We start from the raw sequence: 57,671 nt of genomic DNA on the forward strand, positions 1-57,671 counted from the left end.
TGGCTGGGGTACGAGGATTCGAACCTCGGAATGCTGGTATCAGAAACCAGAGCCTTACCGCTTGGCGATACCCCAACAATTTTTTCTAGTCTACCGAATAAATCGACAGATGACTAATTTGGTGGCTACGACGGGATTCGAACCTGTGACCCCATCATTATGAGTGATGTGCTCTAACCAACTGAGCTACGTAGCCAGTACTGCAATCTTCGATGGCTGGGGTACCTGGATTCGAACCAGGGAATGCCGGTATCAAAAACCGGTGCCTTACCGCTTGGCGATACCCCAATACCGCGGAGAACCGCAAATCGAAGAAATATGGCTGGGGTACCTGGATTCGAACCAGGGAATGCCGGTATCAAAAACCGGTGCCTTACCGCTTGGCGATACCCCATCCGTGCAACGCTTACCTGGGAATGGTGCGGGAGGCGAGACTTGAACTCGCACACCTTGCGGCGCCAGAACCTAAATCTGGTGCGTCTACCAATTTCGCCACTCCCGCAAAAAAGATGGTGGCTACGACGGGATTCGAACCTGTGACCCCATCATTATGAGTGATGTGCTCTAACCAACTGAGCTACGTAGCCATCTTTTTTTCGCGTTACCTTATCGGCGTTGCGGGGCGCATTATGCGTATAGACCCTTGCAGCGTCAACACCTTTTTCAACGAAAATGGCCGGAATGTGACTGTTTGGTTAGGTTGCGAACAGCGTGGCCGAATATTCGGCAATTATTGGTTATTAATCGATTTTACAGCCTTTAATTCAGAATAAAAAAAAGGCCCCAGAGGGCCTTTTTCGATCGTGCAGATCGGTCGCTCAGATTATTGATAAGCAGACTGGTGAACGCCTACCGCACGCCCTGACGGATCGTTCATGGATTTGAACGATTCATCCCATTCAATGGCTTTCGCAGAGGAACACGCCACGGATGGACCACCCGGTACACACTCTGCGGCGCTTGGCACAGGGAAGAGCTCTTCAAAGATTTCACGATACAGATACGCCTCTTTCGAGCCTGGCGTGTTGTACGGGAAACGGAAGCTGGCGGTCTCCAGTTGTTGATCGGAAATCTGTTTTGCCGCCACCTCTTTCAGGGTGTCGATCCAGCTGTAACCTACGCCATCAGAGAACTGCTCTTTCTGACGCCATGCCACGCTCGCCGGCAGATAGGATTCAAAACATTCACGCAGGATATGTTTTTCCATTTTGCCGTTGCCGCACATCTTGTCCTGCGGGTTGATGCGCATCGCCACATCGAGGAACTTTTTATCAAGGAACGGCACGCGCGCTTCCACGCCCCAGGCCGACATCGCTTTGTTGGCTCGTGCGCAGTCAAACATATGCAGCGCCTGAAGTTTACGCACGGTCTCTTCGTGCAGCTCTTTGGCATTTGGCGCTTTATGGAAGTAGAGGTAACCACCAAAGACTTCGTCAGAACCCTCGCCAGAGAGCACCATTTTGATGCCCATCGCCTTGATCTTACGCGACATCAAGTACATCGGCGTGGAGGCGCGAATGGTGGTCACATCGTAGGTTTCAATGTGGTAGATCACATCGCGGATCGCATCCAGACCTTCCTGCACGGTGAAATGAATTTCATGGTGTACGGTGCCAAGATGGTTTGCCACTTCCTGGGCGGCTTTCAGATCCGGCGCCCCTTCCAGACCCACGGCGAAGGAGTGCAGCTGCGGCCACCAGGCCTCTGAACGTTCCTGATCTTCTACACGACGCGCGGCAAATTTCTTGGTGATCGCGGAGATCACCGAGGAGTCCAGCCCGCCGGAGAGCAGTACGCCATAAGGCACGTCTGACATCAGATGGCTTTTTACGGACTCTTCCAGCGCCTGACGCAGCTCGGCTTTGTCGGTAACGTTGTCTTTAACGGCGTCGTAATCAAACCAGTCGCGTTGGTAGTACGGGCGGATCTCACCGTCCTGGCTCCACAGGTAGCTGCCCGCCGGGAACTCTTTAATGGTGCGGCAAACCGGTACCAGGGCTTTCATTTCAGAGGCGACATAGAAGTTGCCGTGCTCATCGTGCCCCATGTACAGCGGGATAATACCGAGGTGGTCACGGCCAATCAGGTACGCATCTTTTTCGCTGTCGTACAGGGCAAAGGCAAACATCCCCTGCAGGTCGTCGAGGAATTCAGGTCCTTTCTCCTGATACAGTGCCAGAATGACTTCGCAGTCAGAGCCGGTCTGGAAGGTGTAACGGTCGCTGTACTCAGCACGCAGCGCCTGATGGTTGTAGATTTCACCGTTAACGGCCAGCGCGTGGGTTTTTTTCTCGTTATACAGCGGCTGGGCGCCCGCGTTGACGTCGACAATCGACAGACGTTCATGGGCCAGGATGGCCTTGTCGCTGGCATAGACACCGGACCAGTCCGGGCCGCGATGGCGCATCAGACGAGAGAGTTCCAGTGCTTTTTTACGCAGCTCGCCCGCGTCAGTTTTGATATCCAGTACGCCAAAAATTGAACACATAACCTTCTCCGTTAACCCTGTTGCAGTGTGATGTTGCTTGCTTATGAAAATGCCGCAAAAGGTGAGAGGCGGCAAGGGTTTTGCCGGCTAAAACGAAAATAACGCAATGGTCATTGCTGAATGTTGAAAAATGCGTATGTCTTAACCTTATTCTTTGATGAATTGTTAGTGAAGAGGGGTTTTTATTAGATGTGATAACTTTTTGCTGGCAATAAAATGAAAAAACCACGTCGCAGGACGTGGTTTCAGCTTACAGAACATCGATTTCGGCGACCGAGGGGTAAATCCAGCTCGGGCGGAACGGCATGGAGTCAATATCGTCGAGTGTCGAAACGCCTGAGAGAACAAGGATGGTCTCCAGACCCGCCTGGAAGCCGGCGAGAATATCGGTACGCAGGTTATCGCCCACAATCACCGTATCTTCGGAATGGGCCTGCATCTTGTTGAGCGCCGCGCGAATAATCCAGGGGCTGGGTTTGCCCACATAGAATGGCGTGCGGCCCGAAATTTTCTCAATGCCCGCGCAGAGTGCGCCGCAAGCCGGGTAGAAACCGCGACCGTGGGTATCGGGATTGGTGGCGATGAAGCGAGCGCCGTTTGCCACGAAATAAGCGGCTTTGTGCATCATCTCCCAGTTATAGGAGCGGGTTTCACCCACGATGACAAAATCCGGATTCACATCAGTAATAGTGAAGCCGGCTTTATAGAGTTCATGAATTAGCGCACCTTCGCCCACCACATAGGCTTTCTTACCCTCCTGACGCTTCAGGAAATCGGCGGTGGCCATGGCAGAGGTATAAAACACGCTCTCTGGCACATCTACGCCGGCGGTGGCAAAACGGTTCGCCAGATCTTGCCCGGTCTGCGAAGGAAAATTGGTCAGCAGTACCAGCGGCATCCCTTTTTCCATGATGGCGTTAAGAAATTCCGCTGCGCCCGGCACGGCAACGTTGTCGTGCATCAGCACGCCGTCGATATCACAAATTACATTCTTAATGGTCATGGACTGTCCGACATCTGAAAAAGAAGGCGTCACTATAAAACCCCGTTAGCTTTCCAGCAAACGTTGCAGCAGGATCCCGTTAAGCATGGCGCGTTTAACCAGCGCAAAGGCACCAATGGCAGAGCGGTGATCCAGCGTCGAGCGCACTACCGGCAGGTTCTGGCGAAATGCTTTTAACGCCTGGGTATTAATGCAGCCTTCAACGGCCGGTAACAGCACCTTTTCGGCTTCAGTGATCTCACCGGCAATCACCACTTTCTGCGGGTTGAACAGATTAATGGCGATGGCGATGGTCTTACCCAGGTGGCGTCCAACCTGCTCAATCACTTCACAGGCCAGCGCATCGCCTTTGTTGGCGGCTTTGCAGATCGCGCCAATTTTACACTCTTCCAGGGTGAGGCGGCTCTGGTAGCCCTGCTCGAGCAGGTGGCGCACCCGCTGTTCTATAGCGGCATTGGCGGCGATGGTTTCCAGGCAGCCAAAGTTGCCGCAGTGACAGCGCTCGCCCAGCGGCTCTACCTGAATATGACCAATTTCGCCCACGTTGCCATTACGGCCGATAAAAATGCGGCCATTCGAGATGATCCCGGCGCCCGTTCCACGGTGAACACGCACCAGTATTGAGTCTTCACAATCCTGACTCGCACCAAAGTAGTGCTCAGCCAGCGCCAGGCTGCGAATATCGTGGCCGACAAAGCAGGTGACGTTAAAACGTTTTTCCAGCGCCTTAACCAGTCCCCAGTTTTCAACCTGAATATGAGGCATGTAGCGAATCACGCCGCTTTCCGGGTCGACAAGGCCGGGCAGAATCACGGAGATGGCAATCAGTTCGCGAATTTTACGCTGGTGGGTCTCAATAAAGAGGGCGATGGTATTCAGCAGGGCGTGTTCCAGCGTCTCCTGAGTCCGTTCTGGTAGGGGATAGTGCTCTTCGGCAACGGCTTTACTGCTCATGTCATACAGGGTCAGCGTAGTGTCGTGGCGACCCAGACGCACCCCTATGGCATGGAAATGACGGGTTTCGGTAATGATCGAGATGGCGCGACGGCCTCCGGTGGAGGCCTGCTGATCCACTTCTTTGATCAGGCCGCGCTCAATCAACTGGCGGGTAATTTTCGTGACGCTGGCGGGGGCAAGCTGGCTCTGTTCCGCGATCTGAATTCGGGAGATGGGCCCATGCTGGTCAATCAGGCGGTAAACCGCCGCACTGTTCAGCTGTTTTACGAGATCAACATTACCAATTTGAGCTTGTCCGCCTGATGTCATACTTTTACTTACTCAGTGACGACCTCGTTACCGTTAACGATGGTCTTGATGATTTTAAAATCGTGCGTGAATGCGGTCAGGTTTGCCACCATGCCTGGCGCAATGCTGCCTAGCCTGGTCGCGACACCCATCGCGCGCGCCGGGTAGAGCGTTGCCATACGCAGGACTTCATCCAGCGCAATACCACAGTGTTCAACCAGATTGCGGACACCTTCGATCATCGTCAGCGCAGAGCCGCTGAGGGTGCCGTTCTCATCCACGCACAGTCCATTCCGGTAGTATATTGTTTTACCAGCAAAAATGAACTGCTCAATATTTGCACCTGCGGGCGCGGTCGCATCTGTAACCAGACAGAGCTTGTCGCCTTTGATGCGTTTGGCATTGCGGATATTGGCATAATCTACGTGCAGACCATCCGCGATGATGCCGCAATAAACGTCTGGCTCATCGAAAATCGCACCAACCAGCCCTGGTTCACGCCCGGTAATATAGGGCATTGCGTTATAGAGATGCGTCGCAAAAGTAATGCCCGCGCGGAAACCGATTTTGGCTTCTTTGAGGGTAGCGTTGGAGTGGCCCGCAGAGACCACGATACCCGCGGCAGACAATTTGCTGATGACCTCAGGCCCGGCCATTTCAGGTGCCAGGGTCACTTTAGTAATCACGTCGGCGTTAGCGCACAGGTAATCCACCAGTTCGCTATCCGGTTTACGTACGTAGTCCGGGTTATGGGTGCCTTTTTTAACGATATTGAGCCACGGCCCTTCAAGATGCAGACCCAGAGCCTGATTCGGGTGTTGGCTCAGGTAGTCGCGCATGACCGCAATACCCTGTTTCATCAGCTCATCGCTGGTGGTAATCAGCGTCGGTAAATAGCTGGTGCAGCCGGATTTCTCATTCGCTTTCTGCATGATCTCCAGCGTTTCCACCGTGACCGCTTCAGCCGTGTCGTTAAACTGCACGCCGCCGCAGCCGTTAAGCTGCACGTCGATAAAACCGGGGGAGATGATGGCACCATTCAGCGCGCGTTGCTCGATGTCCGCTGGCAGTTCGCTCAGCGGGCAGATACGTTCAATCAGGCCATTTGCGACAACAATCGCATGGTCATCCAGAATTTCATGGCCGGTATAAATCCGACCGTGGGTTAAAGCGTACATAACGACCCCCGGTATTAAAAAAACTGCCCGCCCCAAATGAAAGAGGCGGGGCTATATTACAGACCTTTGATGTTTTCTGCTTCTAACTCGTTGAAGTATTTCAGCGTTTTGACTTTCAGTTCCATCGTAGATGGCTCATCACACACCACAACGGCCTTCGGATGCAGCTGCAGACAGCTGATGGTCCACATATGGTTAACGTTGCCTTCAACGGCCGCCTGCAGCGCCTGCGCTTTCACGTTGCCCAGCACCAGAATCATTACCTCTTCTGCATCCAGCAGCGTACCCACGCCAACGGTCAGGGCGTATTTTGGTACCTGATTAACGTCGCCGTCAAAGAAACGGGAGTTTGCCACGCGGGTGTCATGGGTCAGGGTTTTAATACGGGTGCGTGAGGCCAGGGAAGAGGCGGGCTCGTTAAACGCGATATGGCCATCGTTGCCCACGCCACCCATAAACAGGTGAATTTTACCGTAAGCACGGATTTTTTCTTCGTATTGGCGGCACTCTGCGTCAATATCAGGCGCGTTGCCATCCAGCAGGTTGATGTTTTCAGCCGGGATATCAACGTGGTCAAAGAAATTACGGTGCATAAAGCTATGGTAGCTTTCCGGATGCTCCTTCGGCAGTCCAACGTATTCATCCATGTTGAAGGTCACCACGTGCTTGAAGCTGACCTGGCCCGCTTTGTGCATCTCAACCAGAGCTTTATACGCAGTAAGAGGCGTGCCTCCGGTCGGCAGACCGAGTACGAAAGGACGATCGGCGGTAGGTTTGAACGCGTTGATACGGTTTACGATGTGGCGTGCAGCCCATTTACCGACCTGTTCTGCTGTAGCCAGGGGGATCAGTCTCATTATTCACCTCTGAGTTTGAAAATAAAAAGTTGGCGGATTGAGCGCCTGGGCACGATCTAAGCCTAACCTGGTTCTTGCCGTGAGGGGTCAATTCGTCTTGATTTTTTGAATCATAAAATAAGTTTTCGCTGTTTGCCAGTGCAGGGAGGGGTAATTAACGATATTTGGTGACAAAAATCACAAAAAGTACGCGTTTAATTTGCGATACGAATTAATTTTTCACACACTCAATCAGCCAGTGAATCATCAACTGTATTTATAAGTTAGTGACACAATAAAAACACAGCTGAGAACGCGCCTTAACGGGGTCTCATAGGGGGAAGAAAGTGAGTATTCTAGGTTATTTACAAAAGGTTGGCCGTGCCTTAATGGTACCGGTCGCCACGCTGCCAGCCGCAGCGATATTAATGGGTGTCGGTTACTGGATTGACCCGGTGGGTTGGGGTGGAGACAGCGCGGTAGCGGCGTTCTTCATTAAATCCGGTTCTGCCATTATCGATAATATGTCCGTTCTGTTCGCCATCGGCGTGGCGTACGGCATGTCCAAAGATAAAGACGGTGCTGCGGCACTAACCGGTTTTGTGGGCTTCCTGGTGCTGACCACGCTCTGCTCGCCTGCTGCGGTTGCAATGATTCAGAAAATCCCGGCGGAACAGGTTCCGGCGGCGTTCGGTAAGATCAGCAACCAGTTCGTGGGTATTCTGGTGGGTATCATCTCTGCTGAGCTGTACAACCGCTTCAGCGGCGTTGAACTGCCGAAAGCGCTCTCCTTCTTCAGCGGTCGTCGTCTGGTACCGATCCTGACCTCCTTCGTGATGATCGTGGTTGCCTTCATCATGATGTACATCTGGCCGGTGATCTTCGATGGTCTGGTGAACTTTGGTGAACATATCCAGAAGCTGGGTTCCGTCGGTGCGGGCGTCTATGCGTTCTTCAACCGTCTGCTGATCCCGGTGGGGCTGCACCACGCTCTGAACTCCGTGTTCTGGTTTGACGTGGCAGGCATTAACGATATTCCTAACTTCCTCGGCGGCGCACAGTCCATCGAAGCCGGTAAAGCGGTCGTGGGTATCACCGGTCGTTATCAGGCGGGCTTCTTCCCGATTATGATGTTCGGCCTGCCGGGTGCGGCGCTGGCTATCTACCATTGCGCGCGTCCAGAGAACAAAGCAAAAGTGCTGGGTATCATGATGGCGGGGGCGTTCGCAGCCTTCTTCACTGGTATCACCGAGCCGCTGGAGTTCTCCTTCATGTTCGTAGCACCGGTACTGTATGTGATCCACGCGGTGCTGACCGGTATCTCTGTCTTTATCGCTGCCAGTATGCAGTGGATTGCAGGCTTCGGTTTCAGTGCCGGTCTGGTGGATATGGTGCTCTCCTCCCGTAACCCGCTGGCGGTTCACTGGTACATGCTGATCCTGCAGGGTCTGGTGTTCTTCGCTATCTACTACGTGGTGTTCCGTTTCACTATCACCAAATTCAATCTGATGACGCCGGGCCGTGAGCTGGCCGTTGCCGGTAGCGAAGCTGATGGTGAAGATGTGAATGTTAGCGCAGATAAAGACCAGGACGTTGCAGGTCTGGCGCGTCAGTACATCGCCGCAGTCGGCGGTTCTGACAACCTGACCGGTATCGATGCCTGCATCACCCGTCTGCGCCTGAACGTGAAAGACTCCTCGCTGGTGAATGAAGCGCTGGCAAAACGTCTGGGTGCCTCTGGCGTTATTCGCCTGAACAAAACCAGCGTGCAGATTATCGTTGGCTTTGTGGCTGAGAAAATTGCTAACGCGATGAAAACCACTGGCCCGGTAGCAGCGGCAGAAACCGCGCCGGCGCCAGCAGCCGCACCGGTTGCAAAACCGCAGGCTGTACCTAACGCCGTCACCATCGCGGCGCTGGTCTCTCCGGTTACCGGCGAAGTGGTAGCGCTGGAGCAGGTGCCTGACGAAGCCTTTGCCAGCAAAGCGGTAGGCGACGGCGTTGCCGTGAAACCCACGGAAAAAAACGTGGTTTCTCCAGCAGCCGGTACCGTGGTGAAAATCTTTAATACCAACCACGCGTTCTGCCTCGAAACTGACAAAGGCGCGGAAATCGTTGTCCACATGGGTATTGATACCGTTGCGCTGGGCGGCCAGGGCTTCACTCGCCTGGTAGAAGAGGGGGCTGAAGTGGTTGCAGGCCAGCCGATTCTGGAAATGGATCTGGATTTCCTGAACGCCAACGCACGCTCGATGATCAGCCCGGTGGTTTGTAGCAACATCGACGACTTCAGCGGTCTGGTTATTCAGGCGCAGGGTCAGGTGGTTGCCGGTCAAACCCCACTGTATGAAATTAAAGGCAAGTAAGTGCTCCTGAGTTAGCGTTGATGCCTGAGCGGCGGGGATATCCCCGCCGCTTTTTTTTGCAGCACTTGCCCCCATTATTTACATCCAGGGCGTTTTTAGAGGTTGTCACTGCGACCAGCTTATAAGATCATACGCCGTTATATGTCGTTTACGCTTTGAGGAATCCACGATGAGTGAGGCTGAAGCCCGCCCGAGTAACTTTATTCGTCAGATCATTGATGAAGATCTGGCTACTGGTAAGCACACCACTGTTCACACCCGTTTCCCGCCGGAGCCAAACGGCTACCTGCATATTGGTCATGCGAAATCTATCTGCCTGAACTTTGGCATCGCGCAAGACTATCAGGGTCAATGCAATCTGCGTTTCGATGACACCAACCCGGCGAAAGAAGATATCGAGTACGTAGAATCCATTAAGAACGACGTACAATGGTTGGGCTTCAACTGGTCTGGCGACATCTGCTACTCCTCTAACTATTTTGATCAGCTTTACGCCTACGCGGTTGAGCTGATCAATAAAGGCCTCGCCTACGTTGACGAACTCTCTGCTGACGAAATCCGCGAATACCGTGGCTCCCTGACCGCTCCGGGTAAAAACAGCCCGTTCCGCGATCGTAGCGTGGAAGAGAACCTGGCCCTGTTTGAAAAAATGCGCGCCGGTGGCTTCGAAGAGGGTAAAGCCTGTCTGCGTGCCAAAATCGATATGGCCTCGCCGTTTATCGTCATGCGTGACCCGGTGCTGTACCGCATTAAGTTCGCGGAACACCACCAGACCGGGAACAAGTGGTGCATCTACCCGATGTACGACTTCACCCACTGCATCAGCGATGCGCTGGAAGGCATTACACACTCCCTGTGTACGCTGGAGTTCCAGGACAACCGTCGTCTGTATGACTGGGTGCTGGATAACATCACCATCCCTGTGCATCCGCGTCAGTACGAGTTCTCTCGTCTGAATCTGGAATACACCGTGATGTCCAAGCGTAAACTGAACCTGCTGGTTACCGACAAGCATGTTGAAGGCTGGGATGACCCGCGTATGCCGACCATTTCCGGTCTGCGTCGTCGTGGTTATACCGCGGCTTCTATTCGCGAATTCTGTAAACGCATTGGGGTAACTAAGCAGGACAACACCATTGAGATGGCCTCTCTGGAGTCCTGTATTCGTGAAGATCTTAACGACAACGCACCGCGCGCAATGGCCGTTATCGATCCCGTGAAGCTGGTGATCGAAAACTACCCTCAGGGTGAGAGCGAGCAGGTCACCATGCCTAACCATCCAAACAAACCTGAGATGGGCAGCCGAGATGTGCCGTTCAGCGCTGAGATCTGGATCGATCGTGCAGATTTCCGTGAAGAAGCGAACAAGCAGTACAAACGCCTGGTGCTGGGTAAAGAAGTGCGCCTGCGTAACGCCTACGTAATCAAAGCAGAACGCGTTGAGAAAGACGAACAGGGTACCATTACCACCATTTACTGCAGCTACGATGCAGAGACCCTGAGCAAGGATCCTGCCGATGGCCGTAAAGTGAAGGGTGTTATCCACTGGGTGAGCGCTGCTCATGCGCTGCCGGTAGAAATTCGCCTTTATGACCGTCTGTTCAGCGTACCTAACCCAGGCGCTGCGGATGACTTCCTGGCAACCATCAACCCGGAATCGCTGGTCATCAGACAGGGTTATGCGGAGCCTTCTCTGGCGAATGCTGAAGCTGGCAAAGCCTACCAGTTCGAGCGTGAAGGTTACTTCTGCCTCGACAGCCGCTACGCAACGGCAGACCATTTAGTCTTTAACCGTACCGTGGGGCTGCGTGATACCTGGGCCAAAATCGGCGAGTAATCAGGTCAACCACAAACAAACGCCGCTTCTGCGGCGTTTTTTTTTGCTTATCGATCAGGATTTTATTAATTAGCCGCTTTAACCCCTCGCGAAATTAATGGTCAATGAGCTGCTACTTTTTTTATAAAATAAACTTACTCATCCCTTAAAAAATGTACTGTTAGAAAGATTAAAGATAATAATTATTCTTAACTATCGATTTTACTTGAATTTATTATGAAAATATCTGGCTTCTGTTGAATGTTTCAAAACACTACTGATTATGTGCACTTCGTCATAATCCTGCATTTTCCTCTCTGAAAAGCATTGATAATTCGCGTCGCGAAAAATAGTCTAAAGGCGGTGGCAATTTCGGGGATATTTCCAGCCACCGTGACCGCAGGTCTTTTTTATTTTTACGCCGCTTAAGGCGTTTTTAAATCGTCAATGAGGAATACATTATGCGTACGTTTAATGGCAAACGTAGTGCGCTGTCGCTGGCTATCGCCGGTATCACAGCCATGTCAGGTTTTGTGGTCGCCCCTCAGGTGCAGGCCGCCGGTTTTATCGATGACTCTACTCTGACGGGCGGCATCTATTACTGGCAGCGCGAGCGCGACCGTAAAGATGTTACCGATGCGGATAAATATAAAACCAACCTTTCTCATTCGACCTGGAACGCCAATCTCGATTTCCAGTCGGGTTATGCGGCCGATATGTTTGGTCTGGATATTGCGGCGTTCACCGCTATTGAAATGGCAGAGAATGGCGACAGCGCCCATCCAAACGAAATTGCCTTCTCAAAAAGTAATAAAGCCTATTCTGAAGACTGGTCCGGCGATAAGAGTGGGATCAGCCTCTATAAAGCCGCGGCGAAATTTAAATATGGCCCGGTCTGGGCGCGTGGCGGTTATATTCAGCCGACCGGTCAGACACTATTAGCCCCGCACTGGAGTTTTATGCCCGGTACCTATCAGGGTGCCGAGGCCGGAGCCAACTTTGATTACGGTGATGCCGGTGCGTTGAGCTTCTCTTACATGTGGACGAACGAATATAAATCGCCGTGGCACATCGAAATGGATAAGTTTTATCAAAATGATAAAACCACCAAAGTGGATTATCTTCACTCCTTCGGCGCGAAATATGACTTCAAAAATAACCTGGTGCTGGAAGCGGCATTTGGCCAGGCGGAAGGCTATATCGATCAGTACTTCGCCAAAGCCAGCTACAAGCTGGATGTTATCGGCGGCCCACTGACCACCACTTATCAGTTCTACGGTACGCGCGATAAAGTCAGCGACGGCAGCGTTAACGATATTTATGATGGCACCGCATGGCTGCAGGCGCTCACCTTCGGCTACAAAGTAGGGCAGGTGGATTTACGCCTCGAAGGAACCTATGTGAAGGCCGACGGGCAGCAGGGTTACTTCCTGCAGCGTATGACGCCAACCTACGCCTCCTCTAATGGTCGACTGGACGTATGGTGGGATAACCGCTCTGACTTCAACGCCGATGGCGAAAAAGCAATCTTCTTTGGCGCTATGTATGATCTGAAAAACTGGAACCTGCCAGGCTGGGCGGTGGGGGCATCTTATGCTTACGCCTGGGATGCAAAACCGGGCGATATGGCGACCCCAGACGCCTATTACGATTCTAACTACCGTCTGAAAGAGTCTGCTTACAGTCTGGATGCGATTTATACCCTGCAGGATGGGCGTGCGAAAGGCACCATGTTTAAGCTGCACTTCACCCAGTACGACAACCACTCCGACATTCCGAGCTACGCTGGTGGCTATGGCAACATCTTCCAGGATGAGCGTGACGTAAAGTTTATGGTTATCGCACCGTTCACCATTTTCTGATGCGCATCCCGCAGACAGGAGCATAGAGTATGTTGAGAAAAATGGTTCTTGTGGCCGTGCTGGCCTCGGGGCTGGCGGCTTGCGCCCACTCTCCGGCACAGAAAGAGGATTCACGCCTGAAAGAGGCTTACAGCGCCTGTATTAACACGGCGCAAGGCTCCCCGGAAAAACTGGAGGCCTGCCAGAGCGTGCTGAACGTGCTAAAGAAAGAGAAAGCACATGAACAGTTTGCCACGCAGGAGAACGTTCGCGTAATGGATTATCAGGCCTGTATTCAGGCGCGTAAAACAGGTAACGATCAGGAAGTGGCAAAACGCTGCGATAAAATCTGGCAGGAAATACGTAACAACAACGCACAGTAAGTGGTTGTTATCATACCCGGTGGCGCATTCATCTGCGGCACCGGTTTTTTTTGCCTTCTGATGGGCAAAAAAAAGCCAACCGTCAGGTTGGCTCAGAGTACGAGAAGTGATTAACGGGCGTCGTGCGCGTGATCGTCTTCGCGGCAATCGCCTTCAGCACAGTGACCATACAGGTAGAGGCTGTGGTTGGTCAGACGAATGCCATGACGAGCGGCGATTTCGCGCTGACGTAATTCGATGGAATCATCACTGAATTCGATCACTTTGCCGCAATCCAGGCAAATCAGGTGATCGTGATGGTGCTGCTGAGTCAGTTCGAAAACAGACTTGCCGCCTTCGAAATTGTGACGGGTTACAATGCCGGCGTCATCAAACTGGTTCAGAACACGATAAACGGTAGCCAGACCAATCTCTTCGCCCATGTCGATAAGACGTTTATATAAGTCTTCCGCACTGACATGATGGTTTACCGGTTCCTGAAGTACTTCCAAAATTTTAAGACGAGGAAGCGTGACTTTCAGCCCGGCCTTCTTTAATGCGGTATTGTTGTCAGTCATGCGGAATCTGTCCTGTTGCTAAACGATTCACTTCAAACAAAGAAGTGACAGAAAATGCAGTTGAGATAATGCGTCTCATTATAGAACTGCCATGCTTAAATGAAAACTGCAAGCCTCAAGCAAAGTATGCTTATAAAAACGTGGTGCTGCCAACAAAGTTGTTATCAAGCTACCCCGTTTGACCTGGAACATTGTACAGGTATGAAAGCAAAAGTTAAAAATTTGTAGCAATTATTTTGATTGGTATTACCTATCAATACAGCGCAGCGTCATCGCTGCGCTGTATTGCAATCAGGCATTGATAATGGCGTCGAGCTGCAGCTCTTCACGAATCTGCTTAACCCATTTATCAACGCGCTCTGCGGTCAGCTCTGGCTGACGATCTTCATCGATGGCCAGGCCCACAAAGTTATTATCATCCGCCAGACCTTTAGAGGCTTCGAAGTGATAGCCCGCCGTTGGCCAGTGGCCCACGATCACGGCGCCGCGTGGTTCGATGATGTCGCGAATCGTACCCAGGGCATCACAGAAGTACTCTGCGTAGTCTTCCTGGTCGCCACAGCCGAAGAGGGCAACCAGCTTACCGGTGAAATCTACCTCTTCGAGGGACGGGAAGAAGTCATCCCAGTCGCACTGCGCTTCGCCGTAGTACCAGGTCGGGATGCCCAGCAGCAGAATATCGTAGCCTTCCAGATCTTCTTTGCTGCTTTTAGCTATGTCATGAACATCGGCAACGTCTTTACCCAACTGTTTTTGAATGTTTTTTGCGATATTTTCCGTGTTACCGGTGTCGCTGCCGAAAAAAATGCCGATGATAGCCATGAGTAAAATAACCTCTTGAAACTTAATAGTATGGTGGCGCAAATTGTCCACGGATAAGGGCAATCATAGCAGAACAGAGAAGCCTGCGGAAACTGCTATCGCGCAGGACTGCACTCTGTGCTACATGAAAACAAGAAGAAGGGGATTTTTCTGACTTAGGCTTTGCCGTGCAGCTGTTCCAGCTGCAGCATCAGCATCTCTTCGATAAGTTCGCTACGGCTCATCTCCCGGGCCGCGGCCAGTTCGTTCAGGGCGTCTACGGCGTCAGCGTTCAATTTTAACTCGACGCGTTTAAGCCCACGACTTTTATCGCGTTTAAGTTGGTTGCGCTTATTGATGCGCAGCTGTTCATCGCGCGAAAGCGGATTGGTTTTCGGTCGTCCCGGGCGACGCTCATTCGCGAACAGATCTAGTGTCGTGCGGTCCGTTTGTTCTTTGGCCATGATTTTGAGACTTCGGGGGAAACAAAGACGCCCTGCTAAAGCCCGGGCGATAAGCGCGCCATCATACATCACCGAAAACAGCACGCCAACGACTGGTCGCCCCCAGACGACCGGTCGCTTTCTTTTTAATCAATTTTTTAATCAATTCTCGCCTTCAGCGAGGTAACGACGGATGGCACGTAGCACGGCATCAGGTTTTTCAGCATGAACCCAGTGTCCTGCCCCCGCAATGACATGCGCCCGGGCCTGAGGGAATTGCGCCAGAAGTGCTTCACGGTAAGCCTCGGTAACGTAAGGTGAGTTGCCACCGCAAATAAAGAGCGTCAGATGCGGCCAGACCGGAACGGTCTGCCAGCCCACAATATTGGCATATTGATCCCACAACACAGGAACATCGAAGCGCCAGGCGCCATCAATAAAGGATTTCAGCAAGAACTGCACCACCCCCTCTTCATCGAGATGCTGGCGCATAATCGCGGCGGCCTGCTGGCGTGTCGTCACCGCTGCGTCCGTGACCGCATTGATAGCAGCAAAGATCTCATCATGACGCCGGACTTGATAATCAACCGGCGCCACATCAATGACCACCAGCCCCGCAATGCGTTCCGGGGCCAGCGCCGTCAGCGCCATCACCGCTTTGCCGCCCATCGAGTGGCCAATCAATACGGCTTTCTCAATGTTGTGCGCATCCAGCGTGTCCAGCAGATCCTGAGCCATCGCGGCGTAGGTCATTTCAGAGGAACGGGGCGACTGACCGTGGTTACGCATATCCACCTGCAGGATATCGTGATCGGTGACTAAATCCCGCGCCAGCACGCCCAGGTTATCCAGGCTACCAAACAGACCGTGAACCAGAACAACGGGAGAATTATTGTGCGGCGATTGTGCAGATTGCGCTCGGGTATTTAATTTCATGGCAAAGTTCTTTTTTTACGGATGTCAGGTTAGGGTATTATGTTGACCATTCTGCCGCCCGGCTGCAAGGAAACAGTTTAATCTGACTTTTGCCGCCACTCAGGTTTGACGCTATCCGCTGTTGGGTTTAGACCTTATACTCCCAACGACTTGTATTCAGATAAGATATCGCACTGGATTAAGATGAAAACAATCGAAGTTGATGACGAGCTCTATCACTATATTGCCAGCCAGACCCGGCATATCGGCGAGAGCGCGTCCGACATTTTACGGCGCATGCTGAAAGTTTCTAATGCCACCCTGTCTGCCGCTCCGGCCACCAAAGAAGTGCGCCTGCCTTCTGCGCCTGCGCAAGAAAAGCCGAATACCCCGGCAAAAGACAGAGTGCGCGCGATGCGCGAGCTCCTGCTCTCGGACGAATACGCGGAACAAAAGAAAGCCGTCAACCGCTTTATGCTGGTGCTGTCTACACTGTATTCACTGGATAACAAGGCATTCGCTGACGCAACAGAATCTCTGCATGGCCGCACCCGCGTCTACTTCGCGGGCGACGAGCAGACCCTGTTGCAGAATGGCAATCAAACTAAGCCCAAACATGTTCCTGGTACGCCGTACTGGGTCATCACCAATACCAACACGGGACGCAAGCGCAGTATGATCGAACATATCATGCAGTCCATGCAGTTCCCGGCGGAATTGACTGATAAGGTTTGCGGTACAATCTAACCCTTGCATTGGAAGGATCAGGCAATGGCAAATCACACTCGTGCGGGTCAGCCTGCACAACAAAGCGATTTGATTAACGTCGCTCAACTGACATCTCAGTACTATGTGCTGAAGCCTCAGGTGGGCAACGCAGAACACGCAGTGAAGTTTGGTACGTCTGGTCACCGCGGCAGCGCAGCTCGCCACAGTTTTAACGAACCACACATTCTGGCCATTGCCCAGGCCATCGCGGAAGAGCGCGCCAAAAATGGTGTAACCGGTCCATGCTACGTGGGTAAAGACACCCATGCGCTCTCTGAGCCCGCATTTATCTCCGTGCTGGAGGTGCTGGCTGCCAACGGTGTAGACGTGATCGTGCAGGAAAATAACGGCTATACGCCGACCCCTGCCGTCTCCAACGCCATTCTGGTGCATAACAAAAAGGGCGGGGCGCAGGCCGATGGTATCGTCATCACCCCGTCGCATAACCCGCCGGAAGATGGCGGTATCAAATATAACCCACCTAACGGTGGCCCGGCTGACACCAACGTCACCAAAGTGGTGGAAGATCGTGCTAACGCGCTGCTGGCCGATGGTCTGAAAGGCGTGAAGCGTATCTCTCTGGACGCGGCGATGGCCTCTGGCCACGTGAAAGAGCAGGATCTGGTGCAACCCTTCGTTGAAGGGCTGGCGGATATCGTCGATATGGCGGCTATCCAGAAAGCGGGCCTGAAGCTGGGCGTCGATCCGCTCGGTGGCTCCGGTATTGAATACTGGAAACGTATCGCCGAGTTTTACAAGCTGGATCTGACCCTGGTTAACGATCAGGTCGATCAAACCTTCCGCTTTATGCACCTGGATAAAGACGGCGTAATCCGTATGGACTGCTCATCCGAGTGTGCGATGGCGGGGCTGCTGGCGCTGCGCGACAAGTTCGCTCTGGCCTTCGCTAACGACCCGGATTATGACCGCCACGGCATCGTCACCCCGGCTGGGCTGATGAATCCGAACCACTACCTGGCGGTGGCGATTAACTACCTGTTCCAGCACCGTCCACAGTGGGGCAAAGAGGTCGCCGTTGGTAAGACGCTGGTCTCCTCCGCCATGATCGACCGGGTGGTGAACGACCTCGGCCGCAACCTGGTCGAAGTTCCGGTAGGCTTCAAATGGTTCGTGGATGGTCTGCATGACGGCAGCTTCGGCTTCGGTGGTGAAGAGAGCGCAGGGGCCTCGTTCCTGCGTTTCGATGGCACCCCGTGGTCTACCGATAAAGACGGCATCATCATGTGCCTGCTGGCTGCGGAAATTACCGCGGTTACCGGTAAAAACCCGCAGGAGCACTATAACGAACTGGCGGCACGCTTTGGCGCACCGAGCTATAACCGCATCCAGGCGAGCGCAACCTCTGCCCAGAAAGCGGCGCTCTCTAAACTCTCTCCGGAGCAGGTGAGCGCAGATACCCTGGCGGGTGATCCGATCACCGCCCGTCTGACCGCGGCGCCGGGCAACGGCGCCTCTATTGGCGGCCTGAAGGTGATGACGGAAAACGGCTGGTTCGCGGCGCGTCCGTCCGGCACGGAAGATGCGTATAAAATTTACTGCGAAAGCTTCCTCGGCGACGAACACCGTAAGCTGATTGAGAAAGAAGCGGTAGAGATCGTGAGCGAAGTGCTGAAAAACGCCTGATAGCGGAAGGCGGAAAACATACCCGGTAGGCGGTCGCGCCACCGGGTTTTTTTATGGCCTGCGATCAGAGCAAAAAGCGATACCCGACCCCGGTTTCAGTTAACAGATGGCGCGGGCGCGCGGGATCGGCTTCCAGCTTCTGGCGCAGGTGGCCCATATAAATACGCAGGTAGTGACTGTGCTCCACCGCGTTCGGCCCCCAGACCTGATTCAGCAGCTGGCGCTGGGTCAGCACCTTGCCATGATTGTTAAGCAGTATCGCCAGCAGGCGAAATTCAATAGGGGTGAGGTGGATCTCCTCTACGCCACGCACAATACGGCGCGCCGCCAGATCAACGGTGATATCCGAGAAGCGATAAACGGGATCTGGAGAGGCCGTACTCCCATGACGACGCAGCGCCACACGCAGGCGCGCCTGCAGTTCGCCAATGCCGAACGGCTTGCTGAGATAATCGTCTGCACCGGCATCCAGCGCGGCAATCTTGTCATCCTCTTCTACCCGCGCCGACAAGACGATAATCGGCATCTGGCTCCACTGGCGCACGTCGCGAATAAAATCCAGACCGTCGCCATCCGGCAGGCCGAGATCGAGGATCACCAGATCGGGTTTGCGCGTCGCCGCTTCCAGCAGACCGCGCTGCAGTGTTCCCGCTTCGTAGACGCGCAGACCGTCGGCTTCCAGAGCGGTGCGCAGAAAGCGGCTGATAGCCAGTTCGTCTTCGATTATCAGGACGTTAATCACATATCCTCGGGTAAGTCATTGAGTTCAGGGGGCGGTTCGAGCGGGAGTGTAACACAAAAACGGGCCCCTCCCTCGGGGCGGTCTTGCGCCGTAATTGTCCCGCCATGCACCTCGACTATCGCCTGGCAGATAGCCAGCCCCAGCCCGACGCCAGGAATGGCCGACTCTTTGTTCCCGCGAGCAAACTTATCAAAGATAGCGCGCTCTTGCCCGTCAGGAATGCCCGGTCCGTTATCCCACACCGTCAGCGTAAACCGGTTTTCGGCTGTCCGGGCCTGAATACCGATATCGGCTTTCGGGCCGGCATATTTCACCGCATTTTCCAGCAGATTGATGAGGACCCGTTCGAACAGCGGACCATCGACGTGGATCAGCGCCAGGGGCTCAGGCAGATCCAGCGCGATATGCCGCCCACCCGAGCCCGGCTCCAGCGTTTTCAGGGCGCTGCCGACTACCTCTTCCAGCGTCAGCCACTCTTTTTTCAGGTTAAAGCCGCCAGACTGGATGCGCGCCATATCCAGCAGATTGTTGACCAGTCGGGTGGTATTCAGGACATGCTGGCGGATCTCACTGGCCTGCGTAGCATGCGGCGACCCCTCAGCCGCCAGGTCGAGGGTCAGAATTTCTGACTGGCCAAACAGCACCGTCAGCGGCGTGCGGAGATCGTGCGACAGGGCGGCGAGCAGTGAATTACGAATACTCTCCCGCTCGCTGGCAAGCCTTGCCTGCTCTTCGCTGGTGGTGAGGGCCAGCCGTTCCAGCGCACTGGCGACCAGCAGGGTAAAGGTTTCCAGTAGCCGTTGCTGCTCGGGGATCATCAGCTGGCGCAGATTTGTCGGCTCAACAATGGCCAGCCCCTGAATATTGGCTGCGCTGCGTAACGGTAAAATTTGATACGGCACGCCGGGCAGGGTATCCGTGCCGGCACCCGCCGGTAAGCCTTTATCAAAGCTCCAGCGCGCTATCGCCTCGTCCCAGGGCGTCATGCCGGTGGCGGGGGTGAGCGGGCCGAGCTTGCCTTCGGCGTCTGGTAGCAGAATCAGGCTGTGGGCATGAAAGGTAGAGTGAATAAATTGCTGGCTGGTCTGGACGATCTCCAGCGGGGTGCGGCCCACTGCCAGCGCTTTCGACATCTCATACAGGTGGCGGGTGCGCTGTTCACGATAGCGGGCAATCCGCGCCTGGTAGCGTACTCCGGCGGTGAGGTTACCGATGAGCAATCCCACGGCGAGCATTACCGCGAAGGTGAGCACATATTGCACGTCTGAAACCGCCAGCGTGCCGCGTGGCGCAATAAAGAACAGGTCAAAGCTGATGACATTAATCACCGTCGCCAGGACCGACGGCCAGCGCCCATAAAACAGCGCTACCACCACCACTCCCAGTAGATAGATCATGACCAGGTTGGCCGCATCAAAACCGGGCAGCCATTGACTGGTGATAAAGGTAATGAGGGCGCAAAGCAGCACAGCCACCAGACAACCGCGCAGCTGGATGCGCCACTTCTCGTTAAAAGTGCGATTATCGGGCGTTTTGACCAGTAGCGGGGCAGGGGTATCATCCAGCGCCACCACCACCAGATCCAGCTCCGGTGCGCGCTGGGCCAGCTTGTCGGCGAAGCTGCTGCGATCGAACCAGCGACGGCGATTGCGACGTCCAAGCACGATTTTGCCGAGGTTATGTTCCCGGGCATAGCGCACAATGGCTTTATCTTCCGCCGGGTCGGTGAGCGTGGCGGTCTCGGCCCCGAGCTCCTGGGCCAGGTGCAAGGCACTAAGAATGGCGCGCCGTTGCTGCTCCGGCAGGCGATGTAGCTGCGGGGTTTCGACGTAGACCGCGTGCCAGACGCTGCCAAGCTTCGCCGCCAGTCGCGCGGCGGTACGTACCAGCTTCTCGTTACCCCGGCTATGCCCAATGCACAGCAGGATGGCGTCGCGGGTGTGCCAGACCTTCTCTTCTCCCTGGCGGTCGCGCCAGGCTCGCATCTGATCGTCCACCCTGTCGGCGGTGCGACGCAGCGCCAGTTCGCGCAGGGCGATAAGATTACCTTTACGGAAGAAATGTTCGATGGCGCGCTCGGCCTGGCCGGCAATATAGACTTTGCCCTCATGCAGGCGCTGACGCAGATCGTCCGGCGGCAGATCCACCAGTACCACCTCGTCGGCGGCGTCGAAGAAGGGGTCGGGGACCGTCTCACGCACCTGAATGCCGGTGACGCCGCTCACCACGTCATTGAGGCTTTCGAGATGTTGCACGTTGACGGTGGTAAACACGTCGATGCCCGCTTCCAGCAGCTCTTCCACATCCTGCCAGCGCTTGGGATGGCGGGATCCGGGCACATTGCTGTGGGCCAGTTCGTCCATCAGGATCAGCGCCGGGCGGCGGGCGAGGGCGGCATCAAGGTCAAACTCCGTGACCGTACGGCCACGGTGCGTGAAATGCCGGGGTGGCTGTGTCGCCAGCCCGGTAAGCAGTGCGGCGGTCTCCTGACGGCCATGGGTTTCAACCACGCCGATCAGGATATCGAGCCCCTGGGCGCGTAAACGCTGCGCTTCCGCCAGCATGGCGAAGGTTTTTCCTACCCCCGCGCAGGCGCCAAAGAAGATTTTTAGCTTACCGCGGTGGGGCGCAGCGGTCTGTTCCAGCAAACGATCCGGATCCGGGCGCAGGGGCTCGTCGGTCATATTAAGGGTTCCTTAGTGCGTCCAGCGCCAGGTTTACTTCAACGATATTCACTATCGGCATGCCCAGGAAGCCGACCAGCGGTTTTTGGGTATGCTTTGCCACCAGTTCACTGACTTGGGCAGGGGTTAGCCCGCGGGCCTGCGCGACACGGGGGATCTGCCAGGCGACTGCGCCGGGGGTGAGGCTGTAATCCAGTCCGCTGGCCGAGGCGGTAATCAACTCAACCGGTACCGCCGCCGTCGCTTGTGGGTTGGCGGCCCGCAGGGTCGTCACCCGCTCTGTTACTGCGCTGTCCAGCGCCGGGTTACTGCCGGCCAGATTACTGCCCCCGGAGGCCATAGGATTATACGGGCTTTCTGCCGTGGCGGAAGGCCGCCCCTGGAAGTAACCCGCGCCGGTAAAGTTCTGCCCAATCAGCCGCGAACCGCGAACCTCACTCCCCTGGATAATCAAAGAGCCGTTGGCCCGATCATGAAACAGCCACTGCCCCAGCGCGGTGGTCACCAGCGGGTAGAGCCCGCCGGTAATGGCGGCCAGCAAGATAAACAAAAGTATAGCGGGACGTAACATAGCCATTTGAATTACCTCTTAAACCAGTCCGAACAGGGTCAGCAGCAGGTCGATCGCTTTAATGCCGATAAAGGGCACCAGTAGTCCACCCAGACCGTAGATCCATAAATTACGACGTAGCATGGCGGCGGCGGTGAGCGGCTTGTAACTCACCCCTTTCAGCGCAAGCGGGATCAGGAAGACGATGATCAGCGCGTTAAAAATCACCGCGCTGAGGATCGCCGATGCGGGGGAGTGCAACTGCATCACATTCAGGGCGTTGAGCTGCGGATAGGTCACCGCAAAGGCCGCCGGGATAATGGCGAAATATTTCGCCACGTCGTTGGCAATACTGAAGGTAGTAAGCGAGCCCCGGGTCATCAGCATCTGTTTACCGATGTGTACCACTTCAATCAGCTTGGTCGGGTTTGAGTCCAGATCGACCATGTTGCCCGCCTCTTTCGCCGCCTGGGTACCTGAGTTCATGGCGACCGCCACGTCCGCCTGGGCCAGCGCTGGCGCATCGTTGGTGCCATCGCCGGTCATTGCCACCAGCCGACCTTCGGCCTGATACTGGCGGATCAACGCCAGCTTCGCCTCGGGGGTGGCTTCAGAGAGAAAATCATCCACCCCGGCTTCAGCCGCGATGGCCGCTGCGGTCAGACGGTTATCACCCGTGATCATCACCGTTTTGATGCCCATCTTACGCAACTGAGCAAAGCGCTCTTTGATGCCGCCTTTAACGATGTCCTTCAGGGCGATGACCCCCAGCACGCTGGCGCCTTCGGCCACCACCAGCGGGGTAGCACCCTCCCTGGCGACGCGCTCTACCAGCGCATCGACTTCAGCAGGAAAGTGGCCATTATTGGCCGCGATATGGCGGCGAATGGCATCCACTGACCCTTTACGGATCAGGCGATCCTGAATGTTGATGCCGCTCATCCGGGTCTGCGCGGTGAAAGGCACGAAGGTAGCCTGCAGACTCTGTACATCGCGCTGACGCAGATTAAAGCGCTGTTTCGCCAGTACCACGATGCTGCGTCCTTCTGGCGTCTCATCCGCCAGCGAGGCGAGCTGCGCTGCGTCGGCCAGGGTCTTCTCCTCAACGCCGGGCGCGGGCAGAAAGTCAGACGCCTGGCGATTACCCAGCGTAATAGTGCCGGTTTTATCCAGCAGTAATACGTCCACGTCGCCCGCCGCTTCGACCGCGCGGCCGCTGGTGGCGATAACGTTGGCCCCCAGCATCCGGCTCATCCCCGCTACGCCGATGGCGGAGAGCAGCCCGCCGATGGTGGTGGGGATCAGGCAGACCAGCAACGCCACCAGCACCGTCACGCTCACAGGCGTGCCGCCGTAAGCCGAGAACGGCCACAGGGTGGCTGTCGCCAGCAGGAAGACCAACGTCAGGGCCACCAGCAGAATGGTCAGGGCAATTTCGTTAGGCGTCTTGCGGCGCTGGGCCCCTTCGACCATGGCGATCATCCGATCAAGAAAGGTTTCACCAGGGTTAACGCTGCACTGAATCACCAGCCAGTCCGAGAGAATGCGCGTGCCGCCCGTTACGGAGGCAAAATCGCCGCCGGATTCACGGATCACCGGGGCCGATTCACCGGTGATGGCGCTCTCGTCCACCGAGGCGCCGCCTTCGATCACCTCCCCATCGCATGGAATGATATCGCCGGCTTCCACCAGGACAATATCCCCTTTGCGCAGGGTCTCTGCCGGAACCTTATCGCTGGCGGCGCCGTACTTCGGCTCACGCAGTTTGCGGGCAAAGGAGGTTTTCTTTACCCCCTTCAGGCTATTGGCCTGGGCTTTACTCCGCCCTTCGGCCAGCGCTTCGGCAAAGTTGGCAAACAGGACGGTAAACCACAGCCACAGGCTGATGGCTGCGGTGAACAGCGCATTGCCCGGCAGTTTTCCCCCCGCCATCGCGATGGCAAGCAGGGTAGTGAGCAGGCTGCCAATCCAGACGATAAACATCACCGGGTTGTGCCACTGCACGCGCGGACTCAGTTTTTTTACCGCATCCAGCAGCGCCTGGCGAACCAGCGAGGGTTCGAGCAGGGCCAGTTGCTTACGACTCATGACTAATACTCCGCAAAATCAGCGTAAAGAGAGATGTTCCGCGACCGGGCCTAATGCGAGGGCGGGAATAAAGGTCAGCGCACCCACCAGCAGTACCGTGCCGATCAGCAGGCCGATAAACAGCGGGCCGCTTGTGGGCAGCGTACCGGTAGAGGCAGGCTGGATTTTTTTATTGACCAGAGCACCGGCAATCGCCATCACCGGAATAATCACCCCAAAGCGTCCCAGCAACATGCAGGCCGCCAGCAGGCAGTTCCAGAATGGCGTGTTCGCACTTAAACCGGCAAAGGCGCTACCGTTGTTATTGGCTGCGGAAGAGACCGCGTAGAGCACCTCGCTAAAACCGTGGATGCCGGGATTAAAGATGCCGCTGCGTCCTGCGTCGGTCATCAGCGCCAGGGCGGTACCGAGCAGCACCAGCGCGGGGGTGACCAGAATAGCCAGCGCGGTCAGCTTCATTTCGCGCACGTCAATTTTCTTACCCAGATATTCCGGCGTGCGGCCAATCATCAGCCCGGCGATAAATACTGCCAGCAGGACGAACAACAGCATGCCGTACAGACCAGAACCCACCCCGCCGAAGACCACTTCCCCAATCTGCATCAGCCACAGCGGGATCATCCCGCCCAGCGCGGTAAAGGAGTCGTGCATGGCATTCACCGCCCCGCAGGAGGCCGCCGTGGTTACCACCGCGTACAGGCTGCTGGCCAGAATGCCGAAGCGGCTCTCTTTGCCCTCCATGTTGATTGCGCTATCCGCGCCGAGAGCCAGGAAGTGGCTGTTGCCCTGCCACTCGGCCCACATGACCAGCCCGGCGCACACCACGAAAATCGCCGACATCGCCCACAGGATCGCCTGACCCTGACGGCGATCGCGAACGGCCTCACCAAAGGCAAAGCAGAGCGCAGTCGGAATTAAAAAGATCGCCAGCATCTGGGCGAAATTGGTTAGCGCGGTGGGGTTCTCGAAAGGATGTGAAGAGTTTGCGTTAAAGAAACCGCCGCCGTTGGTACCCAGCATTTTTATCGCCTCCTGAGAGGCAACCGGCCCCATTGGCAGCAGCTGTTTTGCCCCTTCCAGCGAGGTGTAAGGCTGGTAAGCGTGCAGGTTTTGCAGCGTCCCTTGCTGGATAAAGAACAGCGCCAACAACAGCGAGATCGGCAACAGCACCCACAGCGTAATACGGGTGAGATCCACCCAGGCGTTGCCCAGCGTCGACACGCTTTGACGGGCAAAGGCGCGGGTCAGGGCGAAAATGACCGCAATGCCGCTGGCGGCAGAGAGGAAGTTTTGCACCGTCAGGCCAGCCATCTGGCTGAAGTAGCTCAGCGTTGACTCCCCGGCATACGACTGCCAGTTGGTGTTACTGACGAAGCTCACCGCCGTATTCAGCGCCAGATGCCAGGAGAGGCCGGGCAACTGCTGAGGGTTAAACGGCAGGGCGCCCTGTAGCATCAGCATGGCAAACAGCACGACCAATCCCACCAGGTTCAGCAGCAGAATCGCCGCCAGATAGCGCCGCCAGCTCATCTCCTCACAGGCAATACCTAAGCCGCGCAGCAGGGCGCTATCCAGCCGCGCGATAGCTGGCAGCGGGGTGCCGGTAATCATGCGGGCAAGTAGCGAACCCAGCGGTTTTGCCAGCACGAACAGGACCAGCAGAAAGCTGGCAATCAGCAGAAATCCTTGCGCGGCCATCAGAATGCCTCCGCATTAATCAGGGCATAAACCAGGTAAGCCAATAACAGGAACACCAGCACGATGCCGGTAATCACACCTGCAGTCACAATTCACCTCCGGGTGACGTTGATATTGATGAAAAAGGTAAGATTTCCGGCGCAAAGATTTCGTAAAAAAGCGGGGGGCAGGGTGTAAAAAAAGTATAAAAATAGCCAAAACCACAATTTAACTAATGATTAGTATTAATTTAACTTTTTTGTAACTCGCTTACGAAAGAAGTGTAAATATTCACTAAATGAATAAAAAAGAGTGGTCGGATGAGTAGTAAACTTTCAGTCAACGCGGTACTATTTTACCCAGATAACCTGTTTAACTTTTCCGGAGCATGTTTCCGGCCAACTTAGGGGAGAGAATAATGGATCACTACAAAGAGTTTCCGGCACATATCGTATTATTACGCCGCGCTTTCGCCGTGGTGGCTGGCATCCTGGCGCTGCCGGTGATGTTGTTCTGGAAAGATCGTGCCCGTTTTTACAGCTATCTGCACCGTGTCTGGGCTAAAACCAGCGATAAACCGGTCTGGATGGCGCAGGCGGAAAAAGCCACCTGCGATTTTTACTAATAAGAAAGACGATACACAGCAATAAACCCGCCGCCACAGCAATGTGGCGGTTTTTTTATGTCCGCAGGATGGGCAACCAGAGAAGATCGCGTCATTTCAGAATGGCTACAATTGTTAATGCGAAGTATTCTGAATCGCTCAACTCTGTTACGGACGAACACTCTGGAGTTTTATGCCCATCCATCTGGTCTGGTTTCGCGCCGATCTGCGCATCCATGACAACCTGGCGCTTGCCGCCGCCTGTCGGAACAAAAATGCACGCGTACTGGCGCTCTTCCTGGCGACACCCGGTCAATGGCAGCGTCACCTTATGGCGCCGCGCCAGGCGGCTTACCTTCATGCGCATTTAAATAATCTGCGTCAACAACTGGCCGAAAAAGGCATTCCGCTTCTTTATGATGAGGTTGATGACTTTGCCGCCCAGGCTGAAAAAGTGGCGCAAATCTGTGCCGAACATGAGGTAACGGATCTCTTTTACAATTATCAGTACGAAGTGAACGAGCAGCAGCGCGATCGGGCGCTTGAGCGATCGCTGCAGCAGGTAACGTGTCAGGGTTTTGATGACAGCGTGATCCTGCCACCCGGCAGCGTGATGACGGGCAATCATGAGATGTACAAGGTCTTTACGCCGTTCAAAAACGCCTGGCTACGTCGCCTGAAGGAGGGCATGCCGGAGTGCGCATCGGCGCCCACCCCGCGGGGAGAGGAAGCGATGCCTGCGCACGCCTCGCCGCTCGATTTCGATTATCCTCAACAGCCCTTTGATGCCGGGCTCTTTCCCCCTACGGAAAAAGAGGCCATTGCCCATCTGCGCCATTTTTGCAAGGAGGGGGCAGGGGAGTATGAAGCTCAGCGCGATTTCCCGGCCGTCGAAGGAACCAGCCGTCTTTCCGCTTGCCTGGCCCTCGGGGTGTTATCGCCGCGCCAGTGTCTGCATCGCCTGGTGGCCGAACAGCCCAGGGCGCTGGAGGGGGGACCGGGTGCGGTCTGGCTCAATGAACTTATCTGGCGTGAATTTTATCGTCATCTGATGACGTATCACCCTGATTTATGTAAACATCGGCCATTCATCCGCTGGACAGAACAGGTCGCCTGGCAGCACGATGAAAAGCAGCTTCATGCCTGGCAACAGGGGCAAACCGGCTATCCCATCGTCGATGCGGCCATGCGTCAGCTCAATGAAACGGGCTGGATGCACAACCGTCTGCGCATGATTACCGCCAGTTTTCTGGTAAAGGATCTGCTTATCGACTGGCGTATTGGGGAGCGTTATTTTATGTCTCAGTTGATTGATGGCGATCTGGCCGCCAATAACGGCGGCTGGCAGTGGGCCGCCTCAACCGGCACCGATGCGGCTCCCTATTTTCGCATTTTTAACCCGACAACCCAGGGGCAGAAGTTTGATGCCGACGGCACGTTTATCCGCCGTTGGCTGCCGGAGCTGGCAAGTTTGCCAGACAAGGCGATTCACGACCCGTGGATCTGGGCGGATAAACAAGGGGTGACCCTCGACTATCCGCGTCCGGTTGTCGACCATAAACAGGCGCGCGCCGCCACCCTGGCAGCCTATGAAGCTGCCCGTAAAGCGTAAGAGAGTGATGATGAAAAACAGCGAACTGGAAAGCCTGATTAACGACAAACTCAACAGCGCCAAATTTAGCGACTACGGCCCTAATGGTCTGCAGGTCGAAGGGCGCGAACAGGTACAGAAAATTATTACCGGCGTGACCGCCAGCCAGGCGCTGCTGGATGAGGCCGTGCGCCAGAATGCGGATGCGGTGATCGTGCATCATGGTTATTTCTGGAAAAACGAAGCGCCGATTATCCGCGGCATGAAGCGTAACCGTTTAAAAACGCTGCTGGCCAACGATATCAACCTGTACGGCTGGCACCTGCCGCTCGATGCCCACCCGGAGCTGGGCAACAACGTCCAGCTGGCGCAGCTACTGGGCATTACGGTGATGGGCGAAATTGAAGAGCTGCTGCCCTGGGGCGAGCTGGCGATGCCGGTACCGGGTCTGGAGTTGGCCTCCTGGATTGAAGCGCGTCTGGGACGTCGCCCGCTCTGGAGTGGTGATACCGGGCCGGATCTGGTGAAACGCGTCGCCTGGTGCACCGGCGGCGGACAGGGCTTTATCGACAACGCGGCCCGTTTCGGGGTGGATGCGTTTATCACCGGTGAAGTTTCGGAGCAGACTATTCACTCTGCCCGCGAGCAGGGGCTGCATTTTTATGCCGCAGGACACCATGCCACCGAACGCGGCGGTATCCGTGCGCTCAGCGAGTGGCTGACTGAAAATACTGACCTGGATGTCACTTTTATTGATATCCCTAATCCAGCCTGATGAGAGGTGCTTAAGTGCAGCGAGCGCGTTGTTATCTGTTAGGCGAGACCGCCGTGGTGCTGGAGCTGGAACCTCCCGTCACCCTGGCGACGCAAAAAAGGATCTGGCGTTTAACCCAGCGGCTCGGGGAAATTCCGGAGGTGGTGGAAGCGATCCCCGGTATGAATAACATCACCGTGGTATTACGCAACCCACACTCGGTGGCGCTGGACGCCATTGAACGGCTGCAACGCTGGTGGGAAGAGAGCGAGGCGCTGGAGCCTGAGTCGCGCGCTATCGAGATCCCGGTGGTCTACGGCAAAAACGCCGGGCCCGATCTCGGTGAAGTGGCCCGTCATGCGGGGTTGTCGGAGAAACAGGTTGTCGAGCTTCACGCATCAGTCGATTACGTGGTCTGGTTCCTGGGCTTCCAGCCGGGATTCCCCTATCTGGGAGGTTTGCCAGAAAAGCTGACCACGCCACGTCGCGACGAACCCCGTCTGCAGGTGCCTGCCGGTTCCGTGGGCATTGGCGGCGCGCAGACCGGGATTTATCCGCTCGCGTCCCCCGGCGGCTGGCAACTGATTGGGCATACCTCGTTGCCGCTGTTTGATCCGCGTCTGGATGAGCCGGTCCTGCTGCGTCCTGGCGATACCGTGCGCTTTGTCCCGCAAAAGGAGGGGGTATGTTAAAGGTTATTCGTGCCGGGCTATACACCTCCGTGCAGGATGGCGGGCGGATTGGCTTACGCCAGTCGGGCATCAGTTATTGTGGCGCGCTGGACAAACCGGCATTGCAGATTGCCAACCTGCTGGTGGGCAACGCACCCGACGCCGCCGCGCTGGAGATCACGCTCGGCCAGTGCTGTTTTGAATTTGAACAGGACGGCTGGTTTGCCCTGACGGGGGCAGGCTGTGATGCGAAGCTCGACGACGCGGCGGTCTGGACGGGATGGCGTCTGCCGGTGAAAGCCGGGCAGCGGTTGACCCTGAAGCGCCCTGTACACGGTATGCGCAGCTATCTGGCCATTGCCGGGGGCATTGACGTGCCGCAGGTGATGGACTCCTACAGCACCGATCTCAAAATTGGTATGGGCGGTTTTGAAGGCCGGCTGCTAAAAGATGGCGATTGCCTGCCGATTTGCCCGGGTGGCCACTCATTTATGGAGGCGCAGGGGGTAAAACAACTGCTCTGGAATAACCGTGTGCGCGCGTTGCCGGGCCCGGAATATCATGAGTTCGATCAGGCCTCGCAGGATGCGCTCTGGCGCTTGCCCTGGCAGCTCAGTCCGCAAAGTAACCGTATGGGCTACCGCCTGCAGGGGCAGAAACTGCAGCGCACCACCGATCGTGAAATGGTGTCGCATGGCCTGCTGCCGGGGGTGATCCAGGTGCCGCATAACGGTCAGCCGATCATACTGATGAACGATGCCCAGACCACCGGCGGTTATCCACGCATCGCCTGCATTATTGAAGCGGATATGTATCATCTGGCACAGATCCCGCTGGGACAGCCGATTCACTTTGTGCCCTGTACCCTGGAAGAGGCGCTGGAAGCCCGACGTGTACAGAAGCAGTATCTCGAACAGCTGGCATGGAGGTTACATGAGCGTGATTGATTTAAATGCCGATTTAGGCGAGGGGTGCGGCAGCGATGCCGCCCTGCTGCAGCTCGTTTCGTCCGCCAATATCGCCTGCGGTTTTCACGCCGGGGATGCCGAAACCATGCTCACCTGCGTGCGTGAAGCGCTGAAAAATGGCGTAGCCATCGGGGCGCATCCCAGCTTCCCGGATCGGGAAAATTTTGGCCGCACGGCAATGACCCTGCCGCCGGAGACCGTCTACGCCCAGGTGTTGTATCAGATTGGTGCCCTGGCGGGGATGGTACGCGCAGAAGGGGGGCAGCTACGCCACGTCAAACCCCACGGTATGCTCTATAACCAGGCGGCCAAAGAGCCGATGCTGGCTGACGCTATCGCCCGTGCGGTGCACGCCGCCGATCCCGCGCTGATCCTTGTCGGTCTGGCCGGGAGCGAGCTGATCCGTGCCGGGGAGCGTTACGGCCTGGTGACGCGGGAAGAGGTCTTTGCCGACAGGGGGTATCAGGCGGACGGTAGCCTGGTGCCGCGAGGCCAGCCAGGCGCGCTGATCGTCGACGAGCAGCAGTCGCTGGCGCAGACCCTGGAGATGGTGCAACACGGTCGGGTGAAAAGTATTACCGGCGAGTGGGCGACGGTGAAGGCGCAAAGCGTGTGCATTCACGGTGACGGTGACCATGCCCTGGAATTTGCCCGACGCCTGCGCAGTGAATTTGCCGCACAACAGATAAAAATTAGCGCGTAGCGCACTTAAAACACAACACAACACAACACAACACAACCAACAGGAACGTCATCATGGCAGAGACGCTAAACCTCTGGCCACTCATCGGTATCGCGGTGATTGTGGTCGGATTTCTTTTACGCTTTAACCCGGTGCTGGTGGTCATTGTCGCCGGGATCGTGACGGGGCTGGCGGCGCAGATGCCGATTGCAACCATCCTCGAAAAATTGGGCGAAGGGTTCCTCAACACCCGTAACCTGCCTTATATCCTGCTGATCCCGCTGGCGGTGATCGGCCTGCTTGAGCGTCACGGGCTGAAAGAGCGCGCCCAGGCATGGATCGCGAAGATCCGCAGCGCCACCTCGGGCCGCCTGCTGATCGTCTACCTCTTTGTGCGCGAAGCCTCTGCCGCGATGGGATTGACCAGCCTTGGCGGTCATCCTCAAATGGTGCGACCGCTGCTGGCGCCGATGGCGGAAGGGGCGGCTGAGCAGAAGTACGGCGAGCTGCCGGGTGCCGTGCGTTATCGTCTGCGCGCCATGTCGGCCGCGACTGACAACGTCGGGCTGTTCTTCGGAGAAGACATTTTTGTCGCCTTCGGGGCCATCATCTTTATGCACAACTTTATGCTGGAGTCCGGAGGGATTCAGACCGAGCCGCTGCACATTGCTTTGTGGGGGATCCCGACCGCGATCTGCGCCTTTGTGATCCATGCTACCCGTCTGTGGCGCCTGGATAAACACCTTGAGCGCGAGCTGGCGAAAACCCTCCGCACGCCGGGAGGTGCCGAATGAATTTCCAGCAAAGTTATCTTTACTGGCTTGCCGGCCTGGTGCTGATTATCGTCGCCTTGATGTCATTTCGCGATAAAGCCAACCCACGCCGTATCACTACCGGGCTGTTCTGGGGCATCTATGGCCTGATGTTCCTCCTCGGTGACTGGACCTATCAGCTGGTGGGCGACAAACGCACGGTGCACATTGCCGTGGGGGCAGCAGTGGTGGCGTTGGCGCTGATTGCCGGCTTCGGCGGCGTGCGTCTGGGAAGCTATCATCAGCGTAAACCAGAAGAGCGTGAAGCCAGCGCCAAACGACTCGGCAACCGGCTCTTCTATCCGGCGCTGGCGATCCCGGTGGTGACGGTGGTAGGCGTGCTGATGTTTAACCATATTCCGGGCCTTCAGGAAGCGCTGTTCGGGCCTGGCAACCACTCCACGCTGGTGACGCTCTTCTCGATGACCGTCGGTTCGCTGATTGGCCTGGGCATGGCGGTTAAAATGACCCATGAGAAGGTGCATCAGCCGATTCAGGAGGCGCGCCGTCTGCTGGACTCCATCGGCTGGGCCTTTATTCTGCCGCAAATCCTCGCCACGCTGGGGCTGCTTTTCACCGCGGCGGGCGTCGGGGAGGGGATCTCCTGGCTTACCCAGACCTATCTGGCTGTCGATAGCCGCTTTATCGCCGTGGCGGTCTACGCCATCGGGATGGCGCTGCTGACCATGGTCATGGGCAACGCCTTTGCCGCCTTCCCGATCGTGACGGCAGGGATTGGTATTCCGATCCTGGTACTGCAGCACGGCGGTAACCCGGCGGTAATGGCGGCGATCGGGATGTTCTCTGGCTACTGCGGCACTCTGATGACGCCGATGGCGGCAAACTTCAATATCGTGCCGGCGGCGCTGCTGGAGTTGCCAGATAAAAATGCGGTGATTAAGGCGCAGGTGCCGACAGGCGTGCTGCTGTTGATTGCCAACGTTTTCTTACTCTACTTCCTGATGTTCTTGTAAGGAGAGACGATGCAAACCGTATTAGTGACCGGTTTCGAACCCTTTGGCGGCGAGACCGTAAATCCTTCCTGGGAAGTGGTAAAACAGCTTGAAGGGATGACCATTGAGCACTGTCGCGTGGTGACGCGGCAGTTGCCGTGCGTGTTTGGCGAGTCGCTGGCGGTGCTGAACGCGGCCATTGATGAACTGCAACCGTCGGTGATTCTGGCGATAGGGCAGGCGGGTGGCCGCGTGGACATTACCGTAGAACGGGTGGCGATAAACGTCGATGACGCGCGCATTCCGGATAATAAAGGTCAGCAGCCCGTTGACGTGGCGATTGTGCCAGACGGCCCGGCCGCATGGTTTAGTTCTTTGCCAATCAAAGCGATGGTGGCTGCCCTGCGTGAGGCAGGCGTTCCTGCTTCGGTATCCCAGACGGCAGGCACTTTCGTCTGTAATCATGTGATGTACGGCCTGCTGAATACTATCGCTAAGCGGCCAGGCGTGAAGGGCGGGTTTATCCACATCCCTTATCTGCCGGAACAGGCCGCCGCCCATATAGGGGCTCCGAGCATGGCGGCACACACGGTACAGCGAGGCCTTGAGGTTGCCATTGCGGTGGCTATTCGCCAGCAGGTTGACAGTAAAATTACCGGCGGTGCGACACATTAACTAAGGACGATATTATGCCAGAAGGCCCGGAGATCCGCCGTGCGGCGGATAACCTGGAGGCGGCGATCAAAGGCAAACCCCTCACCGGAGCGTGGTTTGCCTTCCCGCAATTGAAGCCCTATGAGTCCCGGCTGCTGGGGCAGACGATCACCTATATCGAAACGCGCGGGAAAGCGTTGCTGACCCATTTCTCTAATCAGCTGACGCTCTACAGCCATAATCAACTGTACGGCGTATGGCGGGTGGTGAAAACCGGCGAAACAGTGCAGACCAATCGCGTGCTGCGGGTCAAACTCCAGAGCGACGAGAACACCATTTTGCTCTACAGCGCCTCGGATATCGAGATGCTCACCCCCGAACAACTCACCACCCATCCGTTTTTACAGCGTGTAGGGCCCGATGTGCTGGATCCGCGGTTGACGGTGGAGGAGGTGAAAGCCAGGCTGCTCTCTCCTGCGTTTCGCAATCGGCAATTTTCCGGGCTGTTGCTCGATCAGGCGTTTCTTGCCGGGCTGGGAAATTACCTGCGGGTGGAGATCCTCTGGGAGGTGGGGTTGGCGGCGCAGCGCAAAGCGTCGCAGCTCAGTGAACCCCAGCTTGAGGCGTTATCCCAGGCGCTGCTGGCCATACCGCGGCTCTCTTACCAGACGCGCGGCGTGGTGAATGAGAACAAGCATCATGGGGCGTTGTTCCGCTTTAAGGTCTTTCATCGGGATGGGAAACGGTGCGAGCGCTGCGGCGGGGTGATTGAGAAGACGACGGTCTCATCGCGGCCATTTTACTGGTGTCCATACTGCCAGAAATAAAAAACGCGCCCGGAGGCGCGTTTTTAACATCCTTTGCAGATTACTGCTCAGTGATGTCAGATTTAAAATCACGCTGCTCGTAGCCGGTATACAGCTGACGAGGACGGGCGATTTTCATGCCTTCGCTGTGCATTTCGTTCCAGTGTGCAATCCAGCCCACGGTACGTGCCATGGCGAAGATCACGGTGAACATGGAAGACGGAATACCCATCGCTTTCAGGATGATACCGGAGTAGAAGTCGACGTTCGGGTAGAGTTTCTTCTCGATGAAGTACGGGTCGTTCAGCGCGATGTGTTCCAGCTCCATGGCCACTTCCAGCAGGTCATCTTTGGTACCCAGCTCTTTCAGCACTTCGTGGCAGGTTTCACGCATTACGGTGGCGCGCGGGTCATAGTTTTTGTAAACACGGTGACCGAAGCCCATCAGGCGGAAGGAGTCATTCTTATCCTTCGCACGGCGTACGAATTCCGGAATGTGCTCAACAGAGCTGATCTCTTCCAGCATTTTGAGCGCCGCTTCGTTCGCGCCGCCGTGCGCCGGTCCCCACAGGGAAGCGATGCCCGCAGCGATACAGGCGAACGGGTTTGCGCCCGAAGAGCCCGCGGTACGTACGGTAGAGGTCGATGCGTTCTGCTCGTGGTCAGCGTGCAGGATCAGAATACGATCCATTGCGCGTTCCAGGACGGGGTTCACTTCGTACTCTTCACACGGCGTGGAGAACATCATGCGCAGGAAGTTACCCGCGTAGGAGAGGTCGTTACGCGGATAAACGAACGGCTGACCGATGGAGTACTTGTAGCACATCGCGGCCATGGTTGGCATTTTGGACAGCAGACGGAATGCCGCGATATCACGGTGACGTGGGTTATTCACGTCTAGTGAGTCGTGGTAGAACGCTGCCAGCGCACCGGTAATCCCGCACATCACCGCCATTGGGTGAGAGTCACGACGGAACGCATGGAACAGACGGGTAATCTGCTCATGGATCATGGTATGACGGGTTACGGTGGTTTTGAATTCATCGTATTGCGCCTGCGTCGGTTTTTCGCCGTTCAGCAGGATGTAGCACACTTCCAGATAATTGGAGTCGGTAGCTAACTGATCGATGGGGAAACCGCGGTGTAACAGGATACCTTCATCACCGTCGATAAAGGTGATTTTGGACTCGCAAGATGCGGTAGAGGTGAATCCAGGGTCAAAGGTGAATACCCCTTTAGAACCCAGCGTACGGATATCAATAACATCCGGACCGAGTGTGCCTTTTAGCACATCCAGTTCAATAGCATTATCACCACCCAGGGTGAGCTTTGCCTTTGTATCAGCCATTTACGGTCTCCTTAGCGCCTTATTGCTTAAGACCACGGTTTACCGGATTTGCATTCTGCTGATTTAACACCGTTACCAGTTTGTTATTTGGCTTACCGCTCAGCTCACGAGGAGAAACCAGGGTACAGAGCTATGGCGCCTTGCAGGTAATGAGTTGAAAAATCAGTGAAACAACAGCAAATCAGTGTCTTCGCGGTCCGAATTATTCAAACCTGTATATCACTAATAACTGTCCTGATAACTTCGGTCAATACCACCACACTGTTACATAACTTATTCTCAGGTGAAAGCAAGACCTCATAACTTTTGCGCATTATATGCCTTTTCTGGTGATGTTTGTAACAATAATGTTTAACATTTGTCAAATCAGATGATTAAAATTTAAAAAGATGTTGTTATCGTGACCCTGATCACTGTTCGGCATAAAACCCGACAAACTATATGTAGGTTAATTGTAATGATTTTGTGAACACCCTATACTGCGGCCAGGTCTCCGGAAAACCCTGCAATCCCGAGCCACCCAGCGTTGTAATGTGTCGTTTGAACATCTGGAAGCAATGTTTTACATGACGCACAGTTATAGAAAAGGCACGCTGTCTGACCCGCAAGCAGTCCGGAGGAAGGAAACAATAAGAACAGCATGTGGGCGTTATTCATGATAAGAAATGTGAAAAAACAAAGACCTGTCAATCTGGATCTTAAAACGATCCGATTCCCCGTAACGGCAATAGCGTCCATTCTCCACCGTGTATCCGGTGTGATTACGTTTGTGGCGGTAGGCATTCTGCTGTGGTTGCTGGGTACCAGCCTCTCTTCCCCGGAAGGATTCCTCCAGGCGTCTGCCATCATGGGCAGCTTCTTCGTGAAATTTATCATGTGGGGCATTCTCACCGCACTGGCGTATCACGTTGTCGGTGGTGTTCGCCATATGCTGATGGATTTCGGCTATCTGGAAGAGACCTTCGAAGCGGGTAAACGTACTGCCAATATTTCATTTGTGATTACTGTCGTGCTTTCACTTCTTGCAGGAGTTCTCGTATGGTAAGCAACGCCTCCGCATTAGGACGCAACGGCGTACATGATTTCATTCTGGTTCGCGCTACTGCCATCGTCCTCACCCTCTACATCATCTATCTGATCGGTTTCTTCGCCACCAGCGGCGACCTGACGTGGGAAATCTGGAGCGGATTCTTCGGCTCGGCTTTCACCAAAGTCTTCACCCTGCTGGCCCTGTTCTCCATTCTGATCCACGCCTGGATTGGTATGTGGCAGGTACTGACCGATTACGTTAAACCTCTGGCAATTCGTCTGCCGCTGCAGCTGGCTATCGTTGTGGCGTTAGTGGTTTACGTTATTTATGGATTCGTTGTGGTGTGGGGTGTGTGATGAAACTGCCAGTCAGAGAATTTGATGCTGTCGTAATTGGTGCGGGTGGCGCAGGTATGCGTGCCGCACTGCAAATTTCCCAGAGCGGCCAGACCTGTGCGCTGCTCTCTAAAGTGTTCCCGACCCGTTCCCATACCGTTTCAGCCCAGGGTGGCATCACCGTGGCGCTGGGTAATACCCATGAAGATAACTGGGAATGGCACATGTACGACACGGTGAAAGGTTCCGATTATATCGGCGACCAGGATGCCATCGAATATATGTGTAAAACCGGCCCGGAAGCGATTCTGGAGCTGGACCATATGGGTCTGCCGTTCTCCCGTCTGGAAAATGGCACTATCTATCAGCGTCCGTTTGGCGGCCAGTCGAAAGATTTCGGCGGCGAGCAGGCGGCACGTACCGCGGCGGCGGCTGACCGTACCGGTCACGCCCTGCTGCATACCCTGTACCAGCAGAACCTGAAAAATCACACCACCATCTTCTCCGAGTGGTATGCGCTGGATCTGGTGAAAAACGCCGATGGCGCAGTGGTAGGTTGTACCGCCCTGTGCATCGAAACCGGCGAAGTGGTCTACTTCAAAGCCCGTGCAACCGTGCTGGCGACCGGCGGTGCAGGCCGTATTTATCAGTCCACCACTAACGCCCACATCAACACCGGTGACGGCGTTGGTATGGCTATCCGCGCGGGCGTGCCGGTGCAGGATATGGAGATGTGGCAGTTCCACCCAACCGGCATCGCCGGCGCGGGCGTTCTGGTGACAGAAGGCTGCCGTGGTGAAGGTGGCTACCTGCTGAACAAACACGGCGAGCGCTTCATGGAGCGTTATGCCCCGAATGCGAAAGACCTGGCGGGTCGTGACGTGGTGGCGCGTTCCATCATGATCGAAATCCGCGAAGGCCGCGGCTGCGATGGCCCATGGGGTCCACACGCGAAGCTGAAGCTCGACCACCTGGGTAAAGAGGTACTGGAATCCCGCCTGCCGGGCATTCTGGAGTTGTCCCGTACCTTTGCCCACGTTGACCCGGTTAAAGAACCTATCCCGGTTATCCCAACCTGCCACTACATGATGGGCGGTATTCCGACTAAAGTGACCGGTCAGGCATTGACCGTGAACGCGCAGGGCGAAGATGTGGTCATCCCAGGCCTGTTCGCCGTCGGCGAAATCGCCTGCGTCTCCGTGCACGGTGCAAACCGTCTGGGCGGCAACTCCCTGCTGGACCTGGTGGTATTTGGTCGCGCGGTGGGTCTGCATCTGCAGGAATCCATTGCCGAGCAGGGTGACCTGCTTGACGCCACCGACGCTGAAATCGATGCCTCCCTCGAGCGCCTCAACCGCTGGAACGGCAACCGTAACGGCGAAGATCCGGTGGAAATCCGTAAAGCGCTGCAAGAGTGCATGCAGCATAACTTCTCGGTCTTCCGCGAAGGTGACGCGATGGCGAAAGGGCTTGAGCAGCTGAAAGCGATCCGTGAGCGTCTGAAAAACGCCCGTCTGGACGATACCTCCAGCGAGTTCAACACCCAGCGCGTTGAGTGTCTGGAGCTGGATAACCTGATGGAAACCGCATTCGCGACTGCGATGTCGGCAAACTTCCGTACCGAGAGCCGTGGCGCGCATAGCCGCTTCGACTTCCCGGATCGTGACGACGAAAACTGGCTGTGCCATTCCCTGTATCTGCCAGAGTCGGAAACCATGACGCGTCGTAGCGTGAACATGGAACCGAAACTGCGTCCGGCGTTCCCGCCGAAGATTCGTACTTACTAATGCGGAGACAGGACAATGAAACTCGAATTCTCAGTTTATCGTTATAACCCGGATGTAGATGATGCTCCGCATATGCAGGATTACACCCTGGAAGCGGAAGAAGGCCGTGACATGATGCTGCTGGATGCCTTAATGCAGCTGAAAGAAAAAGATCCGACACTGTCATTCCGTCGCTCTTGCCGTGAAGGGGTGTGTGGCTCCGACGGTCTGAACATGAATGGCAAAAACGGTCTGGCCTGTATTACCCCAATCTCTGCGCTCAACCGTCCGGGCCAGAAGATTGTGATCCGCCCGCTGCCTGGCCTGCCGGTCGTGCGCGATTTGGTGGTGGACATGGGGCAATTCTATGCACAATATGAGAAGATTAAGCCTTACTTGTTGAATAATGGGCAAAATCCACCCGCTCGCGAGCATTTACAGTCGCCAGAGCAGCGTGAAAAACTCGATGGTCTGTATGAGTGTATTCTCTGTGCATGTTGTTCGACCTCGTGCCCGTCGTTCTGGTGGAACCCGGACAAGTTTATCGGCCCGGCCGGCCTGCTGGCCGCGTATCGCTTCCTGATCGACAGCCGCGATACTGAAACCGATAACCGTCTGGAAGGGTTGAGTGATGCTTTCAGCGTATTCCGCTGCCATAGCATCATGAACTGCGTCAGTGTATGTCCTAAGGGGCTGAACCCGACGCGCGCCATCGGCCATATTAAGTCGATGCTGTTGCAACGCAGTGCGTAAGTAATGAGAGAGGGGAGTGCTGTTCCCCTCACCCTAACCCTCTCCCAAAGGGAGAGGGAATAGATTGCAGGAAATCTTTAAAAACTGCCGACGACATTCCCCCTCTCCTGTGGGAGAAGGTCGGGGTGAGGGGAAACCCTTAAGACAGTTTCTAAAGGTTCCTTCGCGAGCCAACAAGAGCTCGCAGGTGAACCCCGGCACGTACACGAAGTGTGCGTGGTAGTTTCTACGGCGAAAGTAAGCATAAAAATGCTTAAGGGATCACGATGCAGAACGGCGCTTTGAAAGCCTGGCTGGACTCTTCTTACCTTTCTGGTGCGAACCAGACCTGGATAGAACAGCTCTATGAAGACTTCTTAACCGATCCTGACTCAGTGGACGCAAACTGGCGTTCTATGTTCCAGCAATTACCAGGAACAGGGGTCAAACCGGATCAATTCCACTCCAAAACACGTGATTATTTCCGTCGTCTGGCGAAGGATGCCTCACGTTACTCTTCTGCTATTTCCGACCCTGACACCAATGCGAAGCAGGTTAAAGTCCTGCAGCTTATCAACGCTTATCGCTTCCGTGGTCACCAGCATGCGAATCTCGATCCGCTGGGACTGTGGCAGCAAGATCGCGTAGCGGATCTCGATCCGGCTTACCACGATCTGACCGAGGCCGATTTCCAGGAGAGCTTTAACGTAGGTTCATTTGCCATCGGCAAAGACACGATGAAGCTGGGCGATCTGATTGATGCCCTCAAGCAGACCTACTGCGGCTCCATCGGCGCGGAATACATGCACATCACCTCAACAGAAGAGAAACGCTGGATCCAACAGCGTATTGAGTCCGTGGCGGGCCACGCGACCTTCTCCCCTGAAGAGAAAAAACGCTTCCTGGGCGAACTGACCGCAGCAGAGGGCCTTGAGCGCTATCTGGGCGCGAAATTCCCGGGTGCGAAGCGCTTCTCGCTGGAAGGCGGCGACGCATTAGTCCCAATGCTCAAAGAGCTGATTCGTCATGCTGGTAAAAGCGGTACCCGTGAAGTGGTACTGGGTATGGCGCACCGTGGCCGTCTGAACGTGCTGGTCAACGTCCTGGGTAAAAAACCGCAGGATCTGTTCGACGAATTCGCGGGTAAACATAAAGAACACCTCGGCACTGGCGACGTGAAGTACCACATGGGCTTCTCATCGGATATCGAAACCGAAGGCGGGCTGGTGCATATGGCGCTGGCGTTTAACCCGTCTCACCTGGAAATTGTTAGCCCGGTGGTTATCGGTTCCGTGCGCGCGCGTCTGGATCGTCTGGACGAGCCGAGCAGTAACAAAGTGCTGCCAATCACCATCCACGGTGACGCGGCCATTACCGGTCAGGGCGTGGTTCAGGAGACCCTGAACATGTCCAAAGCGCGGGGTTACGAAGTGGGCGGTACCGTTCGCATCGTGATCAACAACCAGGTGGGCTTCACTACCTCTAACCCGCTGGACGCGCGTTCTACGCCGTACTGTACTGATATCGGTAAGATGGTACAGGCGCCAATCTTCCACGTTAACGCGGACGATCCGGAAGCAGTGGCCTTCGTTACCCGTCTGGCGCTGGACTATCGTAATACCTTCAAACGCGACGTGCTGATTGACCTGTTCTGCTACCGCCGTCACGGCCACAACGAAGCTGATGAGCCAAGCGCAACCCAGCCGTTGATGTACCAGAAAATCAAAAAACACCCGACGCCGCGCAAGATCTATGCCGACAGGCTGGAAGGCGAAAACGTGGCGACGCTGGAAGATGCGACCGAGCTGGTTAATCTTTACCGCGACGCGCTGGACGCGGGTGAATGCGTCGTGAAAGAGCTGCGCCCGATGAATATGCACTCCTTTACCTGGTCGCCGTACCTTAACCACGAGTGGGATGAGAGCTACCCGAACAAGGTCGAGATGAAGCGCCTGCAGGAGCTGGCAAAACGCATCAGCACCGTGCCTGACGCTATCGAGATGCAGTCTCGCGTGGCAAAAATTTACGCTGACCGTCAGTCCATGGCGGCAGGCGACAAGCTGTTCGACTGGGGTGGCGCTGAGACGCTGGCCTACGCCACGCTGGTAGACGAAGGCATTCCGGTTCGTCTGTCCGGTGAAGATGCGGGCCGTGGTACTTTCTTCCACCGTCATGCGGTTGTGCACAACCAGTCAAACGGTTCAACTTACACTCCGCTGCAGCACGTACATAACGGCCAGGGCCAGTTTAAGGTCTGGGACTCCGTTCTGTCTGAAGAAGCGGTCCTGGCATTTGAGTACGGCTATGCCACCGCGGAACCGCGCACCCTGACCATCTGGGAAGCGCAGTTCGGTGACTTTGCTAACGGTGCTCAGGTGGTGATTGACCAGTTCATCTCTTCTGGCGAACAGAAGTGGGGCCGTATGTGTGGTCTGGTGATGCTGCTGCCGCACGGTTACGAAGGCCAGGGTCCGGAGCACTCCTCCGCGCGTCTGGAACGTTATCTGCAACTCTGCGCTGAGCAGAACATGCAGGTCTGCGTGCCGTCTACCCCGGCTCAGGTGTATCACATGCTGCGTCGTCAGGCGCTGCGCGGTATGCGTCGTCCGCTGGTGGTCATGTCACCGAAATCCCTGCTGCGCCATCCGCTGGCGGTCTCCAGCCTTGATGAACTGGCTAACGGCACCTTCCTGCCAGCCATCGGTGAGATTGACGAGCTGGATCCGAAAGGCGTTAAGCGTGTCGTAATGTGTTCTGGTAAGGTTTATTACGACCTGCTGGAACAGCGCCGTAAAAACGATCAGAAAGATGTCGCCATCGTGCGTATCGAACAGCTGTATCCATTCCCGCATCAGGCGATGCAGGAAGTGCTGAAACAATATGCTCACGTCCATGATTTTGTCTGGTGCCAGGAAGAGCCGCTCAACCAGGGCGCATGGTACTGCAGTCAGCATCATTTCCGTGAAGTGATTCCATTTGGGTCTGCTCTGCGTTATGCAGGTCGCCCGGCCTCCGCCTCTCCGGCGGTAGGGTATATGTCCGTTCACCAGAAGCAGCAACAAGATCTGGTTAATGACGCGCTGAACGTCGATTAATTAAAGGATAAATAATGAGTAGCGTAGATATTCTTGTTCCCGACCTGCCTGAATCCGTAGCAGATGCGACCGTCGCGACCTGGCACAAAAAACCGGGCGATAGCGTTAAGCGCGATGAAGTGCTGGTAGAAATCGAAACTGACAAAGTGGTACTGGAAGTACCGGCATCGGCGGATGGCATCCTGGACGCAGTGCTGGAAGATGAAGGGACCACCGTGACCTCTCGCCAGATCCTGGGTCGCCTGCGTGAAGGCAACAGCGCGGGCAAAGAGTCCAGCGCTAAATCTGAAGAGAAAGCCTCTACGCCGGCCCAGCGCCAGCAGGCTTCTCTGGAAGAGCAGTCTAACGACGCGCTCAGCCCGGCGATCCGTCGCCTGCTGGCTGAACACAGCCTCGATCCGGCGGCCATCAAAGGCACCGGCGTGGGCGGCCGTCTGACCCGCGAAGATATCGATAAGCATCTGGCAAAAGCGCCTTCTGAAGCGAAAGCTGAGGCCAAAGCCCCTGCGGCAGCGCCAGCAGCGCAGCCTGCACTGGGCGCACGCAGCGAGAAACGCGTGCCGATGACCCGCCTGCGTAAGCGTGTGGCTGAGCGTCTGCTGGAAGCGAAAAACTCCACCGCGATGCTGACCACCTTTAACGAAGTGAACATGAAGCCAATCATGGACCTGCGTAAGCAGTACGGTGACGCGTTTGAAAAACGTCACGGTATCCGTCTGGGCTTTATGTCCTTCTATGTGAAGGCGGTGGTTGAAGCGCTGAAACGCTATCCGGAAGTGAACGCTTCCATCGACGGCGATGATGTGGTTTATCACAACTACTTCGACGTGAGCATGGCCGTTTCTACGCCGCGCGGTCTGGTGACCCCGGTTCTGCGTGACGTAGACACCCTGGGCATGGCTGACATCGAAAAACGCATTAAAGAGCTGGCGCTGAAAGGCCGTGACGGCAAGCTGACCGTAGAAGATCTCACCGGTGGTAACTTCACCATTACCAACGGCGGCGTCTTCGGTTCGCTGATGTCCACTCCGATCATCAACCCGCCGCAGAGCGCGATCCTGGGCATGCACGCCATCAAAGATCGTCCAATGGCCGTTGACGGTAAAGTCGAAATTCTGCCAATGATGTATCTGGCGCTCTCCTACGATCACCGTCTGATTGATGGCCGTGAGTCCGTGGGCTTCCTGGTCGCCATTAAAGAGCTGCTGGAAGATCCGACTCGTCTGCTGCTGGACGTGTAATTTCGCACCATTGCCCGGCGGTCTCTCCCGCCGGGCCTACAAAAGCATGATCTAACGATTACCTGAAGGATGGATAGAACACATGAACTTACATGAATATCAGGCCAAACAGCTGTTTGCCCGGTATGGCTTACCGGCTCCGGTGGGTTATGCCTGTACTACCCCGCGTGAAGCAGAAGAAGCCGCATCAAAAATCGGTGCTGGCCCGTGGGTAGTTAAATGTCAGGTTCACGCTGGTGGCCGCGGTAAAGCGGGCGGTGTGAAGGTAGTCAACTCTAAAGAAGAGATCCGCGCCTTTGCGGAACATTGGCTGGGCAAACGCCTGGTGACCTACCAGACAGACGCGAACGGCCAGCCGGTTAACCAGATTCTGGTTGAAGCGGCGACCGATATCGCAAAAGAGCTGTACCTCGGCGCGGTAGTAGACCGTAGCTCCCGTCGCGTGGTGTTCATGGCCTCTACCGAAGGCGGCGTGGAAATCGAAAAAGTGGCGGAAGAGACCCCGCACCTGATCCACAAAGTGGCTATCGATCCGCTGGCCGGCCCTATGCCGTACCAGGGTCGCGAACTGGCGTTCAAACTGGGTCTGGAAGGTAAACTGGTTCAGCAGTTCACCAAGATCTTCATGGGCCTGGCGACCATCTTCCTGGAGCGCGACCTGGCGCTGATCGAAATCAACCCGCTGGTGATCACTAAGCAGGGCGACCTGATCTGCCTCGACGGCAAACTGGGTGCCGACGGCAATGCCCTGTTCCGCCAGTCCGATCTGCGTGAAATGCGCGACCAGTCTCAGGAAGATCCACGTGAAGCGCAGGCTGCACAGTGGGAACTGAACTACGTGGCACTGGATGGCAACATCGGCTGTATGGTTAACGGTGCGGGCCTGGCAATGGGCACCATGGACATCGTGAAACTGCACGGCGGCGAACCGGCGAACTTCCTCGACGTGGGCGGCGGCGCAACCAAAGAGCGCGTGACCGAAGCGTTTAAAATCATTCTCTCTGACGACAACGTCAAAGCCGTTCTGGTGAATATCTTTGGCGGTATCGTACGTTGCGACCTGATCGCAGACGGCATTATCGGTGCGGTAGAAGAAGTGGGTGTTAACGTTCCAGTGGTTGTGCGTCTGGAAGGTAACAACGCTGAACTCGGCGCGAAAAAACTGGCTGACAGCGGCCTGAATATTATTGCAGCGAAAAGTCTGACGGATGCAGCTCAGCAGGTTGTTGCCGCAGTGGAGGGGAAATAATGTCCGTTTTAATTAATAAAGATACCAAGGTTATCTGCCAGGGCTTCACCGGTAGCCAGGGGACTTTCCACTCCGAACAGGCGCTGGCCTACGGTACGCAAATGGTTGGAGGCGTGACGCCGGGTAAAGGCGGCACTACGCACCTGGGTCTGCCGGTGTTCAACACCGTCCGCGAAGCGGTCGAAGCGACCGGCGCAACCGCGACCGTGATCTACGTTCCTGCGCCGTTCTGCAAAGATTCCATTCTGGAAGCCATCGATGCAGGCATCAAACTGATCATCACTATCACTGAAGGCATCCCGACGCTGGACATGCTGACCGTGAAAGTGAAGCTGGATGAAGCCGGCGTGCGCATGATCGGCCCGAACTGCCCGGGTGTTATCACCCCAGGTGAGTGCAAAATCGGTATTATGCCAGGCCATATCCATAAGCCAGGTAAAGTGGGCATTGTTTCCCGCTCTGGTACCCTGACCTATGAAGCGGTTAAACAGACCACTGACTACGGTTTCGGCCAGTCTACCTGCGTGGGCATCGGCGGTGACCCGATTCCAGGCTCTAACTTCATCGACATCCTGAAGCTGTTCCAGGAAGACCCGCAGACCGAGGCGATCGTAATGATCGGTGAAATCGGCGGTAGCGCAGAAGAAGAAGCGGCCGCTTACATCAAAGATCACGTGACCAAGCCGGTAGTAGGCTACATCGCGGGTGTTACCGCGCCGAAAGGCAAGCGTATGGGCCACGCTGGCGCCATCATCGCAGGCGGTAAAGGTACTGCTGATGAGAAATTTGCTGCGCTGGAAGCAGCGGGTGTGAAAACCGTTCGCAGCCTGGCTGATATCGGCGAAGCACTGAAATCCATCATTAAGTAAATCCTCTCTGCTCCCCGTGCGGGGAGCTTTGACATAATAAATGTCCGTTTCGACATGGTTGGCCATCGTAAGATGGCCTTTTTTTTATGCGAGGGGAGGGGAGACGATGCGCCAAAAATAGGTGCCAGTTAGTGAGGGAAAGGGGGGTAATCCAGCGGTCGGTTATTTCGCTTTCACTTTATAGTAACAATGCGGTGTTAATTTACGGATTGTGAAAAGTAAAATATTTGTAATAGGTTTCTTTTCTGTGAGTAAGATAAAAAATTAACATCCCCAGGATATTGGGACTAATTTGCCTTAATAAAAAGATTCCCTTCAAGTATGGTTAATTTAAATGACTATTATTCATAGTATGTCGTTTAATTGATAACTAATGCCCGCCAATTTATACATATCATTAACATGGTTTTTACTATGTTTACCGCGAAGATACACAGTTAACAACTGCGCTTAATATTGATTTAAATCAATATTTAATACCTGGAAAAGAGCGTGAAAAACCGTTAAATTGTTCGCGATCAAACTGGTCCAAAAGTGGTAAATTCGCCATATATTGATCGCTGTCGTAAAACGTAAATCTGATTCAATAAAAACCTGTTTATTGTAAGGGTTTTACGGCGTAATATATTGCAGGATCAATTTGGTGTTTTAATTAACGTATCTGCAACCTTTCATCATGGCTTTTTTCTCCAGCGAAGAATAAGTAAGGAAGAAAGGATGCTGAAAACTTTTTTATTGGGGCATGCGGGTGAGTCCTTTCTAACGGGACTTACTCTCGAGGTCTTCATGCGATGAGCAAGGAGTCATGATGTTAGATATAGTCGAACTGTCGCGCTTACAGTTTGCCTTGACCGCGATGTACCACTTCCTGTTTGTGCCACTGACGCTCGGTATGGCGTTCTTGTTGGCCATCATGGAAACGGTGTACGTCCTCTCCGGCAAACAGATTTATAAAGATATGACCAAGTTCTGGGGCAAGTTGTTTGGTATCAACTTTGCGCTGGGCGTGGCTACCGGTCTGACCATGGAGTTCCAGTTCGGGACTAACTGGTCTTATTACTCCCACTACGTTGGAGATATTTTCGGTGCGCCGCTGGCCATTGAAGGTCTGATGGCCTTCTTCCTCGAATCCACCTTTGTAGGTCTGTTCTTCTTCGGCTGGGATCGTCTGAGTAAAGTTCAGCACATGGCGGTAACCTGGCTGGTCGCCCTCGGCTCCAACCTCTCTGCACTGTGGATCCTGGTGGCAAACGGCTGGATGCAGAACCCTATCGCCTCTGATTTCAACTTCGAAACCATGCGCATGGAGATGGTGAGCTTCTCTGAGCTGGTGCTGAACCCGGTCGCGCAGGTGAAATTCGTGCACACCGTGGCTTCGGGTTATGTCTGCGGCGCGATGTTCGTGCTGGGTATTAGCGCCTACTATATGCTGCGTGGCCGCGACTTTGCTTTCGCAAAACGCTCCTTCGCCATTGCGGCGAGCTTCGGTATGGCAGCCATCCTCTCTGTTATCGTGCTGGGTGATGAATCCGGTTACGAGATGGGTGACGTGCAGAAAACCAAGCTGGCGGCAATTGAAGCAGAATGGGAAACGCAGCCGGCTCCGGCGGCCTTTACCCTGTTCGGTATTCCGGATCAGGATGCGCAGGAAAACCGCTTCGCCATCCAAATTCCTTACGCGCTGGGCATTATTGCTACCCGCTCCGTGGACACGCCGGTCATTGGCCTTAAAGACCTGCTGGTTCAGCATGAAGAGCGTATCCGTAACGGGATGAAAGCCTATTCCCTGTTAGAGCAGCTGCGTGCGGGCTCTACCGATCAGGCCGTTCGCGACCAGTTCAACGACGTGAAGAAAGACCTGGGTTATGGTCTGCTGCTGAAACGCTATACCCCGAACGTCTCTGACGCGACGGAAGCGCAAATTCAGATGGCGACCAAAGACTCCATTCCACGCGTTGCGCCGTTGTATTTCGCGTTCCGTATCATGGTCGGGAGCGGCATCATTATGCTGCTGATCATTGCTGCCTCCTTCTGGTCGGTTATTCGTAACCGTATCGGCGAGAAAAAATGGCTGCTGCGTACGGCGCTGTACGGTATTCCGCTGCCATGGATTGCCATCGAATCCGGTTGGTTCGTTGCGGAGTATGGCCGTCAGCCGTGGGCTATCGGTGAGGTGTTACCAACGGCTGTGGCGAACTCGTCGCTGACCGCTGGCGACCTTATCTTCTCCATGTTGCTGATTTGCGGTCTGTACACCCTGTTCCTGGTGGCTGAGCTGTTCCTGATGTTCAAGTTCGCTCGCCTCGGCCCAAGCAGCCTGAAAACCGGTCGCTATCACTACGAGCAGTCCTCCGTGGCTTCTCAGCCGGCACGCTAAGACAGGAGTCGTCAAATGATCGATTATGAAGTATTGCGTTTTATCTGGTGGCTACTGGTTGGCATTCTGCTGATTGGCTTTGCTGTCACCGACGGGTTCGACATGGGGGTGGGCATGCTCACCCGTTTCCTCGGTCGTAACGACACCGAGCGTCGTATCATGATTAACTCCATCGCTCCTCACTGGGACGGTAACCAGGTGTGGTTGATCACCGCAGGCGGCGCGCTGTTTGCTGCCTGGCCGATGGTCTACGCCGCGGCGTTCTCCGGCTTCTATGTGGCGATGATTCTGGTGCTGGCCTCTTTATTCTTCCGTCCGGTAGGCTTTGACTACCGTTCCAAGATTGAAGATACCCGCTGGCGTAACATGTGGGACTGGGGCATCTTCATCGGTAGCTTTGTGCCACCGCTGGTGATTGGCGTAGCCTTTGGTAACCTGCTGCAGGGCGTACCGTTCCACATCGACGAGTACATGCGTCTTTACTACACCGGTAACTTCTTCCAGCTGCTGAACCCGTTTGGTCTGCTGGCAGGTGTGGTGAGCGTGGCGATGATCATTACTCAGGGTGCGACCTATCTGCAGATGCGTACTGTGGGTGAACTGCACCTGCGCTCTCGCGCAACGGCGCAGGTTGCTGCGCTGGTGACGCTGGTCTGCTTTGCCCTGGGCGGTGTCTGGGTAATGTATGGTATTGATGGCTACGTTGTGACCTCTGCGATCAACCACGCTGCGCCGTCTAATCCATTGACGAAAGAAGTGGCGCGTCAGGCAGGTGCATGGCTGGTGAACTTCAACAATATGCCTGCGCTTTGGGCTATCCCCGCGCTGGGCGTGCTGTTGCCGCTCCTGACCGTGCTGACCTCTCGTCTGGAAAAAGGCGCGCTAGCGTTCGTCTTCTCGTCACTGACCCTGGCGTGCATTATCCTGACTGCCGGTATCGCGATGTTCCCGTTCGTGATGCCATCAAGCACCATGATGAATGCGAGCCTGACAATGTGGGATGCGACCTCCAGTCAGCTGACGCTTAATCTGATGACCTATGTTGCGGGTGTGTTCGTACCCATTATTCTGCTGTACACCTCCTGGTGTTACTGGAAAATGTTTGGTCGTCTCACCAAAGAACATATCGAAAGTAACACCCACTCTATGTACTAAGTAAGGAGCTGAATATGTGGTATTTCGCATGGATTTTAGGGACGCTTCTTGCCTGTGCATTTGGGGTGATTACCGCCCTGGCGCTGGAGCACGTTGAAGCGTCCAAAGCCGGTGAAGAAAAACACTGATGGAAATTATCGCGACCCTCTATCGCGTAATGGACAAGCGCCCGTTAAGGGCGCTTTCCCTTGTGATGGCATTAGTGTTGGCAGGATGCGTATTTTGGGATCCGGCGCGCTTTGCTGCCAGAACCAGTACGCTCGAGATCTGGCACGGGTTTCTTATTATGTGGGCCGTCTGTGCGGGGGTGATCCACGGCGTCGGTTTTCGTCCGAAAGCCCCTCTCTGGCAGGGCATTTTTTGTCCGCTGGTGGCCGACCTGGTGCTGTTCGCTGGCCTGATTTTCTTTTTCAATTGAATAAGAACCCTCCGTTAATATTATGGGCTTACCAGGGCCCATAAAAATTTACTCTCCGTTTACTTTCCCCCATTCCAAACCATCATTCCCGCGCGTATAGTAGCGAAGTTTAAAAGCGCTAACTTTTGTTGCATTACCGGGATGTAAAGTGAATACAACGCTGTTTCGATGGCCGGTTCGTGTCTACTACGAAGACACCGACGCCGGGGGTGTGGTTTACCACGCCAGCTACGTTGCCTTTTATGAACGAGCACGCACTGAGATGCTGCGCCATCATCACTTTAGCCAGCAAGTGCTGTTGGCTGAGCGAGTTGCCTTTGTGGTACGCAAGATGACGCTGGAGTATTTTGCGCCCGCCAGACTCGACGATATGCTCGAAGTCCAAACGGAAATTACATCAATGCGCGGAACCTCGCTGGTTTTCACGCAGCGTATCGTCAACGCAGAGAACACGGTACTGAACTCAGCAGAAGTACTGATTGTCTGTGTTGATCCAACCATAATGAAGCCTCGTGCGCTTCCTAAGTCTATTGTCGCGGAGTTTAAGCAGTGACTGACATGAATATCCTTGATTTGTTCCTGAAGGCTAGCCTTCTGGTTAAACTTATCATGTTGATTTTGATTGGTTTTTCTATCGCATCCTGGGCCATTATCATCCAGAGAACGCGTATCCTTAACGCCGCAGGCCGCGAAGCCGAAGCCTTTGAAGACAAGTTCTGGTCCGGTATCGAACTGTCTCGCCTGTATCAGGAGAGCCAGGGCCGTCGTGATAACCTTTCGGGTTCTGAGCAGATTTTCTACAGCGGGTTTAAGGAATTTGCGCGCTTACATCGAGCGAATAGCCACGCGCCGGAAGCGGTTGTTGAAGGGGCATCCCGTGCGATGCGTATCTCAATGAACCGCGAGCTTGAGACGCTGGAAACGCATATTCCGTTCCTCGGCACAGTCGGCTCCATCAGCCCGTATATCGGCCTGTTTGGTACCGTGTGGGGGATTATGCACGCCTTTATCGCGCTGGGCGCGGTAAAACAGGCCACGCTGCAGATGGTTGCTCCGGGGATCGCAGAAGCGCTGATCGCGACGGCAATCGGTCTTTTCGCCGCTATTCCTGCGGTAATGGCTTATAACCGTCTGAACCAGCGCGTGAATAAACTGGAACTGAATTACGACAACTTTATGGAAGAGTTCACCGCAATTCTGCACCGTCAGGCGTTTACCAGCACCGAGAGCAACAAGGGGTAAACCATGGCCAGACAGCGTGGACGAGGTCGTCGCGAACTCAAGTCCGAAATCAACATTGTACCGCTGTTGGACGTACTGCTGGTGCTGTTGCTGATCTTTATGGCAACGGCTCCCATCATTACGCAGAGCGTAGAGGTTGATCTGCCGGATGCGACAGAGTCGCAGGCTGTGAGCACCAATGATGACCCGCCGGTCATCATTGAGGTGTCAGGGGTCGGGCAATACAGCGTGGTGGTGGAAAAAGATCGTCTGGATCAACTTCCGCCGGAGCAGGTTATTGCTGAAGCACAACGCCGCCTGCAGTCAAATCCGAAAACGGTCTTCTTAATCGGTGGTGCGAAAGATGTGCCTTACGATGAAATCATTAAAGCGCTGAACCTGCTGCATAGCGCGGGTGTTAAGTCGGTCGGCTTGATGACGCAGCCAATTTGATTATCTGCGTACACAAAAAAGTTTTTGGGAACCAATAGTGTCAAAGGCAACCGAACAAAACGATAAGCTTAAACGGGCGATTATTATCTCGGCGGTGCTGCATGTCATTCTGTTTGCAGTACTGATCTGGAGTTCGTTCGACGAGCATATAGATGCATCAGCAGGTGGCGGTGGGGGATCCTCCATCGACGCCGTTATGGTGGATCCCGGCGCCGTCGTTCAGAACTATAATCGTCAGCAGCAACAGCAGGCGAGTGCAAAACGTGCTGAAGAGCAGCGAGAAAAACAGGCGCAACAGCAAGCTGAGGAACTGCGTGAAAAGCAGGCCGCAGAGCAAGAGCGTCTGAAGCAGCTTGAAAAAGAGCGTTTGCAGGCGCAGGAAGCGGCGAAAGAGCAGGCACAGCAGCAGAAACAGGCGGAAGACGCGGCGAAAAAAGCCCAGGAGCAGCAGAAGCAGGCTGAAGAGGCTGCAGCCAAAGCGGCCGCAGACGCGAAAGCAAAAGCGGATGCTCAGGCTAAAGAAGCCGCAGAAGCCGCGAAGAAAGCTGCTGCAGACGCGCAGAAACAAGCTGAAGCCGAGGCGGCGAAAGCGGCCGCAGATGCGAAGAAGAAAGTAGAAGCGGAAGCGGCAAAGAAAGCCGCCGCAGAAGCACAGAAGAAAGCTGAAGCAGAAGCTGCGAAGAAAGCTGCACAGGAAGCCGAGAAAAAAGCGGCGGCTGACGCGGCGAAGAAAGCGGCTGCTGCCGAGAAGGCCGCGGCTGAAAAAGCGGCTGCCGCTGAAAAAGCTGCAGCTGATAAAAAAGCGGCTGCCGAGAAAGCTGCCGCAGATAAAAAAGCGGCAGCCGAAAAAGCCGCTGCCGATAAAAAAGCTGCCGCTGAAAAAGCGGCTGCCAAAAAGGCCGCTGCTGAAAAAGCCGCTGCAGCTTCGGGCGTTGACGATCTCCTGGGCGATCTAAGCTCTGGTAAGAATGCGCCGAAAACGGGCGGAGGGGCGAAAGGAAATAATGCTGCCCCGGCCGGAAGCGGTAACACTAAGAGTAACGGTGCCTCAGGCGCTGAGATCAACGGTTATGCCCAGCAGATTAAAGCTGCTATTGAGAGCCGATTTTATGATGCGTCTTCCTATACAGGCAAAACCTGTACGCTGCGTATAAAACTGGCTCCAGACGGCATGCTGCTTGATATTCAGTCCGAAGGTGGCGATCCAGCCTTATGTAATGCTGCTCTGGCAGCTGCGCGTCAGGCCAGAATGCCTAAGCCGCCGTCTCAGGCTGTGTATGAAGTCTTTAAAAATGCGCCGCTGGATTTCAAACCATAAGGAAAATTTTCCTCGTGAAAACGGGGAAAATAGACCAGGTTTAGTCACAGGGTTCTGGTAGTGTTGTCTATTTGGGTTTGTTAATATTCTGCTAAATTATCGCGGGTAATGTTACCCAGGTAAGGGAGATATGATGAAGCAGGCATTACGTGTAGCATTTAGTTTCTTAATGCTGTGGGCAGCCGTGCTGCACGCAGAAGTACGTATCGAGATCACCCAGGGGGTGGACTCGGCACGTCCGATTGGCGTTGTTCCATTCCAGTGGGCTGGCCCTGGAGCCGCGCCTGAGGATATCGGCGGCATTGTTGCGGCTGACCTGCGTAACAGCGGTAAATTCAACCCCCTGGATCGCTCTCGCCTGCCACAGCAGCCGGGTACAGCACAGGAAGTACAGCCTGCTGCCTGGTCTGCGCTGGGTATTGACGCGGTCGTCGTCGGTCAGGTAACGCCTGCGCCGGACGGCGGCTATAACGTCGCTTACCAGCTGGTGGATACCGGTGGTGCCCCAGGTACCGTACTGGCTCAGAACACTTACAAAGTGAACAAGCAGTGGCTGCGTTATGCGGGCCACACCGCAAGTGACGAAGTGTTCGAGAAGCTGACCGGCATCAAGGGTGCCTTCCGCACGCGTATCGCCTATGTCGTACAGACTAACGGCGGCCAGTTCCCGTATGAGCTGCGTGTGTCTGATTACGATGGCTACAACCAGTTCACCGTTCACCGTTCACCACAGCCGCTGATGTCTCCGGCCTGGTCACCGGACGGTTCTAAACTGGCTTACGTAACCTTCGAAAGCGGCCGTTCTGCGCTGGTTATCCAGACGCTGTCTAACGGTGCTGTGCGTCAGGTGGCTTCGTTCCCGCGTCACAACGGTGCTCCAGCCTTCTCGCCGGACGGTTCTAAACTGGCCTTTGCCCTGTCTAAAACAGGCAGCCTGAACCTGTACGTGATGGATATTGGCTCGGGTCAGATCCGCCAGGTGACCGACGGTCGTAGCAACAACACCGAACCAACCTGGTTCCCGGACAGCCAGAATCTGGCCTTTACCTCTGACCAGGCCGGACGTCCGCAGGTTTATAAAGTCAACGTTAACGGCGGTGCGCCGCAGCGTATTACCTGGGAAGGTTCACAGAACCAGGATGCTGACGTCAGCACAGACGGTAAATTTATGGTGATGGTGAGCTCGGCCGGTGGTCAGCAACACATTGCTAAACAGGATCTGGTAACGGGTGGCGTACAAGTTCTGTCGTCAACGTTCCTGGATGAAACGCCAAGTCTGGCACCTAACGGCACTATGGTAATCTACAGCTCTTCTCAGGGGATGGGATCTGTGCTGAATCTGGTTTCTACAGATGGGCGTTTCAAAGCGCGTATTCCGGCAACTGATGGACAGGTAAAATCACCTGCCTGGTCGCCGTATCTGTAAATAATAATTAATTGATTACTAAAGGAATCATAGAAATGCAACTGAACAAAGTGCTGAAGGGGCTGATGATCGCTCTGCCTGTAATGGCAATCGCGGCATGTTCTTCTAACAAGAACGCCAGCAATGACCAGAGCGGCGAAGGCATGATGGGTGCCGGCACCGGTATGGACGCGAACGGCAATGGCAACATGTCTTCTGAAGAGCAAGCGCGTCTTCAGATGCAGCAGCTGCAGCAGAACAACATCGTTTACTTCGATCTGGATAAATACGACATCCGTTCTGACTTCGCTGCGATGCTGGATGCTCACGCTAACTTCCTGCGTAGCAACCCATCTTACAAAGTCACCGTAGAAGGTCACGCGGACGAACGTGGTACCCCGGAGTACAACATCTCTCTGGGCGAGCGTCGTGCTAACGCTGTTAAAATGTATCTGCAGGGTAAAGGCGTTTCTGCTGACCAGATCTCCATCGTTTCTTACGGTAAAGAAAAACCTGCAGTACTGGGCCACGACGAAGCGGCTTACTCCAAAAACCGTCGTGCCGTACTGGTTTACTAAGAGAATTGCATGAGCAGTAACTTCAGACATCATTTGATGAGTCTGTCGTTACTGGTTGGAATAGCGGCCCCCTGGGCCGCTTTTGCTCAGGCACCAATCAGTAGTGTCGGCTCAGGCTCGGTAGAAGACCGGGTCACTCAACTCGAGCGTATCTCTAATGCTCACAGCCAGCTTTTAACGCAACTCCAGCAGCAACTTTCTGACAACCAAAACGATATTGATTCTCTCCGTGGTCAGATCCAGGAAAGTCAGTATCAGCTAAACCAGGTTGTGGAACGTCAGAAGCAGATTTTGCTGCAGATGGATAGCCTGAATAACGGCGGTGCGGCAGCACAGCCAGCAGCAGGCGAACAGAGTAGCGCGACGCCGGCAGCACCAGCCCCTTCCGCAGATGCGTCCACCTCGGGTGGCGCGCCTGTACAGAGCGGTGATGCCAATACAGACTACAATGCGGCAATTGCCCTGGTGCATGACAATGCGCGTCAGGACGATGCCATTGCGGCTTTTCAGAACTTCGTGAAGAAGTACCCTGATTCAACCTATCAGCCTAATGCTAACTACTGGCTGGGACAGTTGAATTATAACAAGGGGAAAAAAGACGATGCGGCGTTCTATTTTGCCTCCGTGGTGAAGAATTACCCGAAATCACCAAAAGCGCCGGATGCTATGTTTAAGGTCGGCGTGATCATGCAGGACAAAGGCGACACCGCGAAAGCGAAGGCCGTCTACCAGCAGGTAGTTGCGAAGTACCCCGGTACCGATGGTGCCAAACAAGCGCAAAAACGTCTTGGGTCGATGGGATGATTACCGCATGACCAGAAAACGCGTTATTTCTGGTCGTGCAGCATGAATCGTAAGCAGTTAAGTGATCTCTATCGAAATTTTTGTTGCGCAGAATTCTTAAATCAGTAATATATGCCGCCGTTGCCACGGGATATCACACTCCGTGAAAACAGCGTGAAAGTGGGTCGTTAGCTCAGTTGGTAGAGCAGTTGACTTTTAATCAATTGGTCGCAGGTTCGAATCCTGCACGACCCACCAATAATTAGGTGGACGCAGTAGTAAAGCGTGAAGGATAGCGTTGCTTTAGCAACGACCCGTAGGGCGAGGCAAAGCCGAGTCATCCTGCACGACACACCACTTAAAGCAGTTCCGGCAGTACAGAGTGGGTGATTAGCTCAGTTGGTAGAGCATCTCCTTTACACGGAGGGGGTCGGCGGTTCGAGCCCGTCATCACCCACCACTCGGGTCGTTAGCTCAGTTGGTAGAGCAGTTGACTTTTAATCAATTGGTCGCAGGTTCGAATCCTGCACGACCCACCAATTTTAATGTCTTACTCAGATGTTAAACGTGAAGGATAACGTTGCGTGAGCAACGGCCCGAAGGGCGAGGCGAAGCCGAGTCATCCTGCACGACCCACCCATGTAAAAAGGCGCCCTAAAGGCGCCTTTTTGCTATCTGCTATTCCATAACGCCTTCTTCTTTAAAATGCGCCTGGCAGGATTTCCCATTTATCAATAACGCGCACCGTTGACGGTGACTTTTATTCTCAATTTCGCTATCTTGTTTAGTATACAAAACGCAATTGCCTCTCCTTCGCTTTCACACGCATATCAGAGGCAAAATTGTTAAGCTAGTAAAACGAGAAGCCATAATGAGCGTGATGTTTGATCCAGAAGCCGCAATCTATCCTTTTCCGCCTAAGCCTGCCCCGCTGACGCTGGACGAAAATCAGTTTTACCGTGAGAAAATCAAGCGTCTGCTGAAAGAGCGTGATGCGGTGATGGTCGCACACTATTATACCGACCCTGAAATCCAGCAACTGGCGGAAGAGACCGGCGGCTGTATTTCAGACTCACTTGAGATGGCGCGTTTTGGAGCCAAACATTCCGCATCCACGCTACTGGTAGCGGGCGTGCGCTTTATGGGTGAAACTGCAAAAATATTAAGCCCCGAAAAAACCATTCTCATGCCGACCCTACAGGCGGAATGTTCGCTCGATTTAGGCTGCCCAATCGATGAATTTACGGCCTTTTGCGATGCCCATCCGGACAGGACAGTGGTGGTCTATGCCAATACCTCTGCTGCGGTTAAGGCGCGAGCTGACTGGGTCGTCACCTCAAGCATTGCCGTTGAACTGATTGAACACCTCGACAGCCTGGGCGAGAAAATCATCTGGGCACCGGACCGGCATCTGGGCAATTATGTACAGAAACGGACCGGGGCCGATGTGCTCTGCTGGCAGGGGGCCTGCATTGTGCATGACGAGTTCAAAACGCAGGCTCTGGGACGTATGAAGGCCCTCTATCCCCAGGCGGCTATTCTGGTACACCCGGAATCACCCCAGGCCATCGTAGATATGGCTGATGCGGTAGGCTCTACCAGCCAGTTGATTGCTGCAGCAAAAACATTGCCACAGCAACAACTTATTGTGGCAACCGATCGTGGGATCTTTTATAAGATGCAGCAGGCGGTACCGGAAAAAGTGCTGTTCGAAGCGCCTACCGCCGGAGAAGGGGCGACGTGTCGCAGTTGCGCTCACTGTCCATGGATGGCCATGA

General features: G+C 55.0%; 53 protein-coding genes and 9 tRNA genes (1 of these 62 only partly in view). 39 read left to right on the forward strand and 23 right to left on the reverse strand.

The window, feature by feature from the left end; all coding sequences use genetic code 11:
• From B2Q93_RS11320 to nagB, 11 genes are all read right to left on the reverse strand, one after another.
• Positions 1 to 75, reverse strand: a tRNA-Gln gene (locus tag B2Q93_RS11320).
• Positions 76 to 119: 44 nt separating this feature from the next.
• Positions 120 to 196: transfer RNA gene (locus B2Q93_RS11325), tRNA-Met, on the reverse strand.
• Positions 197 to 213: 17 nt separating this feature from the next.
• Positions 214 to 288 (reverse strand) — tRNA-Gln (locus B2Q93_RS11330).
• A 31-nt stretch (positions 289 to 319) separates the two neighbouring features.
• Positions 320 to 394: transfer RNA gene (locus B2Q93_RS11335), tRNA-Gln, on the reverse strand.
• A gap of 23 nt (positions 395 to 417) precedes the next feature.
• A tRNA-Leu gene (locus tag B2Q93_RS11340) sits at positions 418 to 502 on the reverse strand.
• A gap of 8 nt (positions 503 to 510) precedes the next feature.
• Positions 511 to 587, reverse strand: a tRNA-Met gene (locus B2Q93_RS11345).
• A 236-nt stretch (positions 588 to 823) separates the two neighbouring features.
• Entirely contained in the window at positions 824 to 2,488 is a 1,665-nt protein-coding gene (asnB, locus tag B2Q93_RS11350) for an asparagine synthase B (protein ID WP_207293229.1), read from the reverse strand.
• Between the two features lie 250 nt (positions 2,489 to 2,738).
• Positions 2,739 to 3,491: a ribonucleotide monophosphatase NagD gene (nagD, locus tag B2Q93_RS11355; RefSeq protein ID WP_040076560.1), complete on the reverse strand. Its 753-nt coding sequence runs from the start codon at positions 3,489 to 3,491 to the stop codon at positions 2,739 to 2,741.
• Between the two features lie 45 nt (positions 3,492 to 3,536).
• On the reverse strand, positions 3,537 to 4,757 hold the full coding sequence (nagC, locus tag B2Q93_RS11360; protein ID WP_040076559.1) for a DNA-binding transcriptional regulator NagC: 1,221 nt from the start codon (positions 4,755 to 4,757) through the stop codon (positions 3,537 to 3,539).
• Positions 4,758 to 4,765: 8 nt separating this feature from the next.
• Entirely contained in the window at positions 4,766 to 5,914 is a 1,149-nt protein-coding gene (gene nagA, locus B2Q93_RS11365) for an N-acetylglucosamine-6-phosphate deacetylase (RefSeq protein ID WP_046884282.1), read from the reverse strand.
• Between the two features lie 56 nt (positions 5,915 to 5,970).
• A complete protein-coding gene (gene nagB / locus B2Q93_RS11370; protein ID WP_046884281.1) occupies positions 5,971 to 6,771 on the reverse strand; it encodes a glucosamine-6-phosphate deaminase in 801 nt (266 codons plus the stop codon).
• Between the two features lie 326 nt (positions 6,772 to 7,097).
• Between nagB and nagE the strand changes: the two genes are divergently transcribed.
• The 4 genes from nagE to chiQ all read left to right on the forward strand — a co-directional run bounded on the left by nagE (position 7,098) and on the right by chiQ (position 13,156).
• Positions 7,098 to 9,116: an N-acetylglucosamine-specific PTS transporter subunit IIBC gene (gene nagE, locus B2Q93_RS11375; protein ID WP_286933054.1), complete on the forward strand. Its 2,019-nt coding sequence runs from the start codon at positions 7,098 to 7,100 to the stop codon at positions 9,114 to 9,116.
• A gap of 169 nt (positions 9,117 to 9,285) precedes the next feature.
• A complete protein-coding gene (gene glnS / locus B2Q93_RS11380) occupies positions 9,286 to 10,953 on the forward strand; it encodes a glutamine--tRNA ligase (RefSeq protein WP_207293232.1) in 1,668 nt (555 codons plus the stop codon).
• Positions 10,954 to 11,393: 440 nt separating this feature from the next.
• Entirely contained in the window at positions 11,394 to 12,794 is a 1,401-nt protein-coding gene (gene chiP / locus B2Q93_RS11385; RefSeq protein ID WP_286933057.1) for a chitoporin ChiP, read from the forward strand.
• Positions 12,795 to 12,826: 32 nt separating this feature from the next.
• Positions 12,827 to 13,156: a ChiQ/YbfN family lipoprotein gene (chiQ, locus tag B2Q93_RS11390; protein ID WP_046886590.1), complete on the forward strand. Its 330-nt coding sequence runs from the start codon at positions 12,827 to 12,829 to the stop codon at positions 13,154 to 13,156.
• A 110-nt stretch (positions 13,157 to 13,266) separates the two neighbouring features.
• On the opposite strand, the gene fur is transcribed toward chiQ, so the two are convergent.
• From fur to ybfF, 4 genes are all read right to left on the reverse strand, one after another.
• Positions 13,267 to 13,713 carry a ferric iron uptake transcriptional regulator gene (gene fur / locus B2Q93_RS11395; RefSeq protein ID WP_040076553.1) on the reverse strand — a complete coding sequence of 149 codons (447 nt, stop codon included), beginning with the start codon at positions 13,711 to 13,713 and terminating at the stop codon, positions 13,267 to 13,269.
• A gap of 291 nt (positions 13,714 to 14,004) precedes the next feature.
• A complete protein-coding gene (gene fldA / locus B2Q93_RS11400; RefSeq protein WP_046886587.1) occupies positions 14,005 to 14,535 on the reverse strand; it encodes a flavodoxin FldA in 531 nt (176 codons plus the stop codon).
• Positions 14,536 to 14,690: 155 nt separating this feature from the next.
• The gene (ybfE, locus tag B2Q93_RS11405; RefSeq protein WP_046886586.1) at positions 14,691 to 14,978 is read right to left on the reverse strand and encodes a LexA regulated protein; all 288 of its coding nucleotides are present in this window, start codon (positions 14,976 to 14,978) and stop codon (positions 14,691 to 14,693) included.
• A 141-nt stretch (positions 14,979 to 15,119) separates the two neighbouring features.
• The gene (gene ybfF / locus B2Q93_RS11410) at positions 15,120 to 15,893 is read right to left on the reverse strand and encodes an esterase (RefSeq protein WP_286933060.1); all 774 of its coding nucleotides are present in this window, start codon (positions 15,891 to 15,893) and stop codon (positions 15,120 to 15,122) included.
• Between the two features lie 183 nt (positions 15,894 to 16,076).
• Here ybfF and seqA point away from each other — a divergent pair, with 183 nt between their 5' ends.
• Positions 16,077 to 16,619: a replication initiation negative regulator SeqA gene (gene seqA, locus B2Q93_RS11415; RefSeq protein ID WP_040076549.1), complete on the forward strand. Its 543-nt coding sequence runs from the start codon at positions 16,077 to 16,079 to the stop codon at positions 16,617 to 16,619.
• A 24-nt stretch (positions 16,620 to 16,643) separates the two neighbouring features.
• A complete protein-coding gene (gene pgm, locus B2Q93_RS11420) occupies positions 16,644 to 18,284 on the forward strand; it encodes a phosphoglucomutase (alpha-D-glucose-1,6-bisphosphate-dependent) (protein ID WP_286933062.1) in 1,641 nt (546 codons plus the stop codon).
• A gap of 64 nt (positions 18,285 to 18,348) precedes the next feature.
• On the opposite strand, the gene kdpE is transcribed toward pgm, so the two are convergent.
• Genes kdpE through kdpF form a run of 6 tightly spaced genes read right to left on the reverse strand, consistent with a single transcriptional unit; the run spans position 18,349 to position 26,135 of the window.
• Positions 18,349 to 19,026 carry a two-component system response regulator KdpE gene (gene kdpE / locus B2Q93_RS11425; protein WP_207293237.1) on the reverse strand — a complete coding sequence of 226 codons (678 nt, stop codon included), beginning with the start codon at positions 19,024 to 19,026 and terminating at the stop codon, positions 18,349 to 18,351.
• Positions 19,023 to 21,710, reverse strand: coding sequence for a two-component system sensor histidine kinase KdpD (gene kdpD, locus B2Q93_RS11430; RefSeq protein ID WP_286933066.1), 2,688 nt, complete (start codon positions 21,708 to 21,710; stop codon positions 19,023 to 19,025). The genes kdpE and kdpD overlap by 4 nt, the downstream gene beginning before the upstream one ends.
• 1 nt (position 21,711) lies before the next feature.
• Positions 21,712 to 22,287 (reverse strand): potassium-transporting ATPase subunit KdpC, encoded by a 576-nt coding sequence (kdpC, locus tag B2Q93_RS11435; protein WP_286933069.1) that lies wholly within the window; start codon positions 22,285 to 22,287, stop codon positions 21,712 to 21,714.
• A gap of 12 nt (positions 22,288 to 22,299) precedes the next feature.
• Positions 22,300 to 24,348: a potassium-transporting ATPase subunit KdpB gene (gene kdpB / locus B2Q93_RS11440; RefSeq protein WP_286933073.1), complete on the reverse strand. Its 2,049-nt coding sequence runs from the start codon at positions 24,346 to 24,348 to the stop codon at positions 22,300 to 22,302.
• Positions 24,349 to 24,366: 18 nt separating this feature from the next.
• On the reverse strand, positions 24,367 to 26,046 hold the full coding sequence (gene kdpA / locus B2Q93_RS11445; RefSeq protein WP_046886580.1) for a potassium-transporting ATPase subunit KdpA: 1,680 nt from the start codon (positions 26,044 to 26,046) through the stop codon (positions 24,367 to 24,369).
• A complete protein-coding gene (gene kdpF, locus B2Q93_RS11450) occupies positions 26,046 to 26,135 on the reverse strand; it encodes a K(+)-transporting ATPase subunit F (RefSeq protein WP_080346643.1) in 90 nt (29 codons plus the stop codon). Before kdpF ends, kdpA begins: the two co-directional genes overlap by 1 nt.
• A 308-nt stretch (positions 26,136 to 26,443) precedes the next feature.
• Here kdpF and B2Q93_RS11455 point away from each other — a divergent pair, with 308 nt between their 5' ends.
• The 10 genes from B2Q93_RS11455 to nei all read left to right on the forward strand — a co-directional run bounded on the left by B2Q93_RS11455 (position 26,444) and on the right by nei (position 34,541).
• Positions 26,444 to 26,650, forward strand: a complete 207-nt coding sequence (locus tag B2Q93_RS11455; protein ID WP_046886579.1) for a YbfA family protein — start codon at positions 26,444 to 26,446, stop codon at positions 26,648 to 26,650.
• 172 nt (positions 26,651 to 26,822) lie between these two features.
• Positions 26,823 to 28,241, forward strand: coding sequence for a deoxyribodipyrimidine photo-lyase (phrB, locus tag B2Q93_RS11460; RefSeq protein ID WP_286933078.1), 1,419 nt, complete (start codon positions 26,823 to 26,825; stop codon positions 28,239 to 28,241).
• Between the two features lie 10 nt (positions 28,242 to 28,251).
• Positions 28,252 to 28,995 carry a type 2 GTP cyclohydrolase I gene (locus tag B2Q93_RS11465; RefSeq protein ID WP_046886577.1) on the forward strand — a complete coding sequence of 248 codons (744 nt, stop codon included), beginning with the start codon at positions 28,252 to 28,254 and terminating at the stop codon, positions 28,993 to 28,995.
• Positions 28,996 to 29,009: 14 nt separating this feature from the next.
• A complete protein-coding gene (gene pxpB / locus B2Q93_RS11470) occupies positions 29,010 to 29,666 on the forward strand; it encodes a 5-oxoprolinase subunit PxpB (RefSeq protein ID WP_286933080.1) in 657 nt (218 codons plus the stop codon).
• Positions 29,660 to 30,592, forward strand: coding sequence for a 5-oxoprolinase subunit PxpC (pxpC, locus tag B2Q93_RS11475; protein WP_233801237.1), 933 nt, complete (start codon positions 29,660 to 29,662; stop codon positions 30,590 to 30,592). The genes pxpB and pxpC overlap by 7 nt, the downstream gene beginning before the upstream one ends.
• Positions 30,579 to 31,316: a 5-oxoprolinase subunit PxpA gene (gene pxpA / locus B2Q93_RS11480; protein ID WP_233801238.1), complete on the forward strand. Its 738-nt coding sequence runs from the start codon at positions 30,579 to 30,581 to the stop codon at positions 31,314 to 31,316. The genes pxpC and pxpA overlap by 14 nt, the downstream gene beginning before the upstream one ends.
• Positions 31,317 to 31,369: 53 nt before the next feature.
• Entirely contained in the window at positions 31,370 to 32,089 is a 720-nt protein-coding gene (locus B2Q93_RS11485) for a DUF969 domain-containing protein (protein WP_040076536.1), read from the forward strand.
• The gene (locus tag B2Q93_RS11490; RefSeq protein WP_046886575.1) at positions 32,086 to 33,081 is read left to right on the forward strand and encodes a DUF979 domain-containing protein; all 996 of its coding nucleotides are present in this window, start codon (positions 32,086 to 32,088) and stop codon (positions 33,079 to 33,081) included. The genes B2Q93_RS11485 and B2Q93_RS11490 overlap by 4 nt, the downstream gene beginning before the upstream one ends.
• A gap of 9 nt (positions 33,082 to 33,090) precedes the next feature.
• On the forward strand, positions 33,091 to 33,735 hold the full coding sequence (gene pcp, locus B2Q93_RS11495; protein WP_207293244.1) for a pyroglutamyl-peptidase I: 645 nt from the start codon (positions 33,091 to 33,093) through the stop codon (positions 33,733 to 33,735).
• A gap of 14 nt (positions 33,736 to 33,749) precedes the next feature.
• Complete coding sequence (gene nei, locus B2Q93_RS11500) at positions 33,750 to 34,541, forward strand: endonuclease VIII (protein WP_286933085.1); 792 nt, start codon at positions 33,750 to 33,752, stop codon at positions 34,539 to 34,541.
• A 40-nt stretch (positions 34,542 to 34,581) separates the two neighbouring features.
• Here the strand turns inward: nei and gltA are convergent, their stop codons facing one another.
• Together gltA and B2Q93_RS21335 are read right to left on the reverse strand one after the other, a co-directional pair.
• A complete protein-coding gene (gene gltA, locus B2Q93_RS11505) occupies positions 34,582 to 35,868 on the reverse strand; it encodes a citrate synthase (RefSeq protein WP_207293245.1) in 1,287 nt (428 codons plus the stop codon).
• Positions 35,869 to 36,074: 206 nt separating this feature from the next.
• The gene (locus tag B2Q93_RS21335; RefSeq protein WP_419395273.1) at positions 36,075 to 36,182 is read right to left on the reverse strand and encodes a hypothetical protein; all 108 of its coding nucleotides are present in this window, start codon (positions 36,180 to 36,182) and stop codon (positions 36,075 to 36,077) included.
• 326 nt (positions 36,183 to 36,508) lie between these two features.
• Between B2Q93_RS21335 and sdhC the strand changes: the two genes are divergently transcribed.
• The 23 genes from sdhC to nadA all read left to right on the forward strand — a co-directional run.
• On the forward strand, positions 36,509 to 36,913 hold the full coding sequence (sdhC, locus tag B2Q93_RS11510; protein ID WP_040076531.1) for a succinate dehydrogenase cytochrome b556 subunit: 405 nt from the start codon (positions 36,509 to 36,511) through the stop codon (positions 36,911 to 36,913).
• A complete protein-coding gene (sdhD, locus tag B2Q93_RS11515; RefSeq protein ID WP_040076530.1) occupies positions 36,907 to 37,254 on the forward strand; it encodes a succinate dehydrogenase membrane anchor subunit in 348 nt (115 codons plus the stop codon). The genes sdhC and sdhD overlap by 7 nt, the downstream gene beginning before the upstream one ends.
• Positions 37,254 to 39,020, forward strand: coding sequence for a succinate dehydrogenase flavoprotein subunit (gene sdhA / locus B2Q93_RS11520; protein ID WP_040076529.1), 1,767 nt, complete (start codon positions 37,254 to 37,256; stop codon positions 39,018 to 39,020). The genes sdhD and sdhA overlap by 1 nt, the downstream gene beginning before the upstream one ends.
• Positions 39,021 to 39,035: 15 nt before the next feature.
• Positions 39,036 to 39,752: a succinate dehydrogenase iron-sulfur subunit SdhB gene (gene sdhB, locus B2Q93_RS11525; RefSeq protein WP_039029333.1), complete on the forward strand. Its 717-nt coding sequence runs from the start codon at positions 39,036 to 39,038 to the stop codon at positions 39,750 to 39,752.
• Between the two features lie 266 nt (positions 39,753 to 40,018).
• Complete coding sequence (sucA, locus tag B2Q93_RS11530; RefSeq protein WP_040076528.1) at positions 40,019 to 42,826, forward strand: 2-oxoglutarate dehydrogenase E1 component; 2,808 nt, start codon at positions 40,019 to 40,021, stop codon at positions 42,824 to 42,826.
• 14 nt (positions 42,827 to 42,840) lie between these two features.
• Entirely contained in the window at positions 42,841 to 44,067 is a 1,227-nt protein-coding gene (odhB, locus tag B2Q93_RS11535; protein ID WP_040076527.1) for a 2-oxoglutarate dehydrogenase complex dihydrolipoyllysine-residue succinyltransferase, read from the forward strand.
• An 82-nt stretch (positions 44,068 to 44,149) separates the two neighbouring features.
• Complete coding sequence (gene sucC / locus B2Q93_RS11540) at positions 44,150 to 45,316, forward strand: ADP-forming succinate--CoA ligase subunit beta (RefSeq protein WP_040076526.1); 1,167 nt, start codon at positions 44,150 to 44,152, stop codon at positions 45,314 to 45,316.
• Complete coding sequence (gene sucD, locus B2Q93_RS11545; protein ID WP_040076525.1) at positions 45,316 to 46,185, forward strand: succinate--CoA ligase subunit alpha; 870 nt, start codon at positions 45,316 to 45,318, stop codon at positions 46,183 to 46,185. Before sucC ends, sucD begins: the two co-directional genes overlap by 1 nt.
• Before the next feature lie 808 nt (positions 46,186 to 46,993).
• Positions 46,994 to 48,562 (forward strand): cytochrome ubiquinol oxidase subunit I, encoded by a 1,569-nt coding sequence (gene cydA / locus B2Q93_RS11550; protein WP_046886975.1) that lies wholly within the window; start codon positions 46,994 to 46,996, stop codon positions 48,560 to 48,562.
• A gap of 15 nt (positions 48,563 to 48,577) precedes the next feature.
• Positions 48,578 to 49,717, forward strand: coding sequence for a cytochrome d ubiquinol oxidase subunit II (cydB, locus tag B2Q93_RS11555; RefSeq protein ID WP_046886974.1), 1,140 nt, complete (start codon positions 48,578 to 48,580; stop codon positions 49,715 to 49,717).
• Between the two features lie 14 nt (positions 49,718 to 49,731).
• Positions 49,732 to 49,845: a cytochrome bd-I oxidase subunit CydX gene (cydX, locus tag B2Q93_RS11560; protein WP_006177208.1), complete on the forward strand. Its 114-nt coding sequence runs from the start codon at positions 49,732 to 49,734 to the stop codon at positions 49,843 to 49,845.
• Entirely contained in the window at positions 49,842 to 50,135 is a 294-nt protein-coding gene (gene ybgE / locus B2Q93_RS11565; RefSeq protein ID WP_172657834.1) for a cyd operon protein YbgE, read from the forward strand. The genes cydX and ybgE overlap by 4 nt, the downstream gene beginning before the upstream one ends.
• 148 nt (positions 50,136 to 50,283) lie before the next feature.
• Positions 50,284 to 50,688 (forward strand): tol-pal system-associated acyl-CoA thioesterase, encoded by a 405-nt coding sequence (ybgC, locus tag B2Q93_RS11570; RefSeq protein ID WP_003858593.1) that lies wholly within the window; start codon positions 50,284 to 50,286, stop codon positions 50,686 to 50,688.
• The gene (gene tolQ, locus B2Q93_RS11575; RefSeq protein ID WP_072056387.1) at positions 50,685 to 51,377 is read left to right on the forward strand and encodes a Tol-Pal system protein TolQ; all 693 of its coding nucleotides are present in this window, start codon (positions 50,685 to 50,687) and stop codon (positions 51,375 to 51,377) included. The genes ybgC and tolQ overlap by 4 nt, the downstream gene beginning before the upstream one ends.
• Before the next feature lie 3 nt (positions 51,378 to 51,380).
• A complete protein-coding gene (gene tolR / locus B2Q93_RS11580) occupies positions 51,381 to 51,809 on the forward strand; it encodes a colicin uptake protein TolR (RefSeq protein WP_032617094.1) in 429 nt (142 codons plus the stop codon).
• 37 nt (positions 51,810 to 51,846) lie between these two features.
• Entirely contained in the window at positions 51,847 to 53,127 is a 1,281-nt protein-coding gene (gene tolA / locus B2Q93_RS11585) for a cell envelope integrity protein TolA (RefSeq protein ID WP_046886972.1), read from the forward strand.
• A 133-nt stretch (positions 53,128 to 53,260) separates the two neighbouring features.
• The gene (gene tolB / locus B2Q93_RS11590) at positions 53,261 to 54,553 is read left to right on the forward strand and encodes a Tol-Pal system beta propeller repeat protein TolB (RefSeq protein WP_040076519.1); all 1,293 of its coding nucleotides are present in this window, start codon (positions 53,261 to 53,263) and stop codon (positions 54,551 to 54,553) included.
• 35 nt (positions 54,554 to 54,588) lie between these two features.
• A complete protein-coding gene (gene pal / locus B2Q93_RS11595; protein WP_003858578.1) occupies positions 54,589 to 55,110 on the forward strand; it encodes a peptidoglycan-associated lipoprotein Pal in 522 nt (173 codons plus the stop codon).
• Between the two features lie 9 nt (positions 55,111 to 55,119).
• A complete protein-coding gene (cpoB, locus tag B2Q93_RS11600; protein ID WP_286933094.1) occupies positions 55,120 to 55,914 on the forward strand; it encodes a cell division protein CpoB in 795 nt (264 codons plus the stop codon).
• A 161-nt stretch (positions 55,915 to 56,075) separates the two neighbouring features.
• Positions 56,076 to 56,151: transfer RNA gene (locus tag B2Q93_RS11605), tRNA-Lys, on the forward strand.
• A gap of 126 nt (positions 56,152 to 56,277) precedes the next feature.
• Positions 56,278 to 56,353 (forward strand) — tRNA-Val (locus B2Q93_RS11610).
• 3 nt (positions 56,354 to 56,356) lie between these two features.
• Positions 56,357 to 56,432 (forward strand) — tRNA-Lys (locus B2Q93_RS11615).
• A gap of 332 nt (positions 56,433 to 56,764) precedes the next feature.
• Positions 56,765 to 57,671: the 5' portion of a quinolinate synthase NadA gene (gene nadA / locus B2Q93_RS11620; protein ID WP_286933096.1), read on the forward strand. 137 nt of this gene lie beyond the right edge of the window; 907 of the gene's 1,044 nt are visible here — the first part of the coding sequence; the start codon lies at positions 56,765 to 56,767; its stop codon lies beyond the right edge, outside the window.

The sequence above is a fragment of the Leclercia sp. UBA5958 genome (genome assembly GCF_002430365.1).
GTDB classification, from domain to species: Bacteria; Pseudomonadota; Gammaproteobacteria; order Enterobacterales; family Enterobacteriaceae; genus Enterobacter; species Enterobacter pneumoniae.

Excerpts from the sequence above, each read along its gene's own strand:
- pxpA (WP_233801238.1), top strand. The coding sequence starts at position 30,579 with ATGAGCGTGATTGATTTAAATGCCGATTTAGGCGAGGGGTGCGGCAGC.
- sdhB (WP_039029333.1), top strand. The coding sequence starts at position 39,036 with ATGAAACTCGAATTCTCAGTTTATCGTTATAACCCGGATGTAGATGAT.
- fur (WP_040076553.1), bottom strand. The coding sequence starts at position 13,713 with ATGACTGACAACAATACCGCATTAAAGAAGGCCGGGCTGAAAGTCACG.
- nei (WP_286933085.1), top strand. The coding sequence starts at position 33,750 with ATGCCAGAAGGCCCGGAGATCCGCCGTGCGGCGGATAACCTGGAGGCG.
- nagD (WP_040076560.1), bottom strand. The coding sequence starts at position 3,491 with ATGACCATTAAGAATGTAATTTGTGATATCGACGGCGTGCTGATGCAC.
- kdpB (WP_286933073.1), bottom strand. The coding sequence starts at position 24,348 with ATGAGTCGTAAGCAACTGGCCCTGCTCGAACCCTCGCTGGTTCGCCAG.
- sucC (WP_040076526.1), top strand. The coding sequence starts at position 44,150 with ATGAACTTACATGAATATCAGGCCAAACAGCTGTTTGCCCGGTATGGC.
- gltA (WP_207293245.1), bottom strand. The coding sequence starts at position 35,868 with ATGGCTGATACAAAGGCAAAGCTCACCCTGGGTGGTGATAATGCTATT.
- tolR (WP_032617094.1), top strand. The coding sequence starts at position 51,381 with ATGGCCAGACAGCGTGGACGAGGTCGTCGCGAACTCAAGTCCGAAATC.
- sucA (WP_040076528.1), top strand. The coding sequence starts at position 40,019 with ATGCAGAACGGCGCTTTGAAAGCCTGGCTGGACTCTTCTTACCTTTCT.
- sdhA (WP_040076529.1), top strand. The coding sequence starts at position 37,254 with ATGAAACTGCCAGTCAGAGAATTTGATGCTGTCGTAATTGGTGCGGGT.
- chiP (WP_286933057.1), top strand. The coding sequence starts at position 11,394 with ATGCGTACGTTTAATGGCAAACGTAGTGCGCTGTCGCTGGCTATCGCC.
- phrB (WP_286933078.1), top strand. The coding sequence starts at position 26,823 with ATGCCCATCCATCTGGTCTGGTTTCGCGCCGATCTGCGCATCCATGAC.
- pcp (WP_207293244.1), top strand. The coding sequence starts at position 33,091 with ATGCAAACCGTATTAGTGACCGGTTTCGAACCCTTTGGCGGCGAGACC.
- pxpC (WP_233801237.1), top strand. The coding sequence starts at position 29,660 with ATGTTAAAGGTTATTCGTGCCGGGCTATACACCTCCGTGCAGGATGGC.
- tolB (WP_040076519.1), top strand. The coding sequence starts at position 53,261 with ATGAAGCAGGCATTACGTGTAGCATTTAGTTTCTTAATGCTGTGGGCA.
- ybfF (WP_286933060.1), bottom strand. The coding sequence starts at position 15,893 with ATGAAATTAAATACCCGAGCGCAATCTGCACAATCGCCGCACAATAAT.
- cydX (WP_006177208.1), top strand. The coding sequence starts at position 49,732 with ATGTGGTATTTCGCATGGATTTTAGGGACGCTTCTTGCCTGTGCATTT.
- fldA (WP_046886587.1), bottom strand. The coding sequence starts at position 14,535 with ATGGCTATCATCGGCATTTTTTTCGGCAGCGACACCGGTAACACGGAA.
- ybfE (WP_046886586.1), bottom strand. The coding sequence starts at position 14,978 with ATGGCCAAAGAACAAACGGACCGCACGACACTAGATCTGTTCGCGAAT.
- asnB (WP_207293229.1), bottom strand. The coding sequence starts at position 2,488 with ATGTGTTCAATTTTTGGCGTACTGGATATCAAAACTGACGCGGGCGAG.
- pal (WP_003858578.1), top strand. The coding sequence starts at position 54,589 with ATGCAACTGAACAAAGTGCTGAAGGGGCTGATGATCGCTCTGCCTGTA.
- seqA (WP_040076549.1), top strand. The coding sequence starts at position 16,077 with ATGAAAACAATCGAAGTTGATGACGAGCTCTATCACTATATTGCCAGC.
- cydB (WP_046886974.1), top strand. The coding sequence starts at position 48,578 with ATGATCGATTATGAAGTATTGCGTTTTATCTGGTGGCTACTGGTTGGC.
- nagC (WP_040076559.1), bottom strand. The coding sequence starts at position 4,757 with ATGACATCAGGCGGACAAGCTCAAATTGGTAATGTTGATCTCGTAAAA.
- nagA (WP_046884282.1), bottom strand. The coding sequence starts at position 5,914 with ATGTACGCTTTAACCCACGGTCGGATTTATACCGGCCATGAAATTCTG.
- B2Q93_RS21335 (WP_419395273.1), bottom strand. The coding sequence starts at position 36,182 with ATGCGCAAAAGTTATGAGGTCTTGCTTTCACCTGAGAATAAGTTATGT.
- odhB (WP_040076527.1), top strand. The coding sequence starts at position 42,841 with ATGAGTAGCGTAGATATTCTTGTTCCCGACCTGCCTGAATCCGTAGCA.
- kdpC (WP_286933069.1), bottom strand. The coding sequence starts at position 22,287 with ATGGCTATGTTACGTCCCGCTATACTTTTGTTTATCTTGCTGGCCGCC.
- glnS (WP_207293232.1), top strand. The coding sequence starts at position 9,286 with ATGAGTGAGGCTGAAGCCCGCCCGAGTAACTTTATTCGTCAGATCATT.
- B2Q93_RS11455 (WP_046886579.1), top strand. The coding sequence starts at position 26,444 with ATGGATCACTACAAAGAGTTTCCGGCACATATCGTATTATTACGCCGC.
- cydA (WP_046886975.1), top strand. The coding sequence starts at position 46,994 with ATGTTAGATATAGTCGAACTGTCGCGCTTACAGTTTGCCTTGACCGCG.
- pgm (WP_286933062.1), top strand. The coding sequence starts at position 16,644 with ATGGCAAATCACACTCGTGCGGGTCAGCCTGCACAACAAAGCGATTTG.
- cpoB (WP_286933094.1), top strand. The coding sequence starts at position 55,120 with ATGAGCAGTAACTTCAGACATCATTTGATGAGTCTGTCGTTACTGGTT.
- sdhC (WP_040076531.1), top strand. The coding sequence starts at position 36,509 with ATGTGGGCGTTATTCATGATAAGAAATGTGAAAAAACAAAGACCTGTC.
- nagB (WP_046884281.1), bottom strand. The coding sequence starts at position 6,771 with ATGAGACTGATCCCCCTGGCTACAGCAGAACAGGTCGGTAAATGGGCT.
- B2Q93_RS11485 (WP_040076536.1), top strand. The coding sequence starts at position 31,370 with ATGGCAGAGACGCTAAACCTCTGGCCACTCATCGGTATCGCGGTGATT.
- B2Q93_RS11490 (WP_046886575.1), top strand. The coding sequence starts at position 32,086 with ATGAATTTCCAGCAAAGTTATCTTTACTGGCTTGCCGGCCTGGTGCTG.
- kdpA (WP_046886580.1), bottom strand. The coding sequence starts at position 26,046 with ATGGCCGCGCAAGGATTTCTGCTGATTGCCAGCTTTCTGCTGGTCCTG.
- B2Q93_RS11465 (WP_046886577.1), top strand. The coding sequence starts at position 28,252 with ATGAAAAACAGCGAACTGGAAAGCCTGATTAACGACAAACTCAACAGC.
- sucD (WP_040076525.1), top strand. The coding sequence starts at position 45,316 with ATGTCCGTTTTAATTAATAAAGATACCAAGGTTATCTGCCAGGGCTTC.
- sdhD (WP_040076530.1), top strand. The coding sequence starts at position 36,907 with ATGGTAAGCAACGCCTCCGCATTAGGACGCAACGGCGTACATGATTTC.
- kdpD (WP_286933066.1), bottom strand. The coding sequence starts at position 21,710 with ATGACCGACGAGCCCCTGCGCCCGGATCCGGATCGTTTGCTGGAACAG.